This is a genomic window from Solwaraspora sp. WMMD406 (genome assembly GCF_029626025.1).
GTDB lineage: Bacteria > Actinomycetota > Actinomycetes > Mycobacteriales > Micromonosporaceae > Micromonospora_E.
Map to the genome: position 1 here is coordinate 862043 of NZ_JARUBF010000001.1, position 55729 is coordinate 917771.

Consider the following 55729-nt stretch of genomic DNA (forward strand, 5'->3'; position numbering starts at 1 on the left):
TTGCGCGGCGAGTTCCTGCGGATCGGCCGCACGGTCAACACGATGGTGGATCAGCTGTCGTCGTTCGCCGACGAGGTGACCCGGGTGGCGCGGGAGGTGGGCACCGAGGGGGAGCTGGGTGGCCAGGCCGATGTGCGGGGCGTCGCCGGTACGTGGAAGGACCTCACCGATTCGGTGAACACGATGGCGTCGAACCTGACTCACCAGGTGCGCTCGATCTCGCAGGTGGCGACGGCGATGTCCCGGGGCGACCTGTCGCAGAAGATCACCGTGTCGGCCAAGGGCGAGGTCGCCGAGTTAGCGGACACCATCAACATGCTCACCGACACGTTGCGGCTGTTCGCCGAGCAGGTGACGCGGGTGGCCCGGGAGGTGGGCACCGAGGGCAAGTTGGGCGGTCAGGCCGAGGTGCCCAACGTCGCCGGTACGTGGAAGGACCTCACCGACAGCGTCAACTCGATGGCGTCGAACCTGACGGCCCAGGTGCGCAACATCGCCTCGGTGTCGACCGCCGTGGCCAAGGGTGATCTGTCGCAGAAGATCACGGTGGCCGCCCAGGGCGAGATCCTGGAGTTGAAGTCGACGGTGAACACGATGGTGGACCAGTTGTCGTGGTTCGCCGACGAGGTGACGCGGGTGGCCCGCGAGGTGGGCATCGAGGGCAAACTGGGTGGTCAGGCCCAGGTGCGGGGGCTCTCCGGCACCTGGCGGGACCTCACCGAGAACGTCAACCAGCTCGCCGGCAACCTGACCAGCCAGGTCCGCAACATCTCCCAGGTCTCCACCGCGGTGGCCAAGGGTGATCTCTCGCAGAAGATCACGGTCGACGCGCGGGGCGAGATCCTGGAGTTGAAGTCGACGGTGAACACGATGGTGGATCAGCTGTCGCTGTTCGCCGACGAGGTGACGCGGGTGGCCCGCGAGGTCGGTACCGAGGGCAAGTTGGGTGGTCAGGCTCAGGTCAAGGGCGTCTCGGGTACGTGGCGGGACTTGACCGACAACGTGAACTCGATGGCGTCGAACCTGACCAGCCAGGTGCGGAACATCGCCTCGGTGACCACGGCGGTGGCGAAGGGTGATCTGTCGCAGAAGATCACGGTCGACGCGCGGGGCGAGATCCTGGAGTTGAAGTCGACGGTGAACACGATGGTGGACCAGTTGTCGTCGTTCGCCGACGAGGTGACGCGGGTGGCCCGCGAGGTGGGCACCGAGGGCAAACTCGGTGGTCAGGCCCAGGTCCGTGGGGTGGCCGGCACCTGGCGGGACTTGACCGACAACGTGAACTCGATGGCGTCGAACCTGACCGCCCAGGTGCGGAACATCGCCCAGGTCTCCACGGCGGTGGCAAAGGGTGATCTGTCGCAGAAGATCACGGTCGACGCGCAGGGCGAGATCCTGGAGCTGAAGGACACCGTCAACACGATGGTGGACCAGTTGTCGTCGTTCGCCGACGAGGTGACGCGAGTGGCCCGCGAGGTGGGCACCGAGGGCAAACTCGGTGGTCAGGCCCAGGTCAAGGGCGTCTCGGGTACGTGGCGGGACTTGACCGACAACGTGAACTCGATGGCGTCGAACCTGACCAGCCAGGTGCGGAACATCGCCTCGGTCACCACCGCCGTCGCCAAGGGTGACCTGTCGCAGAAGATCACCGTCGACGCGCAGGGCGAAATCCTGGAGTTGAAGTCGACGGTGAACACGATGGTGGACCAGTTGTCGTCGTTCGCCGACGAGGTGACCCGGGTGGCCCGCGAGGTGGGTACCGAGGGCAAGTTGGGTGGTCAGGCTCAGGTCAAGGGCGTCTCCGGTACGTGGCGCGACCTCACCGAGAACGTCAACCAGCTCGCCTCGACCCTCACCACCCAGCTGCGGGCGATCGCCCAGGTGTCGACCTCGGTGACCCGGGGCGACATGACCCAGCACATCACCGTGCAGGCCCAGGGTGAGGTCGCCGAGCTCAAGGACAACATCAACCAGATGATCGTCACCCTGCGGGACACCACCATGAAGAACGCCGAGCAGGGCTGGTTGGACTCCAACCTGGCCCGGATCGGCGGCCTGCTGCAGGGGCAGCGGGACCTCGGTGAAGTCTGCCGGATGATCATGAACGAGGTGACGCCGCTGGTCGACGCCCAACTCGGCGCGTTCTTCCTCGCCGAGGTCGAGGAGGCGTTGATGCGGCTGCAGCTCACCGCCGCGTACGGGTACGTGGCGCGGGACCACATCGTCACCTTCGGCCCCGGCGAAGGGCTGGTCGGACAGGCGGCGGTGTCCCGGCGCACCATCCGGGTCGGCAACGGCTCGACCGGGGTGCTCACCCTGCGTTCCGGGCTGGTCGGCAGCGCACCCCGCGATCACGTGGTGCTTCCGGTGCTGTTCGAAGGCGAGATGCTCGGCGTGATCGAGTTCGCCTCCGTCGACGCCTTCTCCGAGCTGCACCTGGCCTTCCTGGAACGGCTGGTGGCCAACATCGGCGTCGCGGTCAACACCATCCAGGCCAACCGGCGTACCGAGGAACTGCTGGCCCAGTCCCAGCGGCTGGCCAACGAGATGCAGGCCCAGTCGGCCGAGCTGCAGCGGACCAACGCCGAACTGGAGGACAAGGCCCGGCTGCTGTCCGAGCAGAAGGGCAACATCGAGACCAAGAACCGGGAGATCGAGCTGGCCCGCCTCGGCCTGGAGGAGAAGGCCCAGCAGCTGTCGCGCGCGTCGGCGTACAAGTCGGAGTTCCTGGCCAACATGAGCCACGAGCTGCGGACCCCGCTGAACTCGCTGCTCCTGCTGGCCCGGCTGCTGGCCGACAACCCGGACGACAACCTGACCGAGAAGCAGATCGAGTTCGCGAAGACGATCCACAGCGCCGGATCCGATCTGCTGTCGCTGATCGACGACATCCTGGACCTGTCGAAGATCGAAGCCGGCCGGATGGACGTGCAACCGGCCGAGGTGCCGTTCGACGAGATCCGGGCCTACGTCGAGCAGGCCTTCGCACCGCAGGCCGAGGAGAAGGGCCTGACCTTCGCGGTCGAGATCGCCGACGACCTGCCCGACCAGATCGTCACCGACGCGCAACGACTCCAGCAGATCCTGCGGAACCTGCTCTCCAACGCGGTCAAGTTCACCGACAACGGGTCGGTGGCGCTCCGGATCGGACCGGCCCCCGCCGACGTCACGTTCAAACAGCCCGCGTTGGCCACCGCCGGTCAGGTGGTCGCCTTCACCGTCGTCGACACCGGGATCGGGGTCTCCGACGACAAGCTGTCGCTCATCTTCGAGGCGTTCCAGCAGGCGGACGGGACGACCAGCCGGCGGTACGGTGGCACCGGGCTGGGCCTGTCGATCAGCCGTGACCTGGCCCGACTGATCGGTGGCGTGATCACCGTGACGTCCGTACCGGGGCAGGGTTCCACCTTCACGCTGTACGTACCGGACGTGCTCAACACCGACGCGGTGCTGCCGCCGGCGCCGTTGCCGCCCGCCGCTCCGATCCGTACCGCGTTGCCGCCGTTGACCAGGCCGATCGAGGTCGACCGGCCCGAACCGCCGGCGACCCGCCGGCTGGACGGCGCCACGGTGCTGATCATCGACGACGACGTCCGCAACGTCTTCGCCTTGACCAGCGCGCTCGAGCTGCACGGGATGACGGTCATCTACGCCGACAACGGCGTCGACGGGGTGCGTAAGCTCGCCGAACGGCCCGAGGTGAACATCGTCCTGATGGATGCGATGATGCCGGATCAGGACGGCTACGAAACCACCCGGGTGATCCGCCGCAACGACCGCTTCGCCGATCTGCCGGTGGTCTTCCTGACCGCCAAGGCGATGCCCGGCGACCGGGAATCGGCGCTGCAGGCCGGTGCCACCGACTACATCACCAAGCCGGTGGACCTCGACGAACTGATCACCCTGATGGTGACCTGGATCAACGCCGCCGACCAGGTGTCCGGCTCGGGACCGGCCCGGTGACCATGGCCGGCGGCGCACGCAACGGCGTACGTGAGGAGTCGACATCGTGACCGGTGGACAGGCCAAGGCGCTTCTGGTCGACGACCGGCGGGAGAACCTGCTCGCCCTGGAAGCGATCTTCCAGGGGCTGCCGGTGCAGACCGTCGCGGTGGAGAGCGGCGAGGCCGCGCTGAAGCAACTGCTGGTCGACGACTTCGCGGTGATCCTGCTCGACGCCCAGATGCCGGAGATGGACGGTTTCGAGACCGCCAACCACATCAAACGGCGGGAACGCACCCGGCACGTACCGATCCTCTTCCTGACGGCGGCGGACCGTGACGCGCAGCTCGCCCTCCGGGGCTACGCGGTCGGGGCGGTCGATTACCTGATCAAACCGTTCGACCCGTGGGTGCTGCGGGCCAAGGTCAGCGTCTTCGTCGACCTGTGGGTCAAGAACCGGCAGCTGGCCACCCAGGCCGAAGTGGTCCGCCAGCGGGACGAACAGTGGCGGGCGCTCTGCGCCGCGGTCGACCAGGCCATCGAACGGCTGAGGTCGGGCGACCAGCCCGACCTGGACCAGGTGGCCAGCCAGCTGGAAGCCGCCCGCTGGGGGCCCACCGCCATGTGAGAGGTGCGGCGGGGCGGCCCGCCGCACGGGCGGGACCGACCGCTACGGGTGGCCGTTGCGGATCGTCAGCGCGGAGCGGATTCCGGTGATGTTCAACACTCGGAGCAGGAACTCTCCGACGTTGGTCAGCAGCAGCAGGCTCTGCGCGTGGCTCGCCTTGCGGGTCAGCACCACGAGTGTGCCCAGACCCTGCGAGTCGCAGAAGGTGACACCGCCCATGTCAAGCACGATCCGGGCCGGCGCGTCGGTCAGCACCTCGTTGACCGCGTTGGAGAGCTGAGCCGCCGTGAGCATGTCGATCTCGCCGGCGAGGCGGAGTACCGCCTCGTCGGATGTGCGCTGCAGCGCGATGGACAGCTCCGCCCGCTCCACCGGGCCAGCCTATCGCGATCTCACCAGGTCGGCCCGGGGACGCCCGTCCCGGACGTCCGCGAGCTGGGCGCGAGCTGGGTAAGGGGCGGCTGTGCGGGGCACCGAACCCGCTGACACAATGGCAGTGCCGTGACTGCCATAGATTCCGCTGGCGCTAGCCCGTACCCGGCCGCCGCGCCCGCTTCCCAGGCCCTGTTCGACCACGCCAACACGATCATCCCGGGCGGGGTCAATTCGCCCGTGCGCGCCTTCCGGGCCGTCGGCGGTACGCCACGCTTCATGGTCCGGGGCACCGGGCCGTGGCTGTTCGACGCCGACGACCGCCGCTACGTCGACCTGGTCTGCTCGTGGGGGCCGCTGATCCTCGGCCACGCCCACCCGCAGGTCGTCGCCGCCGTACGGGAGGCCGCCACGCTGGGCACCAGCTTCGGCACGCCCACCCCCGGCGAGGTGGAGTTGGCCGCCGAGATCGTCGACCGCACCCCGGTCGAGCAGGTCCGGCTGGTCAACTCCGGCACCGAGGCGACGATGTCGGCGATCCGGCTGGCCCGGGGCCACACCGGGCGGTCCCGGATCGTCAAGTTCGCCGGCTGCTACCACGGACACGTGGACGCCTTGCTGGCCGCCGCCGGTAGCGGCGTGGCGACCCTCGGGCTGCCCGACTCGCCCGGGGTCACCGGAGCGGCCGCCAGCGACACCATCGTGCTGCCGTACAACGACGTGGCCGCCGTCGAGCGCACCTTCGCCGAGTACGGCGACCAGATCGCGGCGATCATCACCGAGGCGGCGGCCGGCAACATGGGGGTGGTCGCCCCCGTCCCCGGCTTCAACACCGCGCTGGCCCGGATCGCCCACGCCCACGGCGCGCTGCTGATCGTCGACGAGGTGATGACCGGCTTCCGGGTCGCCCGGGGCGGCTGGGCCGAGCTCGATCCGGCCGACGCCGACCTCTACACGTACGGCAAGGTCATGGGGGGTGGGCTGCCCGCCGCCGCCTTCGGCGGCCGGGCTCAGATCATGCGGCAGCTCGCCCCGGCCGGTCCGGTCTACCAGGCCGGCACCCTGTCGGGAAATCCGCTGGCCTGCGCCGCCGGCCTGGCCACCCTGCGGCTCGCCGACGACCAGCTCTACCGGCGACTGGCCGACACCGCGACCCGGGTCGCCACCATGGCCACCGAGGCGCTGCACGCCGCCGGCGTACCGCATCGCCTCTCCACCGCCGGCACCATGTTCTCCGTCTTCTTCACCGACGCCGAGGTCACCGACTACGCGAGCGCCCGGACCCAGGACGTGGGCGCCTACCGGGCCTTCTTCCACGCGATGCTCGCGCACGGCGTCTACCTGCCCCCCAGCGCGTTCGAAGCATGGTTCGTCTCGGCGGCGATCGACGACGCCGCCCTGGAACAGCTCGCGACCGCACTGCCGATCGCCGCCCGCGCGGCGGCGGCCGCGACGGACTCCGCGACGGACTCCGGGGCGCGGGTGGAGAGGGTGGGAGACAACGGATGAAGCAGACCGTCGTACACGTGCTGCGGCACGGCGAGGTGCACAACCCGACCAAGATCCTGTACGGCCGGCTGCCCGGCTTCCGCCTGTCGGAACTCGGTGTCCAGATGGCCAAGGCAGCCACCCAGTCCCTCGCCGACCGGGACGTCGTGCACGTCGTGGCCAGTCCGCTCGAACGCGCCCAGGAGACCGCCGAACCGATCGCCGCGCAGTTCCGCCTGCCGGTCTCGGTCGACGAGCGGCTGATCGAATCGGCCAACTGGTTCGAGGGCCGGCGGGTGTCACCCGGCGACGGCGGCTTCCGTGACCCGCGCAACTGGTGGGTGCTGCGCGACCCGGTGACCCCGTCGTGGGGCGAGGCGTACACCGCGATCGCCGCCCGGATGTTCGCGGCCGTGCACGCCGCCCGAGTCGCGGCCGAAGGCCACGAAGCCGTCTGCGTCTCGCACCAACTGCCCATCTGGACCCTGCGGCGCTACCTCGAACGCAAACGGCTCTGGCACGATCCGCGCCGCCGCCAGTGTGCCCTGGCCAGCCTGACCTCGATCCACTTCGAGGACACCAAGGTGGTCGGCATCGGCTACACCGAGCCGGCGGCGCACCTGATCGCCATGTCACCGTCGGCCCGGACGGCCAAGGGGGCCTGACCCGTGCGACCCCGTGGGCGATGGACCGCGCGACCCGGACCGCATCGGGCCGGTCTGCTCGCGGCTGGCCTGGCCGGTCTGCTCGGCGCGGCGGCCGCCCTCGCTGGCTGCACCAGCACCAACTGGGAAGCCGACTGCGAGACCACCGCCCAGGGCGTCATCGAGTGCCCGGTGGAACATCGGCCGCCCAGCCCTGACCTGGACGCCGAACTGCTCGACGGGACCCGGTTCGACCCGGCCGGCCACCGGGGTCAGGTCGTCGTGGTCAACTTCTGGGGATCGTGGTGCCCACCCTGCCGGGCCGAAGCGGCCGATCTCGAAGCCACCTACCAGGCGACCCGCGACCAGGGCGTGGCGTTCCTCGGGATCAACATCAAGGACGAACGGGACAAGGCGCGCGCCTTCGAACAGGGCCGGGTGACGTACCCGAGCCTGTTCGACCCGGGCAGTCGGCTCGCCCTGGACTTCGACATCCCGCCGAACAGCATCCCGGCCACGATCATCGTCGACCGGGACGGCCGGATCGCCGTGGTGATCCGGCAGGCCGTCCGCCAGGAAGGGCTGCAGCCGCTGGTCGAACGGGTGGCCACGGAGGCGCCGGCACCGCCGGCGGACTCGGCCGATGGGTGAGACGTACGCCGAGATCGCCCGTAGTGGTCCGGTGCTGCTGGCGCTCGGCCTGGCCGCGTTGGCCGGGCTGGTCAGCTTCCTGTCCCCGTGCGTGTTGCCGCTGGCACCCGGCTACCTGTCGTACGTGACCGGCCTGGCCGGCTCCGACCTGGACGCCGGCGACGGCGGCTCGGCCGGCCGGTACGGTCGGGTGCTGGCCGGGACGCTGCTGTTCATCGCCGGGTTCACCGCCGTGTTCACCCTGACCGCGGTCGTCGTGGCCGGGGTCGGCCAGTTCCTGTTCACCTACCAGCGTGCCGTCGAGATCGTGATCGGGGCGCTGATCGTACTGCTCGGCCTGGCCTTCCTCGGCCTGGTGCCGGGGATGCAACGGGAGCTGCGGGTACGGCGGCTTCCCGAGGCCGGCCTGGTGGGTGCCCCGGTGTTCGGCGCGGTCTTCGCGCTGTCCTGGACGCCCTGCGTCGGGCCGACCCTCGGCGCGGTGATCGGGATGGCCACCGTCAGCGGCCAGACCGACCGGGCGGCGGCCCTGGCGGTGGCGTACTGCCTGGGTCTCGGCCTGCCGTTCCTGGTCTTCGGCTTGGCGTTCCGCCGGCTCCTCGGGGTCTTCACCCTGATCCGCCGCAACAGCCGGTGGATCACCCGGATCGGCGGCGGCCTGCTCATCGGCATCGGAGTCGCCCTGATGACCGGTGGCTGGAACAGCTTCGTCATCTGGATCCAGGCCACCTTCGGCGTCGGCGAGGTGAGCATCTGATGGCGTCCGTCGACGAGCGCACCCCGGCACCGTCGCCGCCGACCGCCCCCGCCGCCGGTTCCGCTGGTCCAGCTGGTCCAGCTGGTCCAGCTGGTCCCGCCGGTCCCACCGCCGTTGGGCAACCGGGTCGGCCGGGCGGTACGGCCGGTTGGCTGCTCGCCCTGATGCGCAACTCGTGGCGCCAACTGACCAGCATGCGTACCGCACTGATCCTGCTCTTCCTGCTGGCGGTCGCGGCCATCCCGGGCTCACTGCTGCCGCAGCGCGACGTCAACATCGAAAACGTCAACACGTACTTCCAGGAGAATCCCCGGCTGGCCCCGGTGCTGGACCGGCTCGGTGCCTTCGACGTCTTCGCCTCGCCCTGGTTCTCCGCGATCTACCTGCTGCTGTTCACTTCGCTGGTCGGCTGCATCGTGCCGCGACTGCGCGATCATTTGCGGGCACTGCGGACCCCGCCGCCGCCGGTGCCGCGCCGGCTGGACCGGTTGCCGCAGTACGCCGTACTGCCGGCGGACCAGCTGGCGACCGGCGACGGCCCGGCGGCGGCGGGCGACGGCGGTCTGGCGGCGATCGCCGCGCTGCTGCGCAAGCGGCGCTGGCGGGTCGTGGTCGCGCCGGGCGCGGTCAGTGCCGAAAAGGGCCACCTCAAGGAGACCGGCAACCTGGTCTTCCACTTTTCCCTGGTCGCCGTCCTGGTCGGGGTCGCCCTCGGGTCGTGGTACGGCTGGCACGGCAACCGACTGCTGGTGGCCGGACCGGACGCGCCGTTCTGCAACACCGTCCAGCAGTACGACGAGTACGGGCTCGGCCCACGGGTCGCCGACACCGACCTGCCGCCGTTCTGCCTGGAACTCACCGACTTCACCGCGACGTTCCTCGACAACGGCCAACCGGCCAGCTACCGGGCCGAGGTCGCCGTCGACGAACCGGGTCGGCCGGCACGGACCGAAACGTTCTCGGTCAACTCGCCGCTGCGTCTCGACGGGGCCAACGTCTACCTGCTCGGCCACGGTTATGCCCCGGTGCTGCGCTACACCGACCGGTTCGGTCAGCGGCAGACCGTCACCGCGCCGTTCCTGGCCACCGACGGGATGCTGACCGGCGAAGGCGTCGCCAGCTTCCCGGACGCCAACGTCGACCCGGCGAGCGGCGTCCGCGACCCCGACCTGCAGGTCGCCTTCGAAGGACTCTTCCTGCCCAGCACCCCGGCGCAGCCACCGTACGTCCGCTCCACCCACCCGGAGCTGCGCGACCCGGCGGTGATGCTCTGGGCCTACCGGGGCAACCTGGGGCTGGACGCCGGCATCCCGGGTTCGGTCTACCGGATCGATCAGCGGCAGGTGACCGCCGGCCGGCTGCTGCCGGTCGGGGAGCCCGAGCTGCTGCGGGTCGGCCAGACGATGACCCTCGACGACGGCAGCAGCATCGAATTCGTCGACATCTCGCAGTACATCACCCTGTCGGTGCGCCACGACCCGGGCAGTTGGCTGCTGCTGGCCAGTTCGGCGCTGCTTCTGGTCGGATTGATGCCGGCGCTGTTCGGCCGGCGGCGCCGGGTGTGGTTCCGGCTCACCTCGACACACCCCGACCGCGACTTCACGACGGCCGGTAGTAGCGTGATCGAGGCCGGTGGGCTGCCGCGCACCGACCATCCCGGGTTCGCCGACGAGTTCCGGGAGCTCATCCGGGCGGTCGGTGACGTCACCGCAAGCGCCACCGGACGGCGGGAAGGACGGCACTAATGGCGGCTCTGTCGGATCAACTCCTGGTCGTGGCGATCTTCGCGTACCTGTTCGCGATGATCTGCCACGCGATCGAAGCCGGCTTTGTCGACCGCCGGGTCGACCAGCGGATCGGTCGGCGCGCCGACGACCGGTCGGCCGTACCCGCTGACGAACTAGTCACCGTCGCCACCGGAACCGGAACCGGAACCGGTGCCGGAACCGGTGCGGACCCCGCGTCCGCCGGGCCGGTCGGCCAGCCGCCAGCGGACCAGCCAGCGGACCCGCCCACGCCCGGCGGCTGGTCCGCCGTACCGCTGGTCGGCTGGTTCGCCATCGGCGCCACCGTGCTCGGCGCGCTGGTGCACCTGGCCTGCCTGGTCACCCGGGGCATCGCCGCCGAACGGTTGCCCTGGGGCAACATGTACGAGTACGTGCTGGCGATCACCTTCGTCGGGGTGGCCGCCTGGCTGGTGCTGGTCTTCCGCCGACCGACGCTGCGCACGCTCGGTCTGTTCGTCAACCTGGTCGTGATCGCCCTGCTCGGCCTGGCCGGCCTGGTGTTCTACACCGCGATCACGCCGCTGCTGCCGGCGTTGCGCTCCGCCTGGTACGCCATCCACGTCAGCACGATCATGGCCTCGTCCGGGGTACTGCTGCTCGGCTTCGTCCCTGCGGTGATGTTCCTGCTCCGGTCCGGCTACGAACAGGGCCGATCGGGCTTCCCGTACGGGCTGGCCAAGCGGGTTCCGTCGGCGGCGGCGCTGGAGCGGCTCACCTTCGGCCTGCACGCGGTCGCCTTCCCGGTCTTCACCTTCGCCGTGATCGCCGGCGCGATCTGGGCGGAAGCGGCCTGGGGCCGGGCCTGGGCCTGGGACCCGAAGGAGACCTGGGCGTTCATCTCCTGGGTGGTCTACGCCGGATACCTGCACGCCCGGGCCACCCCGAGCGTACGGCGGACCACGGTCACCTGGATCGCGATCTTCGGGTTCGCCACCATGCTGATGAACCTGATCGGGGTCAACTTCTTCTTCGAGAGCCTGCACTCGTACGCCGACGTGGACTGAGCACCCGCCGGCCGCGCGGTGCGACGGTGACCCGGCGCACCCGCCCCAGGTGGTGGCACCCGGGGCCCGGTACGACAGACTTGGCGACATGGCGGTTGCAGGATTCCCGTACCAGGATCTGAAAGACTTTGTCGCGGCGCTGGAGCAGGCCGGCGAGCTGCGACGGGTCGGCGTACCGGTGGACCCGACGCTGGAGATCAGCGAGGTGGTCACCCGGACGGTCCGCGCCGGTGGCCCGGCGCTGCTGTTCGAGCGGCCGACCCGGGGTGAGATGCCGGTGGCGATCAACCTGTTCGGTACGGAACGCCGGACCGCGATGGCGCTCGGCGTCGACCGGCTGAACGAGATCGGCGACCGGATCGGGGCGATGATCAAGCCCGACCTGCCGGTCGGCTGGTCCGGCATCCGCGACGGGCTGGGCAAGGTCATGCAGCTCACCTCGCTGCCGCCGCGCAAGGTCAAGACCGCGCCCTGCCAGGAGGTCGTCTACACCGGTGCGGACGTCGACCTCAACCGGCTCCCCGGACTGCAGGTGTGGCCCGGCGACGGCGGCATCTTCCACAACTACGGGCTGACCCACACCAAGCACCCGGAGACCGGCAAACGCAACCTGGGCCTCTACCGGCTGCAGCAGCACTCGCGGAACACGCTCGGCATGCATTGGCAGATCCACAAGGACTCCACCGCCCACCACGCGGTCGCCGAGCGGCGCGGGGAACGCCTGCCGGTGGCGGTGGCGATCGGCTGCGACCCGGTGGTCAGCTACTCGGCGTCGGCACCGCTGCCCGGCGACATCGACGAATACCTGTTCGCCGGGTTCCTGCGCGGCCAGCGGGTGGAGATGGTCGACTGCAAGACCGTACCGTTGCAGGTGCCGGCGCACGCCCAGGTCGTCCTGGAGGGCTACCTGGAGCCGGGCGAACGACTGCCCGAAGGCCCGTTCGGCGACCACACCGGCTTCTACACTCCGGTCGAACCGTTCCCGGTGCTGCACATCGAGTGCATGACGACGCAACGGAACCCGTTGTACCACTCGATCATCACCTCCAAGCCGCCGCAGGAGGACCACGGGCTCGGCAAGGCCACCGAACGGATCTTCCTGCCGCTGCTGCGGATGCTGATCCCGGACATCGTCGACTACGACCTGCCGGCCGCCGGGGTGTTCCACAACTGCGTGATCGTGTCGATCCGCAAGCGCTACCCGAAGCACGCCCAGAAAATCATGTCGGCGATCTGGGGTGCCCATCTGCTGTCGTTGTCGAAGCTGATCGTCGTGGTCGACGACGACTGCGACGTGCACGACTACCACGAAGTGGCGTTCCGCGCCTTCGGCAACGTCGACTACGCCCGTGACCTGCTGCTCACCGAGGGGCCGGTGGATCACCTCGACCACTCCTCGTACCAGCAGTTCTGGGGCGGCAAGGCCGGCGTCGACGCGACCCGCAAGCTGCCCACCGAGGGCTACACCCGGGGCTGGCCCGAGGAGATGACCATGTCACCGGAGATCGTGTCTTTGGTTGACAAGCGGTGGCGGGAGTACGGGATCTCGTGAGCGCCGCGTCTGCCGCCCAGCCCGCCGCCGGACCGGCCGGCGCGCCCGCCGCCCCGGTCGGCCGGGTCAAAGCCTTCCTCCGGCTGGTCGCGATCGAGCATTCGGTCTTCGCCCTGCCGTTCGCCTACCTGTCGGCGTTGACGGCGATGGTCGACCTCGGCGGCGGGATCCGCTGGCTGGACCTGCTGCTGATCACGATCGCCATGGTGGGTGCCCGGACGTTCGCCATGGCCGCGAACCGGGTCATCGACCGGCACATCGACGCGCGCAATCCGCGTACCGCCGGCCGGGAACTGGTCACCGGGGCGGTGAGCGTCCGGACCGCCTGGACCGGCGCGGGCGTCGCGCTCGTGGTGTTCCTCGGCGCGGCGGCGCTGCTCAACCCGCTCTGCCTGGTCCTCGCCCCGCTGGCGGTCGTCCCGCTGGTGGCCTACCCGTACGCCAAGCGGTTCACCGACTGGCCGCACGCCGTGCTGGCGGTGGCGCAGATGGTCGGGCCGGTCGGTGCCTGGCTGGCGGTCACCGGGACGTTCGACGGTGCCGGGCCGGCGATCCTGCTCGGCGCGGCGGTCGGGCTGTGGATCGGCGGCTTCGACCTGATCTACGCCTGTCAGGACGACGAAATCGACCGCGAGATCGGGGTACGGAGCGTGCCGGCCCGGTACGGCCGGGCGTTCGCCCTGCACACCTCCAGTCTCGTGCATATCGTGACTTTTGTGCTGTTCGTCTGGTTCGGGACGCTGGTCGGGTTCGGCTGGCCGTGGTGGATCGGGCTGGCGCTGACCGCGCTGGCGTTCGGCTACCAGCATCTGGTGGTGAGCCCGACCGATCTGTCCAAGGTGAACCGGGCGTTCTTCACCGCCAACGGGTTCGTCGGCATCGCGCTGTTCGTCTTCGCCCTCGCTGACCTGGTCCTGCGACTCGGCCTACGCGGCTGACGACAGCGACGGTACGTTTTCCGCCGGCCGGATAGGCGGCATCGTCCGCTGTGACGCCGAAACGGCTCGGAGCCCCGATTCCCGTTACGGCGGGTCAGGGCTCCGGTACACCTCAGGCAGCTCCCGAGGGAGCTGCGACTCTGACCGACCATGGTGCCAGCGTCCAGGAACGGCATGCCTCAATGAAGGGCAGCTCCCGAGGGAGCTGCGACTGTCCCGGCCGGGGTGGCGCGACCAGACACGCGCCAAGCCTCAATGAAGGGCAGCTCCCGAGGGAGCTGCGACATGGTGGTTCCGTCCATCGCGGACACCGAGAATTGGCCTCAATGAAGGGCAGCTCCCGAGGGAGCTGCGACCGGCCGCCAACTGAGGATCCGCGCGCAACGTCCGGCCTCAATGAAGGGCAGCTCCCGAGGGAGCTGCGACCTGGGCCAGCTTGACGGCGACGAATCCGGCGATCAGGCCTCAATGAAGGGCAGCTCCCGAGGGAGCTGCGACATCGACCCTGACGCCGGCAAGACCCGGGTCTCGGAGCCTCAATGAAGGGCAGCTCCCGAGGGAGCTGCGACAGGGTACAGATTCTACCCCTCCTGACCTGCTGCGGAACAAGTCCGCCGCGAAGGGTCCGCCAAACGAGGGCTTCACGAGAGGCCTGAAGCGGCCATCATCCACTATAGAATATGTCCTGATCAGGGAAAACAGCTCCGCGAAGGGTCCGCGCTCAGAGGCGTCATGACGGACCCTTCGCGGAGGGGGTCAGACGGAGGAGCCTCGGACCCGATAACCAGAGATGGGGTCCGAGGCTCCGTGGTCCGTCCGTGAACCGCTCGGCGGGTTCCGATGCAGGCTCAGCCGCGTACCTTGGTCATCTCGACGAAGCTCGACCACGACGACGGGGCGAACGCCAACGTACCGCCGTCGCGGTCCTTGGTGTCCCGGACGTAGACCCGGCCGGGTAGGTTGTCGGCTACCTCGACGCAGTTGCTGTGACCGTTGCTGCGGGTCGACTTGCGCCAGTTCACATCAGTGTTCATGCTCATCGACCACCCTCATCGTCAGGTCACGGACCCGGACCAGTCCGAAGCGGGGCGTCCGAGGCTCCGTTGTCCGCCTGCAGCCCTACTCAGGGCATCCTTGCCACGTCGGTGACGAACGCCGACCAGGCGGCCGGGCTGAAGGCGAGCGTGCCGCCGTCGCGGTCCTTGGTGTCCCGGACGAGGACGCGGCTGAGAAGGTTGTCCGCCACCTCGATGCAGTTGCTCCCGCCGTTGCTGCGGGTCGACTTGCGCCAGCTCGGCGTGGTTACGTCCATGAATCCACTGCTTTCATGATCAGGTCGAGGCTCTGGTCCTGTGGGAGAGCATACTCTCGGATCGCTTCCCACTGCCGGTCCAGCAGGTCGACCGCTGCCGGGTCCTCCACGACGTCGCCAGCGCCGGGCGCGTCGCGCAGTCCCACGGTTCGCCCGTGAGCCGTCGCGAGCGCCACCGGTCCGTCCAGTCCCGCATACGCCCCGACGTAGGCGGGGACGATGAAGACGCTGATGTTCGGCCGCTCGATCGCTTCGGCCAGCACGGTCAACTGTTCATGCATCACCGCAGGTCCACCGACCGGTCTGCGGAGTGCGGAGTCATCCAAGATGACGACGACCCGGGGCGGGTTGGCTTCTCGGGTGACGACTCCCCAACGGGCGAGCCGGGCCGCGACCGCGTCGTCTGCCGCTACGCCCGATCGCGTGGTGCCGATGACCGCACGTGCGTACGCCTCCGTCTGGAGCACTCCGGAGATGACGGCTAGCTCGAAGTAGCGCAGCATCGTCGCTTCACGCTCGTAGTCGAGCCAGGGCCGCAACCAGACAGGGGCGGACTCTCCAATCACGAACTTTCTATAGAACTTCATGAACCCGGTCCGGTATTGCCGGTCCACCGCCGTGAGGTAGTCCGGGAGCGCCGGGCGTTCGCCGCGCTCCACCGCGCCGACGTGCGACGCCGAGAAGTGGATGCGCTCCCCCCACGACTCCTGAGTCAGCCCCAGCAACTCGCGGATCCGTCGCAAGTCCTCTATCAGATATTCGCTCGCGCTCATATACCTTCACGTCCCCCAATCTCGCCGTGCGACCACCACTCACCACAGGTGCGTCACCGGGTCGATGATCGTCACCACCGGGCCGTACCTACTTGCTGTGTATCTTCCGCCCCGGCCCTCTGTCAGTCCAGGGTGGAAGAGACCCGGCGGGTGGGTGTGTTCACACTCCCCGAACGCCACGGCACCATCCGCCGGGTCCCCACTCCACCGGATCCAAGGGGGACAGCGTGCGGAATGACGACGGGATCGGAAACGCGAACGGGTCGCGCATTGTGCGTAACCTCGCGGCGGCTCGGCGGGGACGGCTTCCGATCCGTAACCCCGGTCATTACGACACCACCGCAGGTGTGTGGCGGCTGGCGCGGAATGTGCCGCCGCCGCGTCCGGCGTCGCTGGTGGCGAACCGGGCGGTGGCTCTGGTCAACCAGCACATGCCGGTGCGTGCCACGGTGGAGTGTCGAAGCTGCGGCACTCCCGCCTTCTGTGAACGGTTCCGGCGGGCGTTCGCCGTACTGCAGCGGGTCGACCCGGGGCGGGCGAAGCGGGTCCGCGCCGTTCTGGCGTACGCCGGGTTGTGGCCGGCCGGGGCGTCCGAGCCGCCGGTCGCCAGCAACCAGCCGGTGAAGCTGCGCCCCGGCGACGTGGTCGACGTCCGGGCGGCGGACCACCTGGACGGGCTGCGTCCGGTGCGGCTGACGGTGGCCGAGGTCGGCCCGGACGTGCCGTGGCAGTCGTGGATCATCGTGATGGGACCGGAGATCAGCGACGATCCGGAGCGGTCCGGCACGTTGGTGATGGTGCGCCCGTACAAGGATGCGCTCGTACGTCCCGGTGTGCTGACCCGTCACGAACCTCGTCACGAACAAGGTTGCCCGGCGCGGCCCCCGGTCGACCCCGACCCCGGCTCTGAGGGTGCGTGAGCCCGTTCGGCCGCGACTGCCGGCCGCCGGTGACGTGGTGCTGTTGAGCCGGGCGGCAAGCGTCCAGTTCGCCGCGCGGCCGATCCGTTTCCGGGTGATTCGCCGCGACGAGCGGCAGACGTACCACGGGTGGTGCTGGCTCGACGGTTACGAGTTGGACGCGGCCGGCGACGCGGTGCAGCGCCGAGAGGTGTTCGTCCAACTCGCCGGGCTTCGGCGGCTCACCCCGAGATAGCGGTCACCAAGATCAGTTGATGTATTTACGGACGACACGCCGATGGATTCCCGGTTCTACGACAAATGATCTTCGGGCCGTACGGATGCGCGGCCGACGCCGGCGGAGACGGTCGGTGCTGGAGGAGGTCGAGGGTCCTCGGTGGGTCGTTCTCGCCACCGGGACCAAGCGGGCACCTGGTCGCGCGACACGGCCCGCCTGCGCAGCCGCAGCTGACGGTCCGCGCCGAGGTGAGGCCTATCCACCTTACGACGCCGTTGTAACGTGGATCAGCCTCACCTCGATGATTGCTGACCGCCGTTTCACGCTTGATAGACGGCATCGCACTTGTTGTGGTGACCCGAATCCTGGGGCGTGATGGTCCAGGCTTGATCTTGATCGACGATCAGGAATTTCTGGGTGGATTGAGGTCGCAGACCAGGTCGAAGGCTTCCGTGCGGCGCGGTGCAGCGCCGCGAGCCGCGAGGTGTTCGTCCAACTCGCCGGGCTTCGGCGGCTCACCCCGAGATAGCCGTCACCAAGATCAGTTGATGTAAATACGGCGACACGCCGATGGAATCCCGGTTCTACGACAACTGATCTTGCTGGTGTGATCCGGATCCTTGGGGCTGATGGTCCAGGCCCGAGATGTTCCTCCAACGGAGTATGGTCCGTCCCATGCGAGCGGCAGGATCTACGGGGCATATGTGGCAAAACCGGTAGAGGTGGCAGCGGTGAGACGACCGTGGGTGGTCGGGATCTCCGGCGCGTCGGGTACGCCGTACCCGGCGGCGGTGCTGCGCGCCTTGTTCGACGCCGGGCACCCGGTCGACCTGGTCGTCTCCCGGGCGGCCCGGCTCACCATCTTCGACGAGACCGGCGCGCCGCTGCGGGACAGCCACTGGCGGGAGGACCTGGCCCGTTGGCTCGGGCGCGATCTCGACGACGCCGACGTACGGTTCTGGCCCGCCGGTGACCTCGCCGCCGGCCCGAGCAGCGGGTCCTATCCGGTACGCGGCATGGTGGTGGTGCCGGCGAGCACGGCCGCGTGTGCGGGCATCGCCATCGGGCTGTCCAAGGATCTGCTGCAGCGGGCGGCCGAGGTCAACATCAAGGAGCATCGGCCGGTGGTGTTGGTCCCACGTGAGACCCCGGTGACCCGCAGCCATCTGGAGCACCTGATCACACTGCACGACGCCGGGGTGGTGGTGCTGCCGGCCAGTCCCGGCTTCTACGGTGCCGGCGCGGCTGCGTCCGCCGCCCAGCTGGTCGATTTCGTCGCCGGAAAGGTGCTCGACGTGCTCGACGTACCGCACACGCTGTTCCGTCGATGGTCCGGCGAGATCGCCGCCGCTCGCCGCCAGGGCCCGGCCGACTGACCAGCCCGCAGCGCGGGTGGACGAGCGTCAGCCTGCCGCGCGGCACGGACGAGCGTCAGTACGAACTCGTCCCGCTCGAACCGTTCTCGGTGTGCCGGGGTCGGTGCTCTGCGGCGTCGGCCTGCATCTCCTCCAGTACGCCTTCCCCCTCAAGTAGTGCGCGCACCTCGGACTCGCGGAACCGTCGATGGCCCCCGGGAGTTCGGATGCTGCCGATCCGGCCGGCCGCTGCCCATCGAGTGACGGTCTTCGGGTCGACGCGGAACAGCGCGGCTACCTCGCCTGGTGTCAGCAGACGATCTCCAGTGTCCACGGTCCCCTCCTCGCGTACACGACGGCTCTGACCTGGCCAGTCAGCCCCCCGATGGACCGTGTGCCAGATGCCGTCGTGCCAGACGTACGGCCATTAGAGCACCGGCTGACCGCCGTGTCCGGGAAATGAGGAAAGCTACCTGAGTGGGAGAATGGCCGGTAGGATTTGCGGCTTATATGGACTTTAGTCGGTGGATCGGTGACCTGTCCGGGGGAGCCGAAGATGGAAAGCGGGGGTTTCTGGCCGGACCCGTTAGGGTCTACATTCCGTGGACGCCATCGACCTTCGGCTCGTCGACCTGTTACGCGGCAACGCCCGGCTCTCCTACGCCGAACTTGCCCGGCAGGTCGGGCTGTCCGCGCCCGCCGTACACGAGCGGATCGGCAAGCTCGAATCCGGCGGGATCCTGCGGGGATATCGGGCCGACGTCCGCCCCGAAGCGGTCGGTCTCGGAGTCACCGCGCTGATCGGGCTGGTCGAGGACTCCGGCGCGGAGACCGACAAGGTCCTCGACGCCCTGCGGGCCATGCCCGAGATCGAGTCCTGCTACTTCATGGCCGGAGTCGAATCGTTCCTCTGCCTCGCCCGCGTCGGCACCATCGCCGAACTCGAACAGCTCATCGTCCGGCTCAATCGCACGCCCGGGATCGCCAACACCCGCACCAGCGTCACCCTCTCCACCAAATGGGAGAACCGGCCGCAGCCGCTGACCAGTTGATCCGCCGGACCGCTGCCCGGTCGGCCGCTGCCCGGTCGGCCGGCGACCGGTCGGCCGGCGACCGGTCGGCTGTTACCGTCGGCGGATGGAACAACTGGACCGGTGCGACGACGCGGACCGGGCCTGGGTCACCGACGCCATCGCCAGGGTCGAAGCCGACGCCAACCGTTCCGCCGACACCCACCTGTTGCCCTTCCCGCTGCCGGTCGACTGGGGCATCGACCTCTATCTGAAGGACGAGTCGGTGCATCCCACCGGCTCGCTCAAGCACCGGCTGGCCCGCTCGCTGTTCCTGTACGGACTCTGCAACGGCTGGATCGGACCCCGTACCACGATCGTGGAGGCCTCGTCCGGATCCACCGCCATCTCCGAGGCGTACTTCGCCCGGATGCTCGGACTGCCGTTCATCGCGGTCATGCCGGCCGCCACGTCCGCCGAGAAGATCGCCCAGATCGAGTTCCACGGCGGCAAGTCCCACCTCGTACGGGATCCGGCCGCCGTGGTCGTGGAAGCGCGCTGGCTGGCCGAGGACCTCGGCGGGCACTTCATGGACCAGTTCACCTACGCCGAACGGGCGACCGACTGGCGGGGCAACAACAACATCGCCGAGTCGATCTTCGCTCAGCTCGCCCTGGAGCGGCATCCGATCCCGAGTTGGATCGTCGTCGGAGCCGGTACGGGCGGCACCAGCGCCACGATCGGGCGTTACGTCCGTTTCCAGCGGCACCGCACCAAACTCTGCGTCGTCGACCCGGAGAACTCCGCCTACTATCCGGCCTGGCGGTCCGGCGACTGGTCGACGAGCACCGCCAGCGGCTCGATGATCGAGGGAATCGGTCGTCCCACGGTCGAGGCGTCGTTCCAGCCGGCCGTGGTGGACCGGATGATCCGGGTCCCGGACGCCGCCTCGCTGGCGGCCATGCGGGTCGGCAGCGCCGTACTGGGCCGGCGGGTCGGCGGCTCGACCGGCACCAACCTGTGGGGGGCGTTCGGGCTGATCGCGCAGATGCGCTCCGCCGGCGAGCAGGGCTCGGTCGTGACCCTGCTCTGCGACAGCGGCGAACGGTACGTGGACAGCTACTACTCGGCGCGGTGGCTGGCCGAGCACGGCCTCGACCCGACCCCGCACCTGGCGGACGTCGAGCGGTTCCTGCAGACCGGCGACTGGCCCGGCTCCGGGTAAGTCTCGGTAGCGGCAGACGCCTGTCCTCCGGGTGGGGCGGTCGCGACCCGTCCCGGAAGCCGGGCAGCTGCCTCAGCCGCGTTCGGCGAGCCCGGGATAATGGGTGACGTAGCCGTCCGGGTCCACGGTCAGTTCGGTGGCGAAGCTGCCGCTGCGGTACCCGACCCGGTCCGGACCCGCCGTGGTGTAGATCTGCTCCGCCGCGAGCACCTCCAGGCCGGGCACCCGGACCCACGCCACCGTGATCCGGTGCTCCTCGCCGGGCGGGCGACCGGCCAGCTTGAGCCGGCGGATCGGCAACGTGTTGAACAGCGGGGCCGCGCCGAGGTCGACGTCCAGCGCGGCGTCGAGTCGGCCGGGCTCCTCCGTCCCCGGTAGCCCGACCGGACGCTGTCCGACCGCACGCAACGCGCGGTCCAGGTCACCCTGCTCGGCGGTGCTGACCCGCCATCGACCCAACGCCCGTTCCATCCGTACGGTCCGCAGCCAGCCGGCGCCCTCGGTGGTGACCGTCAACCGGACGGCCGTCCAGTCCTCGTCCGTGGTGAGCTCATACTGGCAGGTGTACGGCAGCGGCGTCGCCGCCACGGCCACCCCTCGCGCGTTCAGCCCCCGCCGGTCGTCGACCAGAGCGTGATCGGCGCCCCCGGTGTCGGTGCGAACCCAGATGACGGACTTCGGCATCGTCGGCATGACTCGACCGTACCGGCCAGGGACTCCCGGGCCGGTACGGCCGGCCGATCAGATCAGAAGCTGCGGCTCGGACGGCGGTCGGCGAAACGCCGCTCTCCGCCACGCCGGTCGTCACGCGGTGGACGGCTTCCCTCGTGGCGGAATCCGCCCCGCCGCTCGCCGCCACTGCGGTCGCCGCCAGCGGTGCCACGGTCGGCGTGGCCGCGCTTCCCGCTGGCGCGGTCCGCTCCGGCTGCCGGCCCAGCGGCACTGTCGCCGGTCCGCCCCGGACGGTACCGGTCGGACTCGCCCCGGAACCGATCCGGACGCTCTGACCGGAAACGGTCAGCGCGCTCTGACCGGAAACGGTCGCCTCGTGGGCGTGGCTGCCGCTGCGGTGCCGGCTCCTCGACGATCGGCACGCCACTGGGCTCGGTGGCCCCGGTCAGTTCGGCCAGCACCGCGTCACCCCGACGTACCCGGGTCTGCGCCGGCTCCACGCCGGCCTTCTCCAGCATGGCGAGGGTGCTGCGGCGCTGCTTCGGCAACACCAGGGTGGCCACCGCACCGGACTCGCCGGCACGGGCGGTCCGGCCGGCCCGGTGCAGGTAGTCCTTCGGGTCCTTGGGCGGGTCGACGTGCACCACAAGGGACACACCGTCGACGTGGATGCCCCGGGCGGCCACGTCCGTGGCCACCAGCACGTTCGTCCGGCCTTCCTTGAACTCGGCGAGAGTCCGGGTCCGTACCCGCTGGGTCTTGCCGCCGTGCAGCGCGCCGGCCCGGACGCCGACCGCCGCGAGCTGGTCGACCAGCCGGTCCACACCCAGCTGGGTGCGGGCGAACATCATGGTCCGGCCCGACCGGGCGGCGATCGACGCGGCGACGGCGAACTTGTCGTTCGGCGGGATCAGCAGCATGTGGTGGTCCATCGTGGTGACCGTGGCGGTCGGCGGCGCGGTGGAATGGGTGACCGGGTCGGTCATGAAGCGCCGCACCAGGGCGTCGACGTCGTTGTCCAGCGTGGCGGAGAAGAGCAGCCGCTGGGCATCGGCCGGGGTCTTGTCGAGTAGTTCGGTGACGTCAGGCAGGAAGCCCATGTCGGCCATCTGATCCGCCTCGTCGAGAACGGTCACCTCGACATCGTCCAGGTTGCACACCCCGCGTTGGATCAGGTCGCCGAGGCGGCCCGGGGTCGCCACGATGATCTCGACGCCGCGCCGCAACGAGTCGATCTGCCGGTCGTAGGGCACCCCGCCGACCGCTGTCTTGATGAACACGCCGACGGCCCGTCCGAGCGGGAACAGCGCGTCGTTGACCTGCATGGCGAGCTCGCGGGTGGGAACCAGGATCAGCGCCCGGGGGTGTAGCGGCCGGGCGCGGTCGCCCGCCGCCATCCGAGCGAGTACCGGCAGGCCGAAGGCGAGGGTCTTGCCGGAGCCGGTCTGGCCCCGGCCGAGCACGTCCCGGCCGGCCAACGCGTCCGGTACGGTCGCGCGCTGGATCTCGAACGGGGTGGTGATGCCCTCCCGGGCGAGTGCCCGGACCAGTGGACGCGGCACTCCGAGGGCGGCGAAGTCCAGGTCGGCGGGAGCCTGCGCCGGCTCGGTCGCGGCGTCCGGAGCCGCAGTGTCGAGAACCGGGGTGTCGAGAACCGGGGTGTCGAGGACGGACGGGAACGTGCTGGGATCAGCGAAGGTGGTCAAGAAAACCTCTCAGGGCGGGGCGGATCTTCGCGAATGGCCCGTTCCGGTGTGCGCACCGTTGAATCGCCCGCAAGATCGCCCATGAGCACGCGCGAGCGCGCGCCGGGTTGATGATCAGAGGACAAGTGTACGGGTTTGCGGCGCTGTTGCCACCTGACCGTCCGCCTCGTGGGCGGGCTCACCCCGTCAGCCGCTCAGCAATCCGTCGAAGATGCTGTTGAAGACGTTGCCGACGGCCAGGGCGATCAGGATCCCGACAACGACCACCACACCGAGGCCGATCGCCATCGTCAGCACCACCCGGGTGGTGCCCCGGTTCTCCCGTTCCGGCGTGTCCGCCCAGCCTTGGGCGAGAATGTGGCCGGTGAGGGAACCGGAGTTCTCCACCGCCGGATTGAACGGGATCCCGGACGGCATGCCCATCGGCAGCCCCATGGTCGGGTCCGCCCCCGGTGGGGGAGTGTCCCGGCGGGCACCGTAGACCGTCCCACCGCCACCTGGTGTCGCGTTGGGCTGCCGGGCCCACTCGCCGTACGCCGACGAGGGGGCGGCAGCCGCCGGTGGTGCGCTCGTCGGTGCCGGCGGCACCTGGTACGGCGGGGGCAGCTGGTAGGGCGCTGCCGCCTGGTACGGGGGACTCGCCGGTGCCGGACTGGTCGGCACCGACGGTCCGACCGGGTCGGGGACGACCGACGGGGCGGCGGTGCCCGAGTCGAACGTGAGCGGGCTCGACGCGCTGGGCCGGCGGGTCGGCGGGTCGACCGGCGGAAGTGTGTAACCGCCCGGCGAAAACGATGCCGGCGGCGAGACCGGGGCACCTGCGGACCCGTCGGCGGGTGCCGAGGTCCATGCGGGCGGCGGTGCGATCGGTCCGGGCGCCGGCACCGGCGGTGCCAGTGGCGCGGGTTCCGGTCCGGGTGCCGGGGCAGGTGCCGGGGCAGGTGCCGGGGCAGGTGCCGGCTCCGGGTCCGGGGTGGCCGGCCGGGGCGGCTCGTACGGGCCCGGCGGCCGCACCGGATCGGGTGGGAACGGCGGCTCGGCGCCATCCACGGGCTGCTCCGGGCGCTTCGCGCCGTAGATCCGGGCACTGCCGTGCGACAGGGGTACCGCGCCCACCTCGTCCAAGGAGACCCGCTGCGCCCCCGCCACGGTCGCTCGGGCGCGGGCCGGCGTGCCGGCACCGTCCGACTTCTCCCCGCTCTGCGCACCGAACGCTGGGTCCTGGTGGTCGGCCGGCGACACCGGCTCCGCGGCCAGGTGCCGGCCGGCCGTCAGATACTGGACGGACGGGTCGGTTGGCGGCCGCCAGACCAGGTCGGGCCGGTCCGCCGGTTTGGCTACGTCCGTCGGTGGCGTCCAGGTCGGGACGGGCCGGTCGGCGGGGTCGGGCTGGGTCGCTGGTGGTGTCGAGGCCGGGGCGGTCGTCGGCGCGGGCTCGGAAGGCTGCCACGCCGACGCGAAGCTCGACCAGGCGGAGGCGGGTGCCGACGACGTACCAGCGGTGCCGGAGCCGACTCCGGCGAAACGCGCGTCGGGACCAGCGTCGGGATCGGTGCCGATCGAGCCGAGGCCGGTGCCCGGACCGGAATCCGCGTCACCCGTGCCGTCGGCGGTGGTACCCGGACCCGGTACGACCGGCACGCCCTCGGCCGAATCGGTGCTGGTCGCCTGCGCCCACAGCGCCCCGGCCGGCGGTGCCGGCGGCAGCTCGTACACGGGCGGGAGCCCGTCGTCCGGCGAAGACGCCTCGGCTCGGCGTGATTGGGCCGGTACGGACCTCGGTGGTGCGCCGTCAACCTGGTCGACCGGCGACTGGTCGCGATCCTCGTGCATCATGCCTCCCGTGCCGGCCTTGACCGGACGCCCCGGCCGGTGAACGTCCCCGGCTTCACCGTGCCATATCGACGCCGCAGTACACAGCCGGAGTGCCGCCGTACCGACAGGTGGCGCCCCACGGCCGGACGACGTCGGCCGGGCGGCCGATCCGATCATGGCCGTGCGGACAGCCGGGCATCCGGTGGCGTCGCTCAATCCTCCAGCGCGCCGGCGCTCAATCCTCCAGCGCGCCGGCGCTCAATCCTCCAGCGCGCCGGCGCTCGGGCTGCCGGTCGCCGACCCGGATCCGTTCGGCGTGGCCGCGACCGTGTTCGAGGCCGTACCGCTCGGGGTGCTGGTCGGTGTCCCGGTGCCGGTCGCTTCCGGATCCGGCGTGCCGGGACCGGTGGTCGGCGTCGGGTCGGGGCCGGTGGGCGTCGGCAGCGGGGACGGCGGCGGCGGAGTCGTCGGTGCCGGAGTCGTCGGTGCCGGGGTCGTCGGCGTCGGCCCCGGGGTGGTGGGGGTCGGTCCTGGCGTGGTCGGCGTCGGTCCTGGCGTGGTGGGGGTCGGCCCCGGAGTCGTGGGCTTCGGCCCTGGCGTGGTCGGTGCCGGCGTCGGTGTCGTGGGTACCGGGGTGGGGACGGGGGTGGTCGGCGTGGGAGTCGGGGTGCCGGGGACGGTCGGGGCCGGCACCTCCCGGATGACCCGGGTCGCCGCGTAGAACCGGGACCACCAGACGGTCGAAACCTTGACCACGTCGCCCGTCGTGGGCGCGTGCACCATCTTGCCGTCGCCGACGTACATGCCGACGTGGTGGATGCTGGTCCAACTGGAACCGGAGGCGAAGAAGATCAGGTCACCGGGGAGCAGCGCGGAGCGGGTGACGGTGTTGCCACGGGTGGCGTAGTACTGGTCTTTGGCTACCCGGGGCAGACTGAAGTAGTCGGCGCCAGGCGACCGGTAGGCCGCCCACATCAGCCCGGAACAGTCGTACCGGCTCGGTCCTTCGGCACCCCACAGGTAGGGCTTGCCGAGTTGCCTGAGCGCGAACTGCAGGGCGGCGACGGCGCGGGGGTGGGCGGTGGTGCTGGCGATCCCGTCCGACCCGATGCTCTGGCCGATCTCCTGCTCGACCGCCTCGCGTTGGCGTTCGATGGTGACCATCTGCTCGGTGTTTCGCGCCTTGAGCGCGAGCAGAGCGGTTTCGCGTTGCTTGTAGGTGCCTTCGACGGTGCCGAACTGGGTGCGCAGCGAGTCGAGCCGCGTCAACGCCTCCTGGTAGGCGAGGTAGGCGGCCTGCTCGGCGGCGGCGGCGAGCGAGACGTCGCGATTCGCGGCGTCGGCACCGATCTCGGGCTGAAGACCGCGCTGCAACCGCGACAGCGCACCAAGGCCGTGCAGGTCGCCGCCGTACTCGCCGGGTGGCATGGCGGCGGCGTCCTTGAGCGCGAGCGCGGCGGCGCTCTCCGCGTCGCGCTGCGCGGTGAGCAGTGCCGTCCGGGCCTCGCGCAGCGCCTGTTCGGCCTCGGTCAGCTCGGCGGCGGCCAGGGCCTCGTCTTCCTGCAGCGCCAGGAGCTGCTCGCCGAGTAGCGCCACCTCGGTCTCACCGGTGTAGATCTGCGCCACGAGCGGACCGTCGGTGACGCTCGGGACGAAGGTCGACGGGGTGCTCGGCCCGGCCGTCGGCCCGGTGCCGGGCAGTCGCAGGCCGCCGGCGGGGACCGGTCGGCTGCCGGTGTCGGGTACGGCGACCGGTTGGGCGTAGACCGGGCTGGCGAGGGCGATCGTGGTGACCGCGCCGAGCAGCGCGGCCCAGAGGGTGGGGGACAGCCGTGGTGGCAGGACGCCACTGGCTCGGGTCGGGTGCCGTCGTGGTGGCTTGCCGCTGTTGCCTCGTGCCATGCCCGTCCGCTCCCCGTACCGCCGCATTTGTCCCGATGCCCGTGCCCCGGAACCGAGTCGCGCCGCCTGGTGTTGGTTGTCCCTCATTGGTCTTACCGCACGGGACCCGTGATGTCGATGTTCCGGGAGGTTACGAGACCCTGAGAAATGGTGGGCAGGCGCATGACCTACGTCGCTGCCGGGCCGGCCGATCGGCCGATCCCCGACGCGGCGACGTAGGCTCGGGCCGGAGCGTGCGGGAAGGGATGTGGCGAACGTGGACGCTGGTCGCAAGCGTGAGCTCGAAGAGAAGGTGTACGCGGGGGAGCGGCTCGACTACGCCGACGGGGTGGACCTCTACGCCAGCGACGACCTGGCCTGGCTGGGCCGGCTCGCGCACCACCGGCGTACCGAACTCAACGGCGACCGGGTGATGTTCAACGTCAACCGGCACCTCAACCTGACCAACGTCTGCAGCGCCTCCTGCGCGTACTGCTCGTTCCAGCGCAAGCCGGGCGAGAAGGACGCCTACACGATGCGGATCGAAGAAGCCGTCCGCAAGGCCAAGGAGATGGAGGACGAGCAGCTCACCGAGCTGCACATCGTCAACGGCCTGCACCCCACCCTGCCCTGGCGCTACTACCCCAAGGTGCTGCGCGAGCTCAAGGCCGCCCTGCCGAACGTCAAGCTCAAGGCGTTCACCGCCACCGAGGTGCAGTGGTTCGAGAAGATCAGCGGCCTGCCGGCCGACGAGATCCTCGACGAGCTGATGGACGCCGGCCTGGAGTCGCTGACCGGCGGCGGCGCGGAGATCTTCGACTGGGAGGTCCGCCAGCACATCGTCGACCACGCCTGCCACTGGGAGGACTGGTCGCGAATTCACCGGCTCGCCCACAGCAAGGGGCTGCGGACCCCGTCGACGATGCTCTACGGCCACATCGAGGAACCCCGCCACCGGGTCGACCACGTGCTGCGGCTGCGCGAACTGCAGGACGAGACCGGCGGCTTCACCGTCTTCATCCCGCTGCGTTACCAGCACGACTTCGTCGACTCGGCGGACGGCAAGATCCGTAACCGGATCCAGGAGCGGACCACGATGGCCGCCCCGGCCGAGTCGCTGAAGACGTTCGCGGTGTCCCGGCTGCTGTTCGACAACGTGCCGCACGTCAAGTGTTTCTGGGTGATGCACGGGCTGTCGGTGGCGCAGCTGTCGCTCAACTTCGGCGTCGACGACCTGGACGGCTCGGTCGTCGAGTACAAGATCACCCACGACGCCGACGCGTACGGCACGCCGAACACCATGCACCGCGACGACCTGCTGCACCTGATCTGGGACGCTGGCTTCCAGCCGGTCGAACGGGACACCCGCTACCAGGTGGTACGGGAGTACGACCGGCCGCCGACGCTGGCGGAGCGCCGCGCCGAGCCACAGCAGATCTGGGCCTGAGCCGGATCTGCGGGGCGGTCACCGCGCCGCGTACCAGCGGCGGCCGACCGTCGCGGTCGTTCCGTGCACCACGGTGCTGAGCGCGACCACCAGCGTGCCGGCCGCCCACAACCGTGGATCGACCGCCCCCTCCCGATGGCTGTACGTCAGGTAGAACAACGCGGAGACGCCGATCGGACCGAACCACCCGAGGAACACCGCGTCCCGCCACGACATGCCGAGAGCGGGCCGCAGCGCCACCACCACCACCGGCAGCCGGCGCAGCAGCAGCACGGCCACCGCGAAGGCGGCGGCCGGCCACCCGAGTTCCAGCCACTGCCGCCAGGGCAGCTCCAAGCCCAGTAGGAAGAACACTGGCAACACCAGATACCGGGTGAGCGCGTCGTCGAGCCGTTGCTCGGACGCCCGGGACTCCTGGCCGATCATGCGGTTGTATGCCAGACCGGTGACGAACACGGCGAGAACAGCGTCGGTACCGGCCATCCGCGCGATGCCCAACGCGGCGACCCCGAGTACGGCGGCGAAGATCAACAACGAACCTTTGTCGACCTGCTCACGTGCCTCGGCGGCCCGTACCGCCCGTCCCGCGACGTAGCCCACGGTGAGGCCGACCAGCACCGCGCCAACCACCCCCCAGGCCGCCTCGAACAGCTGCTCGCCCGCCGGACGGGGCACCGCGGCGATCAACGCCAACACGACGAAGAGGAACGCGAGCCCGTCGTTCGCACCCGACTCTCCGCTGATCACCTGTCGTAGCCGGGCCGGCAGGCTCTGCTCGGCCGGCTGTCCAGATACCACGCTCGACGCCAGCACCGGATCGGTGGGAGTCAGACAGGCCCCGAGCAGCACCGCCAGGGCGGCCGGGAGTCCGAGCACCGACCACGCCAGCCCGGCGCCGATCAGCGCCATGCCTGCCATACCGGCCACCAGCAAGACACCTATCGGACGAAGGACCGTCCGGTACGCCGTGGCGGAGAAGCGCAGCGCGACCGCCATCAACGAGATCGCCAACAGGATCCGGGTGGTCTCCAACGTCAGCCCGGCCATCCGCTGGTCGGTCAGGTCGATCAACCCGAGGACCGGACCGGCCAGGACGCCCAGCAGCAGCGCCAGCAGCGGCTCGCTCACCGGTGCCCGCCGGATCGCGCTCGACCAGAAGGCGAGCAGTACGGCGAGGACACCGACCAGCGTGTAGCCCAGATGCAGCGAGCGCATGCCGCCCACTTACCCGGCGAACCGGTGGTTGAGACCGCCGTACACCATGCGACCCACCTCGGGGTCTGCTGGCTGCGCGGACAGCTCCCCGGCGCGAAGGCGTACCCTCATCAGGTCATGGCTGAATCGAAGAGTGACGCGCGTCCGCGCCGCGACGCCGAGGGCCGGATCGCGACGTTGGCGGACCTAATCGGCGTGGTGCTCGCCGGTCTGGTGATCGGCCTGCTCGTGCTGCTCCTCTTCGACGGCGTGTTCCAGCTGATCGCGTCCGGACGGCTGGGCCAGTCCAACGGGTGGCTGGCGGTGATCCTGCCGGCGTGGCTGTTCGCCGACGACTTCCGCGCGTGGCGCGGCGGAAGCGCCCGGTTCGTCGCCGCGCTGGTGGCGCTCGGCGTCGGGGTCGCCTCCGGCCTGCTCGCCGCCGGCGTCGCCACCGGGATCGTCTTCGGGCTGCCACCGTTGGTCAGTGGCGGGATCGGCGCGGCGGTCCTCTCGGTGGCGTACGCGACGGTCTGGTTTCACGGCGTCCGGTGGCTCGACGGCCGCACTGGCTGAGTGGTGAGGAGAGACATGAGTCCTGCGGTCAAGTACACGCTCGGTCGGATCGGACTGTTCGCCGTCGTCGTCCTGGCACTCTGGCCGATCGACATGAACATTTTTCTGAAACTGATGATCGCGGTGATTTTCTCGGCCGCGTTGTCGTTCTTTCTGATGCGTGGCTGGCGGGACGAGATGGCGCAGCAGATCGCCGAGTCGGCCGAGCGCCGCCGGGCCGAGAAGGATCGCCTGCGGTCCGCGCTGGCCGGCGACGACGAGCCCGACACCGCCAACCGATCCGACGGTACGCCGGACGACGGCACCCGCCGCTGAGCCGGACGACGGCACCGCCGCTGAGCCGGACGACGGCACCCGCCTCCGAGCCTGACGACGGCACCCGCCTCCGAGCCCGTCGTCATCGGCTGCGGAGCCCGTCGGTCCGCTGTGGCTCGACGCAGCGGCCACTGTGGTCGAGGAATTGCGAACAATGCTCAACTCGCGCATTGTCGCAGGCATGCGGTAAACCTGGTAGGCGAACGTCCACTTGGCCTCCGGGGACGGAAATGATGGACACATCTGCCGAACCGTATCCAGAGATGTTGGTCTGGGCGATCCGTAAACCCATCGTGCCGATCGCCGGCGGCAACTTGCTCGTCGTCACCGACGGGCTACGTCGAGCCGTGCGCAGCCGGGTCGGCGCGGTCTGCAAACGCCGTGGCGTGCCGGTGCCGACCCAGGTCACCGGGCACGGCGCCGACGGCCGGCCGCACCTGGCGTTCCTGCCGATGCTCGACGTCGGTCACCGGCGCGCCGACGGCCACCTGCTCGGCGTCGCCGTGGCGATCCCCGCCGACCTGCCGACCGAGGATCAAAAGCTCATCTCGTACGGCCTGCTCAACGACGACGGTCCGATCGACACGCTGCGGCTCGGGGCCAACGGCCTGCTGTCGCTGGCGCATCAGACCGATCCGCGACCGTCGTCCGGACTCGATCCACAGCGGTGGCGCGCACCGGCCCCGGGCGCCCGACGCTGGATCACGGTGACCCCGGTGATGCTCGACCGCCGCCCGCACGCCCGGCACACCGTCGCCGCCGTCGACCGTCTGGCCGAGTCATTCGTGGCGGCCGGCTACCCCCGGCCGCGTTCGGCGAGTCTCCTGGACCGCTCGACCGTGCCGGGCGCGGTCCGAGGCCCGCACTCGGGTACGATCCCCGACAGCCGGCAGCACCGGCCCTTCACCCACTGCCGAGTCGAGTTCCCCACCCCGGTACGCGGACCGGTGATCGCCGGTCGGCTACGTCACCTCGGCTGCGGGATGCTCGTCCCGGATCCCACCGACCTCCCGGCACGGCCTCCACAGTAGGCGGTCCCCCAGCTCACGGAGCTCATATGCGCATCAGGCGTGCCGTCACCGTCGGCACAGTCGCTCTGCTCGTCGCTACCGTCGCCCTGCATCCCGCCCAGGCCTTGGCGCAGCCGAGCGCACCGGCCGCGCCGTACACCGCGTTGACGATCAACGGAGCCGCCGGGAACTATCCGGCGTCAACCGGCACCCGGGTGTACGACCGCGGCAACGCCACCCTGAGCCTCAGCCAGTACGGCACCGGTTTCATCCTCAACGCGTCAAGTCCCGACGGCGCGCGGTGGAGTACCCGAATCCAGCCGCCGACCGGCGGGGAATTGATCGCCGGCACCCGCTACTCGGCCCGTCGCCTCTCGGACGCCACGCACGCCGCCTTGGACGTCTACGGTGAAGGGCGGGGCTGCAACATGGTCTCCGGCTGGTTCGACGTCAAGGAGTTCGCCCGCGACGCCGAGACGGGTGTCCCGACCGTAGCCGCCGTCACCTACTGGGCCGGCTGCGAGAACAATCCGGTGCCGATGCAAGGCGAGGTGCGGTTCAACTCGACCGTGGGATACGGGGCGACCGCGCTCGACGCCCGGTCGCTCGACTTCGGTCAGCGCTACGTCGGACGCGACCGGCAGATCCGTACGCTCACCGTGACCTCGGCCGGTTCGCTTCCCGTCACCCTGGCCGACTTGACGATCGAAGGGCCACAACCGCCGCACTTCGAGATCGCGGCCACCACCTGCGACGGGGTCAGCCTCGCCTACGGTGACAGCTGCGAGATCGACGTCGAGATGAGCCCGCGAGCCCGGGGCCAGCTGAGCGGACGACTGACGTTCGCCGAAGCCGACGCCCCGGACGCCCGCCGGGAGATCGTCCTGTTCGGCACCGCCGTGATCAGCGCGGATGGCACGTACAACCCGGTCGGCCCGCAGCGGCTGCTCGACACCCGCAGCGGGCTCGGCGCGCCGAGGGCCGCCGCCGTCGTCGACGAGCAGGTCCTCGGTCTGACGGTGGGCGGGCGAGCCGGCGTACCGGCCAGCGGCGTGTCCGCCGTCGTCCTCAACGTCACCGTCACCGGCCCGACCGCACCCGGACACCTGACGCTCTACCCCTCAGGTAGTGCCGCGCCGACCTCGTCCAACCTCAACTTCGTCGCCGGTCGGACCATCGCCAACTCGGTGACCGTACCCGTCGGCCCGGACGGCACGGTGTCGATCCTGCACCGGGGCGGCAGCACCCACATCATCGCCGACATCACCGGCTACTACATCGGCACCGACGCCGTACCATCCGGCGGTACGCTCGGCGACGAGTTCTACATGACCCACAACGAACGCATCCTGGACACCCGCGACGCCTACTTCGGCGGCCCGCTGCGTGGTGGCTGGTACGCCTACATCCCCGTCGACTACGGAGACGATACGAACGACAGGATCTCGGCGCTCGCGGTCAACGTCACCGCCGTCAAGCCCGTCGGCAGCGGCCACCTGACCAGCTGGGACGGCGTCCAGGACCCGCCGACGGCGTCGACGCTCAACTTCACGCCCGGCCGGACCGTGCCGAACATGGCCATCGTGCCCGTCGCGCCCTGCCCGGACGATCTCGGCTGCGCCGGACTGCCGACGATCTGGATCCACAACGGATCCGCCGATCCCACCCACATCCTGGTGGACATCTTCGGCCTCTACATGGACACGGATCTCGCCGACGGGACCCGGTTCCGGCCCGTCGACCCGACCCGGATCGTCGACACCCGTACCGGGCTCGGCGCGCCGACCGCCCTCGGGCCGACCAGCACCGCCACCATCGCCACCCCGACGTCGGTCATCACCGACGACACCGAAGCCGTGTCGATGAACATCACCGCGGTCCGGCCGACCGCCAACACCCACGTCAGCGTCTGGCCCGCCTACTTCGGCACCGAGCCGCCGAGCGTCAGCACCCTCAACCCCTACCAGGGCGAGACGGTCCCCAACGCCGCCATCACCGGGATCTTCAACGACGGCGACTTCAACATCTACAACCACGCCGGCACCACCCACGTGGTCGTCGACATCGCCGGCACCTTCGAGTACGTCTACGACGACACCGAGTTCTCCGACGCCTCGGCACGCGGAGCAGGTGCCAGATCCCGGGTCGGCACCGGCGGCGACACCGGAATCCCGACGCCACCGCTACGGTCGACGAGCAGCAGGGCGTACCCCACCCCGCCCCGCTGACCAAGTCCCGCCGAACGCGACGGCGACGCCTGGCGGCTGGTCGGCGTCGACCCGGCCACCGGTGTCGACACGTCCGGGCCGGATCTGCCCGCTGTCGAGGAGGCGCTGGCCGTACGGCTGTTGGGTTGGCAACCGGACGGGGCCGCGTTTACGGTCGCCTACCGGCCCAAAGCCGATGGCACAGGCTCCTACCCGTCGCTGGCGCAGCGGATCCACCAGGGTCACGTCGGCGGCGTACAGCTGGTGTCGCTGGTGGCGGTGGGTCGGGGCCGCCGATACCGTGCTGCGGGTGTCTGACGCCGAGTTCCTGTCCACCACCCGCGATTCCTACGACGCCATCGTCGACGAGTACGTCGAGGGGGTGAAGTCGGCGCTGGACGAGGCGCCGCTGGACCGGGCGATGCTGGGCATGTTCGCCGAGTTGGTGCGGTCGACGGGCACCGTGTCGGTCGCGGACGTCGGTTGCGGTCCGGGTCGGGTGACGGTGCTGCTGGCCGAGTACGGGTTGGACGCGTTCGGTGTCGACCTGTCACCGGGGATGATCGGCTATGCCCGGCAGGCGTACCCGGGGCTGCGGTTCGAGGTCGGCTCGATGCTCGACCTGGACCTGCCCGACGGCGGGCTCGGCGGGCTGCTCGCCTACTTTTCGATCATCCACCTGCCGTGGAAGCGGCGGCCGGAGGCGTTCGCCGAGTTCCACCGGGTGCTGGTGCCGGGCGGCTACCTGATGTTGGTGTTCCAGATCGGCGACGAGATCCGGCACCGCGACGAGTACGAGGGCAAGCGGATCGATCTGCGGTTCCACCGCCAGCGCCCGGCCGAGGTGAAGCGCCTGCTGGCGGACGCGGGTTTCCTGGTGCTGGTGACCGTCGAGCAGACGCCGCCGACGCCGGGTCTCCCGCCGCTGGGCATGCTGGTCGCCCGCAAGCCCTGAACCAACCGTCTCGAACCACCTGTCCCGGCCGACCGGGGTCGCGTCCCGGTCGACCGGGGTCGCGTCCCGGTCGGCAGGAACAGGGTCCGTACCGTGAGCTGCTTCAGCCGTGGTGGGTCAGGTCGCGCAGAGCGCGGTGTCGACGAGCGCGGCCCGCTCGGCGGCGACGGAATCGCTGCGTCGATGGAAGTCCTCGCCGGAGCCCTCCGGCCAGGCCTGGTCGTTGACACGCCAGGTTGTCCCTCGCCGACGAATACGGCGGTGCCGGGTGGTGCGTCGATCCGCTTGCTCTGGCCGTCGGCGCGGGCGTTCTTGGGTGGCTACGCGGTCGGGAAGCGGGGTCGATCAGAACGACACGACGATGCCGACCATCGGGGGGCGGCGTAGCCGCAGCAGGCGCGCGAACCAGTTTCCCGCCCGTGACATGACGTACCGGCGGGCCAGCAGTTCGCGGGCCATCGCCGTCCCGTCGCCGTCCAGCAACCGGGCCGTTCCCGTCATATTCGGCGCGTCCGGTGCCACCGCCCCGCGTAAGGAGCACGGCTGCACCCGAACACGCGGGTTGTTCCGGATCCGCTTGACCTTGCCCGAGCCCGCTTCGGTCACGATCCAGAGTTCGGCGCCGTGCGGTACGTGCCAGACCGGCGTGGCCACCGGGGTGCCGTCCTTGCGGTAGGTGGTCAGACTGACGTACCGGCTACGGGCGATCTCATCGGCCACGGTCACCGTGCCAGCGTAGCGAGTCGTGCCCTGGGCCTCGGCCCGCAACGTCGAGAGCAACTGGCCGGCCCGACCTGCCTGGCCCTCATCTAGTTGACGCTTGATCAAGTAGATGCTTGAATAAGTCGTGGACTCGACCGTTGAAGAGCAGCAGCTCGATACCTTGTTCACGGCGCTCAGCGATCGCACCCGGCGGGACATCATCGTGCGGCTGAGCGCGGGCGACGCGACGGTCAAGGAGCTCGCCGAGCGGTACGCCATGAGCATGCAGGCCGTGTCGCAGCACCTTCAGGTGCTTGAGCGCTCCGGTCTGATCAGCCGGGGGCGTCACCGGCAGACCCGCCCGTGCCGCCTCGAACCGGAAACGCTCACGCTCGCCGCTTCGTGGATCGAGGCGAGCCGGCGGACGTGGACCGAGCGGATGGACCGCCTGGAGACGCACCTGGCCCGCCTGCAAGAGGGTGAAGAGCGGTGAGCGATGACGAGCTCGTCTACGAGCGGGTGTTTCACGCGCCGCGTGAACTGGTCTGGCGATGCCTCACCCAGCCCGCCGAACTCGCGCACTTCTGGGGTCCCCGGGGCATGGTCACACCAATCGACGGCATCGTGGTCGAGCTTCGGCCCGGCGGCCGCTTCGAGACCCTGATGGTCGGCCCGCGCGGCAGCTATCGGATGGTCGCCACCTTCACCGAAGTCGTTGCGCCCGAGCGGCTCGCCTGGGTCGAGCCGTCGACCGGGATGCACACCATCGGCACGCTCGACGATCGAGGCGGTGGCCGGACCACGGTCGTCATCACCCAACGGCAGGTGCCCGAAGCCGTACGACGGCCCGAAACGCGAGCCGGCTTCCTCACCTCTCTCGACAAGCTCAACGAACATCTCCACCTCCTCATGCAAGGAGACCGATCGTGACCGACCCGCAGACCTGGGTGGCACTGACATACGAACGCTGGGCCGAACTCCTCACCGCTGCCCCCGCAGCGACGTGGGACGCGCCCACCCTCTGCGAAAAGTGGCTCGTCCGTCACGTCGTCGCGCACGTGACGATGCCGGTCCGACTGAGCCCCCAGCAGCTCGCCGCGGAGATGGCGGCGGCGCGTGGCGACTTCGCCGTGCTCTCCGACACCGTGGCCGCACGGGACGCCTCGCTGCCGCCCGATGAGCTTCTCGGCCAGCTCCGGGCACCGAAACTGCACGAGTGGCTGCCGCCGGGCGGCGGCGCGGCGGGCGCTCTCAATCACGCTGTCATCCACTCGCTCGATGTGACGATCGCGCTCGATCGGCCTCCTGTCGCACCCCAGGAGGCGGTGAACACCGTCCTGGACCAACTCGCGGCGACCAACGGCACGCTGTTCGGCATCGACGTGACCGGCATCCGGATCGAGGCCACCGACACCGCCTGGAGCCGGGGAGACGGCCGGGTGATCCGCGCCGACAGCGGCTCGCTCGTCGCTCTACTGAGCGGCCGTACGCTGCCCGACGGCCGTAAGCTTCCCCGCATCTGATCGTGAGACCCATGCTGGGGTTACGGTGGACAATTGATATTCCGACGACAGGCTGCAAATGATCAACATCCAGGAGTTCGCGCGACGGCTGAGTACTCTCGGAGCTGACGCGTTCACCAGCGACGACGTCGTGGATCTGGCGACCGCGGCCGATGTTCGCATCAGCGCGGACCTCGAGATCGACGCCACCCTGGCGCAGCGCTTGCTCGACCAGATCTCGCCCACCCTGCCGGTCACCGGGGCCCAGATGGCGGCATCGCAGTGGCCGCCACCGAAGTCTTACCGCCCTGCGGCGCCTTCGGTGTCGTTCTCCAGCCCCGGTGCCGTCGACGGACCGGCTGATCGGCCGACCCGACCGCGCGGTTCTGGGCCTGCGGGTAGCGGTCGGCGACACGGCTCTCGACGAACTGGCAGGTGAACCTACAGTCCGCACGACGATCCCGGTCGGGCGAAGTGGGCCTCGCTGAGGGCGAGGAGTTTTCGTTGGACGGCGGGGTCATGGGAGATCGGTGGTGTGACCGCTATCGAGCCTTGGTTGAAATAGCGGCCGGTCACGCCGGCGAGTTCGGGGTCGGTGGCGATGCGCAGGGCGGTTCGAGCACCGTCGGCCGGTGTGAGCATGGTGCGGCGGATGAGGGCGCCGAACGGGCGCAGTGGTCGCGGTACCAGGTCGTCGATGATGTCGGTGGCGACGATGCCGGGGTGTACGGCGTTGAGGGTGACGCCGTCGGGAGTGAACGAGCGCGTGAGAGCGTAGCCGGCGGTGACGGTCATGAGCTTCGCCCGCGCGTACGCCTCGAAGGGCACGAATCCGGTTCGCGGGTTGAGGTCGGCCAGGTCGTACACGTCGGTCAGGTCCAGGGTCGGTGGGCGGGGTTCTCCAGCGAGCTTGATCCGGCGGGTGTCGTTGAGGGTGTCGCTGGCGACGTTGACGATGCGTGCCCGGCCGCGCCGCAGCGGCGCGTCCAGGCTGGTCATGAGGCCGTACGCGGCAAGGTAGTCGAGGGCGATGTGCATTTCGATGCCGTCGGGCGAGAGCCGGTGGTCAGGGAAGTGTGCGCCAGCGTTGTTGACGAGAATGTGGATCTGCTCGTATCGGTCCTCGATGGTCTGTGCCGCCGCACAGAGGTCCTCGCGCCGGGACAGGTCACCGGGGATGATGTCGAGCCGGTGCTCCAGGTCCTTGCCGACCCGGGCGCGCAGGATGTCGGCGCGGGCGGGGTCGCGGGCGATGGTGACGACGTGGGCACCCGCGTTGATCAGGGTGGCGGCGATCACCTGTCCCATGCCGCCGGTTGCTCCGGTGACGACTGCGGTGTGCTGCGTGAGGTCGGGCATCGCGCTGGTCATCGGGTGATTCTGGGGTAGGCGCGTACGTAGCAGGCGGTCTCCGCTTCATCGATCAGGAAGGCGGCGAGGTCGGCGCGGCTGATGGAACTCCACACCCGGATCGGCAGGTCCGTGCCGATCCGGGTGTTCGCGGTTGCCGGACGGTTCGACAGTTTCGGCGGCCGCACGATCGTCCAGTCGAGATCGGAAGCGGTGATCAGCCGTTCCATCGTCTCCTTGTCACGCATTCGGTCGGCCACGCCGGCCCAGACCGCGAGGGAGTAGAGCGACCGGTCGTGCGTCTCCAGCACCCCGTGAGCGCTGACGGCGATCAAGCGCGTCGCTCCGGTTGCCCGCATCGCCGTCAGCGTCGTGCGGATGCCGTCGGTGCAGACCGTCGTCGGACCGTTGGCGGCGCCGCCGAGAGTGCTGATCACGACGTCCGCGCCGATCAGCGCGCCGGTCAAGGCCGCTGTGTCGTCGACGTCCGGCCAGATCGCCTCGGTCAGGCGCTCGTGCTTCGCGAACACGTTCCGGCGTACGCAGGCCGTCACGGTGTGCCCGCGCTCCACCGCTGCCGCCACCACGTGACGTCCTGTTGCCCCGGAGGCTCCAACGACGGCTACCTTCAGCATCTGTGATACATCATGTCTCATAGTTGGAGTATGGGCCGCGGCGATCTATGAGTCAATCTGTCTCGTACGATGAGGTGGTGAACACCGAGACCGATCCGCGCTTCCGGCGTAGTCGGCAGGCCATCCTCTCCGCAGCGCGCGAGCTGCTGCTGGAGAAAGGTCCGGCTGCGGTGACTCACGCGCAGGTGGCGGAACGGGCCGGGGTGGGCCGGGCGACCGTCTACCGGCATTGGCCACGAGCCGATCAACTGCTCGCCGAGGCGATGGCCACCGTACCGATGCCGTTGCTTGACAACCCGACCATCCCGACCCGGGAGTGGCTGACGCGTGAGTTGAGCACGCTCGCCCAGCAGCTTGACCTCGCCGAGGTGCGTGCCGTGGCCGCCACGCTGGCCAGCACCGCGCTCTGGGACGAGCGGATGGACGCCCGGCGTGCCCAATTCGCGACGATCCTGGCCGGCCGCCTCGCCACCGCACTCGACGCGGCCCAGGCCCGCGGCGAAGTCAGTCTCGCTATGTCCAGTCGCGACGCCGCGGCCCTCGTCATCGGCCCGATCTACTACCGCAGCACGATCGAACACCTGCCTGCCGGACCAGCGCTCATCGAAGCCGCGATCGCCACGATCGGAACCTGGGCCACGTCGTAGCCCAACACGTCGCAGCTCGTCACCGTAGCCGGCGTCCTGACAACCCGCCGGGCTTTGTCGCTACTCGGCGTCGCGCGGTCGGGTTACGCCGCTGTGGCAGCTGCCTTGACGGCCCCGATTGCCGAGTTGAAGTCGGGGTTGGCCCCTATTTGAGCGAGCAGCACATTCGCTGCGTTGTAGCAGTCGAACCTTTCGATTTTTCGGTCACGCAGGTGCCAGAGATCCGCCGTCGGCACGTCGATCCGCTTTCCGGTTGGTGGAATTTCGCCGACCGGGGTCGGGAACCCGCCGAGATGCGTTCCCTGAATGCGGAGTTCGACGGCAACGACGTCACCGAGTGCGTGCACTTCGAGTAGCTCGCGGTGGACGTCGGGAAAAACGCTGGCGAAGCCCGTGAGTGCCTGCGGAATCTGGTCCCCGCGGAAGGTCAGCGAATTCGGCACGTCGTTGAATGTGCCGTCCTCGGTGAACAAGGCGCGAAAACCGTCCCCGTCGAGGACGTTTCCTTCCGACAGCCGGTACGCCTCGCGAACAACTTCTTCGTTGGTTTGCACTTCTGCTCCTCCGTGGTGCTTGGTGTCTGCGGGAGGTGAGTTGCTGCCGTCCGGCAGCGGTCCGGCGGCGACGCCGTCGCATAGGTCGACGACGCCTCCGCGGTGGCCCCACTGGCGTTCCCCCACGAAGCTAACAGGTTTTTGACCAGATGGTCAATAACGTAAGCTTGCTCACATGCCTCGCCCCCGCAAGTTCCTCGAGAGCGATGTCGTCAGCAGTGCCAGTGAGGTGTTCGCCGTGCACGGCCTTGCCGCTGCGACCCTGGATGACCTGGTACGGGCGACGGGCCTGGGGAAGCAGAGCTTGTACAACGCCTTCGGTGGTAAGCGAGAACTGTTTCTCCGGGCACTTTCCGAGGACCGGGAAGAGGCGGCACGCGCGGTCTCGGAAGCGTTGGGGCACGACGACGCTTCGCCGCTGGAGCGCATTCGTGGTCATATGCTCGTGATGGCGATCGAGTTCAGCAGCAGTGATCGGCGGGTCTCGCTCACCACGCGTGCACTGGTCGAATCGACCGGTGAGGACGATCAGCTTTCGACGGCTGCGAAGGCCGGCATCGAACAGCTCGCCGGGGCATATGCTGAATGCCTGGAACATGCGCGGGAGAACGGGGATCTCCCGGCAGGTGCGAACGTGCAGTCGCTGGCAGTCTATTTCGTCGCCATCACTCGAGGGATGGAGCTGCTCGGCCGTGCCGGTGTTGGCCGTGGTGTTCTCACCGCAGTCGCGCTCGACGCGCTTCGCGTGCTTCACGGTCAGTGGATGGACGAGACCGATGGTCGACCGCACACCCTGCCGCCGGTCGATCCATGATGCCGGACCGGCGCGGCTGGGGCGTCAGATTCGAGTCGAGGGTCTGACCCGCACCGGCTCCGCGCTGATCGACGACTGCTTGTTGGTGGACGCCCCTGGTCCGGTCGCGGCGTACCGGGCGACGGTGGTGCGGACGGCCTCGTCGACTACCTGGGCGACGCGTTCGGCGCTCACCTCCCAGCCCGGCACCAGGAGTGTTGGCCAGAAGACGTAGTTGGAGATCATTCCCAGGAATTGGGTGGCTGCGAGCTCCACGTCCTCGATCCGCACCGTCCCCGCCTCGTGCTCAGCCAGGAGGTAGCTGCGTACGGACTCGAAGTAGGGCATCTTCCCGTGCGAGAACTGTGCATGGGCCAGCTCCGGGAACCGTGGCAGCTCGGCGATGACGATCCGGAACAAGTCGGTCATCTGGGGCCGGCTCAACAGCTCGGCGTAGCGGCGGCCGATGGCGCCGAGCCCGTCGGCGACGTTGCCTGCCGGCGGAGGATCCTCCTCGGCAGCGGTTGACCAGGACTCGGTGACGATGGCGTCGAACAGGGCGGCCTTGCTCGGAAACTGTTTGAACAAGGTGGCCCGCGAGACACCCGAGCGCTCTGCGATCCGCGCCAGCGATGTCCGGTCGTAGCCCAGCTCGAGGAACAGCGCGGTCGCGGCCGTCACGATCAGCGCACGCTTTTCCTGGGCGACGCGCTGGTGGTACGTCGGCACGACCCTGCTCATGGACCGAGCATACGAGGTGAGTGGCTTGACTCGCCACTGCCTCCGGCCTACTGTCGAGGCAGTGGTGAGTCAGCCGGCTCACCACTGGCCGGCCGTTCATCGCCGATGATCCCGGTCGGTCACCCGCGTACCGAAGGAACATCTGATGAACCGTTTCGACAACCAGACCGTGCTCGTGACCGGCGGCACAGGTGGCCAGGGATCGAGCCATGTACGCGCCTTCCACGCGGAGGGAGCGAACGTGGTGATCGGCGACATCGACACCGACCGCGGCACCGCACTCGCCGACGAGCTCGGGTCCCGCGCTCACTTCACCCGCCTCGACGTCACGGACGAGAGTTCGTGGTCCGCCGCTGTGCTAGCCGCCGAGAGCGCCTTCGGGGCTCTGGACGTCCTCGTCAACAACGCGGGCGTCCAGAACCCGCCAGTACCGATCGAGAACACGGACCAGGCCACGTGGTCGCGGATCCTCGACATCAACCTGACCGGGACCTTCCTCGGCATCAAGGTCGCCGCCCCCGCTCTGCGCCGAGCGACGGGGGGAGCCATCGTCAACATCGCCTCGACGATGGGCCTGGGCGGCACGGCGCACTACGCGCCGTACGTCGCCAGCAAGTGGGCCGTGCGGGGCCTCACCCGGACGGCGGCGCTCGAGCTCGGCCGGGACCACATCCGGGTGAACACCATCCACCCCGGCGTGATCGCGACCCCCTTCATCCATGAACCAGCAGCCGGTGCCACAGTGGCGATCTCCGACTTCTACTCGCCCGAGCCGTTCGCCATCCCCCGCCTCGGAGAGCCGACCGACGTCACCCGGCTTCTCTTGTTCCTCACGTCGTCGGACGCGTCATTCATCACGGGGTCGGAGTACGTCATCGACGGTGGACTCCTCCTCGGGCCAGCCCTTCAGGCCGAGACCGCATGAGCCGTCCAGACACGACCGGATGGAACGACGTGGCACGTGACACGACTGTGTCGCATCTGCCCGATCACATCCGGCGAGCCATCGAGATCACACCTGCCGCAGGCACCAGCGAACGGATCATCGACATCACGACGGTGGGGCGCCGCACCGGCCGGCCACGCCGCATCGAGATCTTCTTCTACCGAGCTGCGGGTGCCTCCTATCTGTGTAGCGGCGCCGGCGGTGCCGCGACCGACTGGCATGCGAACCTTCTCGCCAATCCCGACTTCACCTTCCACCTCAAGTACGGGATCCGCGCAGATCTGCCCGCCCGGGCCACGCCTGTCACCGACCCGGCTGAACGTCAGGCCGTGCTGGCGGAGATCGTCGCGGATCTCAATCAGCCCCACGACCCCGGCACCATCCGGCCGACTCGGATCGAAGACTGGGCCGACAGCCGGCTGATGCGCATCAGCTTCCGCCATCGGCCGTGAGCACGGCTCCCTCGACAGGGACATAGTTCCAGCCGGGGTCGGTCTGCGCGCTACGGTCCGCGTATCACGGCGCGCGCGTTTCACGATCGGCAGAGTTGTGGGTACGATGGTGGAGTTGTAGGTACACCGAGGGAGGTGTGAGTTGAGCACCGTATCCGTCCGGGAGTTCTCGTACAACCCCAGTGCGATGTTCGCCAGGGTCGAGCGTGGCGAGACGATCGAGGTGACCCGGCACGGCACGGTGATCGCGGTGCTGCTTCCGGGTTCGGCCAGGCTCAGCCACTACGCGCCGCTGGTGGCCAAGGGCTTGATCAAGCTGGCCGCCACCACGACGAACGACCTCGACCGGCTGCCGCGTTACGACGTACCGGAGAACGTGTCGCCGCTGGACGTGCTCCTCGACGCCCGCGAGGACGACGACCGTTGATCTACCTTGACTCCTCCGCGCTCGTCACCCTCGTCAGCGGCCGTCAGTACTCGGTCGAACTGGGCGAATACCTCACGACTCACCCTGGCGTGCCGATGAGTACGTCGACCCTGGGGTTCGTCGAGACCGTCCGTACCCTCGACGCGATCGGCAGCTACCCGGCCATCATGCAGGAGCTGCTCCGCAGCTTCACCGAGATCCTGCTGACCGCCGAGGTCCGGGACGCCGCTGCCCTCGTCCCGCCGGGCGCGCGATCCCTGGACGCGATCCACATCGCAAGCGCCCAGGTGTTGGAGGATTCCCTCACGGCCCTGGTCAGCTACGACAAGCGGATGCTTGATATCGCGCACAAGATGGGACTACCGACGGCGTGTCCTGGTCTCGGCTAGTTCTCGGATTCTGTCCACGGTCGGCGCGGACAGGATCTGAGGACGGGCCGGTGTCGGTCAGCAGACGGTGGTGGTGACCTGGGTGACGAAGGTCGACCAGGCGGCCGGGGCGAAGGTGAGGGTGCCGCCGGTGCGGTCTTTGCTGTCGCGGACCAGTACGCGGCCCGGCAGGTTGTCGGCGACTTCGACGCAGTTGCCGCCGTTGCTGTTGCTGCGGCTGGCGGTGCGCCACGCTGGCTCGGTCATAGCTCCTCTGCCACCCTCGCGATCAGGTCCCGGGACGCGTCCCGGGGTAGTGCCACCGAGCGTATCGCCTCCCACGCGTTGACGAAGATGCCGACCTTGGCCGGATCCTCGTAGGTGCGGCCGTCCACCGGGTTCTCCGTGTAGGCCACCGTCGCCCCGTCCGGCAGCGTGGCCAGCGCGAAGTTGCCCAGCTGGCCGATGTAGAGCCCGGCGTCGACCGGCACCACGTGCAGCAGCACCCGGTCGCGCCGCGACATCTCCACCAGGTGCAGCAGCTGCTCCTTCATCACCACCGGGTCGCCCCGGCGTAGCGCGGCCTCGTCGACGATGAACGAGGTGACCGGCGGTGTCCTGCGGTCGAAGACGGTCACCTGGCGAGCGAGCCGGTGCGCCAGCCGCTGCTCGGCCACCTCCGGCGGGAGCATGCCGACGGCGAGCACCGCGCGGGCGTACGCCTCGGTCTGCAGCAACCCGGGGACGTAGGTCGACTCGTACCCACGCAGCATGTCGGCCTCGGCCTCGTACTCCGGCCAGGGCTGGAACCAGTCCGGCGGGACGGCCCGGCGGGCGGCGTCGGCGGTCTCCCGCATCAGTGTGCCGCTGCCGAAGACCTCGTCGAGCTGGTCGGCGGTGTCCGGCAGCGGGATCTGCCGGGCCGTCTCGAACTTGGCGATCAGCGAGGGGGAGACGCTCAGCCGCTGCGCCAACTGCTCCTGCGTCATGCCGCCGTTGAGGGTACGTAGGAACTTGAGAGTACGCGGAACACCATTGTCGCTCACGTATTACCGGTCCTTCCCCCGACAAGATCAAACCTTCGAAGTGACTGGATAGGTGCGTGGGACCTTGGAATACCGCAAGCGCGCGAGGTGGGTCAGGTGGTTGTGGGAATCCAGGGGCTGCCGGCGGCGGCTCGGGTGAGTGCGTCGAGCATGTTGATGCCGTGTCGGGTGGCGGTGGCGGTGTAGCTGCGGATCGCGGCGAAGTGTTCGGCTCCGGTCATGGTGCGCATACTGCCGGAGACCTTGATCCGGAGTTTCGGCATGCGGATGGTCCGCTCGGCCGGGTTGTTGTCGAACGGGACGGCCGGGTCGGTGAGGAACCGCAGGTAGTCGGCGCGTCGGTCCCGTAGCCGCACGAACAGGGCGTGGTACTTGCGGTGCAGCTTGTCGGTGCGGTCGGCGGTGGCCTCGGCGCCGAGTACGACGGCCGAGCGCAGCAGGTGGGTCTGTTCGGCGAGGTCGGCCGGGTCGGGTTCACCGCCGTCGGCGCGGGCCGTGACCGTCAGGTGGTTCAGTTGCCGCAGGGCCGCGGCGGCCTGGCCGGCGAGGTCGGCGACCTGTCCGGTGGCGGTGTCGACCACGTAGACCAGTTCCCGCAGCACGTGGGCGTTGCACAGGGCGTGGACCGCGTCGGTGTAGGTGTCGTACGGGGCCCACGCGTCGTGCACGGCGGTGCCGGTGAAGGCGGGCAGCACGCCGGCGTCGTCCATTCCGGCGGTGCCGCGCCGGCGGTGCACGGTGAGGAGCACGTCGGTGGGTGTGGAGGCGGAGTGCAGCCAGGCGAGGCGGCCGTCGACGCGCATGCCGGTCTCGTCGAAGTGCGCGACCGGGGCGTGTCGGACGCGGTCACGGATGACGGGGAGCACCGTGTCGATGACGCCGAGGGCGGTGCGGGTGACCCAGGCGGTGATGGTGGCCGCCGCGACGGGCAGGCCGAACAGGTCACGGATCGCGTCGGCGGTGCGGCCGATGGACAGGAACTGTCCGTGGAGCAGGTAGACGCCGATCGCGGCGATCCGTGGTCCGTAGACGGCGGGCGCGGTGGCCCCGACGGGTGTCGCGGCGGTGGTGTGGTGCCCGCACCGGCAGGCGACGGTGACGATCTGGTGCTCGGTCACCACGACCCGAGGCTGGGGGATGTCGAACACCTGCCGGCGGGTGACCGTCACCTCGGCCGGGTCGGTCAGGCCGCCTCCGCAGCCGCCACAGGTGTCCGGCACATGCCGGACGATCACGTCCGGATCCGCCACCTGGGACAGGGTGGTGCCCTCGCCGCCGGTGGGACGGCCCGGCCGGCGACCCGAACGGCCCCGCAGCGACTTCGGCGCCGGTTTGGCCAGCCCGTCGCTCGACGGCGGTTTCGACGAGTTGGCAGACGACTGCTTCAACCGGGCCTCAAGCTCAGCGATCCGCGTCAGCGCCTGCTCCAGCCGTGCTGCCAGCCCGGCGTTCAACGCCAGCAGCTCGTCATACGACGGCGGCGGATCGGCGGGCATGGCTGGTCAACCTACCAGCCTCCACAGCAGACAGCACCACCGGGATCAGGAACCTATCCAGTCACCCTTCGAAGTGTGCTCTGTCGGTCGAAAGTCTTCCACTGGGCAGGTGTGAAAGTCCAGGGTGGATCTGCTGACAGCAGAAAAATGGAAGGTGGTGCGACCTTGTCCAGTGAGCCGTTGATCAAAGTCGGCGACGTGGTGCGGCTGCGCGCCGAGGACTGGGCATTCGGCAACGGACCGGTGGCTGTCCGGGTCGCCCATCTACGGCACGGTCACGACGTTCCGCAGGTGTCCATGATCGCGGTTATGGGCACGTTCGTCGCCGGTCCCCGGGCCGGTCAGATGACGCTGCTGTCGGTGTACAAACACGCCCTGCGGCGACCCGGAGTCGTCGAACGCGACGGCCGACCAGTGGTATCCATCAATCAATGATGTGCGAAAGGACTATCCGCCATGCGTCGACTTCTGGCTTTTCTGCTGTTTCCCCGGCGTACCCGTCGACAGGCCCGGGTGCTCGCGGACCTCGCCGCCCAGGCGCGGCCGCCGGTCTCCAGGTCGCGGCCGCCGGCCGGGCGCGGTCGCAACACCGCCGCCCACCACTACCACGGCGGCGCGCGGTGGCCGTCGATCAGCCCCGGCCAGGTCCGCGACCGGCAGTTCCCGGACCGGGCCCGACGCGGCCGTGGCTACGACCCGACCGAGGTACGGGCCTTCCTGCACCTGGTCGCCGACGAGTTGGCGGCGGTGCGGGCCGAGTTGGCGATGACCCGGGACGAGAACGTACGGATCAAGCAGGCGCTGCGGGACTGGCAGTCGCGGCAGTTCCAGGCCCGGATGCCGGCGTGAGCCAGGGCCGGGTGACCGGAGGGGAATCGTGATGGTCGCTGCGGTGCTCGCCGCCGTGGTCGCGTTGCTGGTCGGCGCGGTGGCCGGGTTCAGCCTGTGTCACCACCGGCACCGCTGGTGCCCCCGCTGCGGACGTAACCTGACCTGCCCGGTCTGCACGACTGGCCGGCTGCCGCTCGTTGACGGGAGACCATAGAATCCGGCCGCACAGAATCCGCTTCTGCTGCCGACAGGGCGTTACTGCGCTATGCGGCTTGCCCGTCCAGGATCCCGTTCGGCCGGCGTGCTACGACTCGGCCGGCGTGCTACGGCCCGTGTCGCCCGGGTGGGATCGTGCCGGAAACCGCGTGCAGGAGTGCGCCGAGCACCTCGCGGGTGTGCGGTTCGTCGAGCATCTCGCCGATCCACGCCGCGGCGCCGGCCCGATCCGGGTCACGTACGTTCGGCTCCAGCCATTGCGTGGCGGCGATCTCGGCGATGTGGCCCAGTTGCGCGATGAGCATCGAGAAATCGCCGGGGCGGGCGACCGTCGCCGGACCGCCGCCCGCCGCGTACGCCGACATCAGCGCGCGTGCCCGGCCTGGATCTGACCGGCCGAACTCGAACAGCACACAGGCGAGTTCCTGACCCGGGTCGGCCGGACCGCTGTTCTCCCAGTCGATCACGCACACCCCACCCCGGGCCGTCCGCAGGATGTTGTCGGCCCACAGGTCGCGGTGACACGTCCGCAACGTCACCGGCTGCTCCAGCCACGACTCCAACGCGACCAGTTCGTCGCGCAGTGCCGCCAGCCGGCCGGCGAACGGCGCCCCGGCCTCGCGCAGCCGCTCGACCAGCCTGTCCCAGGCGGGGGCGCCCACCGGTGCGGTGTACCACGGGTCCACGTGACCGCCGGCAGGGACCAACACCCGGTGGATCGCGGCCACCGCGGCGCCCACCAGGACCGGGTCCACACCCGGATCGGGTGCTTCGAGATCGACCCACTCGTACACCCGCACCTGCCGGCCACCCACCCGGGCCAGGACAGACCCGTCCGTGGCACGTCGCACCGCCGGCGCCGGTACGCCAGCGGCGCACGCCGCTTCCTGGAACTGGGTCGACGCCCGCACTCGGTCCTCGCCAGACTCGTGGAACGGCACCTTCACCGCCCACCGGCCATCCACCGTCTCAAGCCGCCACACCTCGCCCTGCCGGCCCCGAGCGACCGGCCCGTCCGACAGCGTCCGGGCCCGGCCGAGCCCGAACCGGTCGGCCAACTCCGCAGCGTTCACGACGCCCACTACAGCACAACCGGCGCTACCCCGCGACGACGCATGCCTGTGAAGCTTCATCCCGAGTGCGAGACGCCGAGCTGCCTGGCCAGATATGCTGATCTGGCTACCAACCGGCCGAGCGACACCACCAAAGGTCAACACGCTCGCATGCCGCAGTCCGAGCGCGACGGTAGCGCGACGGTAGCGCGACGGTAGCGCGACGGTAGTGGGCACGCAGTCAGCGGTCGAGGCCGTCGACCTCCGCCGGATCATCGAAGATCACGGTCAAAGTGCTGCGATAGACGCCGGATCTGACGGCACCGTCGGTGACCGGTCACGACGCGCAGCCAACCTCGCCGAAGGCTGCCCGGGATGTCCAGCCCCGCTGCGCCGACCGAGATCCGCCGAGCGGTCGCCGACCGGGGCGTCGAGGTGACAAGCTTGGTCAACGATGCCGCGATCGGCTCTTTCGCCCTGTTTGCCGATGTGGACCAAATCAGTCGACCGCCGGGCCGCCGTTGACGTGACGGCGCCGATCGCGCTGACAGTGGCCTTCATATGGACGGAGCTGCGTGGCACCGGCCGACGGTGTTCGCTGTCGCCCCCGGAGCCACCGGCACCGACTTACAGCCGGGATGGGGCCGGACGCGGTGGTGCTCACCGCAGGGAAGGTGCGGGCCGCAGAGGACGTCGTCGCGACCGCGCCGCGCCACCTCGAGCGCCGGGATCCGGGCCCGCCGATCCGGGCCGCCCGGTTGATGTGGGTGAGGCCGTTGCGTACGTGCCCTGACCTGCCCGGTGGAGCCTCCCCAGGAGCCACCTGCTAGTCGAACGTCCAGAAGAAGTAGTAGACGGAGGGTGGGTAGCCGTACGCGCGGTACTGGCAGAGGTACGAGCTCCACAGGTCGTTCTGGACCCCGTAGGTGCCGTACGAGTTGCAGAAACTCAGGCTACTGTAGACGTTGCGGAGGGTGCCGCCCGGCGGGTCCGGGTAGTCCGCCGACGCCGGGGCGACGGTGGTCGCGAACAGTCCGGCCATGGCGATCGTGAACGCCACCAGCAATGTGGTCAGTCTTCGCATGCATGCTCCCATCGGGTCATTCGCCGACCTCCACGTGCCCTGATGCCGTGGAATCGACATGTAACGATCACATTCTTTCATCGTGATCGATGTGATGGAAGGGCTGCCGTCGGATCCTCAGTCGAGGCAGAACTCGTTGCCCTCGACGTCGCGCATCACGAGGCACGACTCGTTGAAACCATCTGCGGTCAGCAATTCCACCCGTACGCGCCGATCGAACTCTTCCCAGGAGGTGAACCCCTTCGGCGGCGGGGGAACGACGTACCCCAGCACCTCGCACCAGAACCGGGCGACGGCTCCGGCCGCTCGCAGTCGAAGGTGACCTGGAACTGCTTGACCGATGCCATCGGCCCACCATAGATGCAGGTGTAGCCTCCCGCCGCCCGGTCTCGTCCGCCACGCCGTGCCCGGCGGGCCAGTCCGTGGTGACCTGTCGCGGGGTTGATTTTGTCGCAGACAATGTCGCATTCTATTGCGACAAGAGTTGCGACATGAGTTGCGACAGAAGGGCGTGGTGACATGAGCCAGGCAGAGCACCCCGAGACCAGGCAGTGGCTCGACCGGCACGGTCTGACCGACATCGAGCCGACCCCGCTGCTCGTGGCCCGGCTGGCCGCGCGTCGGCAGGCCACCTTCTACGGCAGCGTCCTACTGGCCGGGTTCTTGATCGGCGCGGCACTCACCCACGTGTCCCGACTCGGCGACGGCACGTCGGCCCGGCTACGCCTGCTGGTGCTGACCGCCCTGGTGGTCGCGATGCTCGCGGGCCAGTGGCTGCTCGGCTGGTGGGTCCGGCGCGTCGACCGGCGGGCCGGAGCGCGACTTCCCCGACGGGTGGCGCATCCGGTCGGGTTCGGCTGGCCGGCGGTGCTGGGCCGGCCGTACGCCGTTTTCGCGGTCGCCACCTTCGCCGGCGCGCTGCTGCTCGCGGTGAGCGTCCTGCCGATCTCCGATCCTGACCTGCGCGCCGGGGCGGCTGTCGTCCTGATCGGCCTCGCCGGTGCCGGCGTCGGCACGATCCTGCAACTGCGCCAGGTGCTGACCAGTCCGGCCGTGGCGCAGGACGAGGCGTCGCTGACGGCCGACGTCATCATGCGGGTCGAGGACGCCCGCGCCCTGGTCACCCCCAACCTGGTCTGGACGCTGCCGGCCATCTTCCTGTACGGCGAGTCGCTGGGCTGGTGGAACGCGGTGTCGATCGGACTCGTCCCGGTCGGTGTCGTCGCGCTGGCCCTGATCCACCGCCGGACCGCCGACGTCGGGGCGACGGCCCGGCAGGCCATGATCGTCCGTTGATCGTCATCGACGCGGCCTCGCCGACGCCGCCGTACGAGCAGTTGCGGTCCCAGCTCGCGAAGCAGATCCAGGACCGGACGCTGGCCGTCGGCACCAGGCTGCCGACGGTCCGCCGGCTCGCCGCCGACCTCGGCCTCGCCGTGAACACCGTCGGGCGGGCGTACCGGGAGTTGGAGGAGGCCGGGCTGATCGAAACCCGGGGGCGGGCCGGCTCGTTCGTCTCCGCCGCCGGCGACCAGGCCTTGGAGCAGGCCCGCCGCGCCGCCCGCGACTACGCGACGATCATCGCTCGGGTCGGCATCGACCCGGCCGAAGCGGTTCGGATCGTCCAAGCGGCCCTCGGCCATCCGTCGACGCCGTGAACACGTTGACGCCGTGAACACGTTGACGCCGTGAACACGTTGACGCCGTGAACACGCGCTACGGGTGAGCGGCGTCGGCTTTCTGTCGCGGGTAACGACGGTGCCGCCAGCGGTCGATACCCACGTGCAGCACCAGCAACGGCAGGGCGCCCACCACGTACCAGGCCAGATCGGTGGCGTCGAAATGGGCGCCCAGGACCAGCCGCGCGAGCAGACTGCGCACGGACAGCTCCGCTGGTATTCCGGTCAGCTGGAACAGTTCGACGAGCCAGCAGAAAGCGACGGCGACCACCCCCGCCAGCGTTGGCGCGGCCCGGGGTGCCAGGACGAACACGCCGGCGTAGACCATCGACGCGTACAAAGCGGTGCCGGAGTACTGCCGCAGCGCACCGGAACTGTCCAGCACACCGTCCCCACTGGCCAGCACCCGGATGCCGAGCGCGATAGCGAGAAATCCGCCAGCGGCAGCCAGACCCGCCAGCCGTGCGCACCACCGGTCCGTCATCGGGCCACTTTAGACCGTGTGTCAGTAGGGGTTGTTGCTGGTCAACAGGTTGAGTCGGTCGGCGCGGCGGTAGCAGATCAGAGCGCATGCCAGGTGGAGGAATCCGAGGTAGTGGGAAGCCTTGCGGTCGTAGCGGCGGACCAGCCGTCGGAACCGGGTCATCCACTCGAGGCAGCGTTCGATGACGTAGCGGTGCCGGCCCAGCCGCTTCGACGACTCGACGCCCTTGCGCGCGATCCGTGCGACGATGCCGCGTGCGCGCAGCAGGTCGCGGCATTCGGGGTAGTCGTAGCCCTTGTCGCCGTGGAGTTTGGCCGGTCGTCGACGCGGCCGGCCGACCGGTTGACGCACTGGTGTGACGCCGTCGACCATGTCCTCGAGCATCCGGTGGTCGTTGAGGTTCGCGGCGGAGACGCCCACGTGCAGCGGCAACCCGCCCCGGTCGCTCATGGCGTGGATCTTGGAGCCGGGCTTGCCCCGGTCCACCGGGCTGGGCCCGGTCAGGTCCCCCTTTTCACCGCGCGTACGTGCATGCTGTCGACACTCACCCTCGACCAGTCGATCCGCCCGGCCGCGCCGAGGACATCGAGCGTCGCCCGGTGCAGGGCGGTCATCACCCCGGCCTCGACCCATTCGGCGAACCGGCGGTGCGCGGTGCGCCAGTGGACCGGGAACGAGGCGGGCAGCTTGCGCCACGAGCAGCCGGACTCCAGTACGTACAGGATCGCCGCGAGCATCGCCCGGTCATCGGTCCGCCGCCGGCCGCCGCCCTGGTGCCTTTCCGGGTGCGGCGGCAGCAACGGCCGCGCGAGGTGCCACAACGCGTCGGGGCAGTACTTCTCCACGTCATCCACACCACGTCAACGAATGACCTTGAACTTCAACAACCCCAAACGACACACGGTCTTAGGCGTTCTCCGCCGCTCCATCGTGGGCGACCATCGTGCACCTCAAGATCAATGTGAGCGTCATCGTTGTCATCCGGGGACTTTGACAACAATGACGCTCACATTGATCTTGAGCAGTCGATGACGCGGTGGCGCCTCGACCGACGACGTTCATCGGATGTCCGCAGCTCGGTGGGGCGGCGCAGGGTCAACGACTGGAAGCGGCAGTCGCCGTGGCCCGTCCAGGGCGTGGAAGTCGACGAGGTCGAACACGTTGGTGGCGTACCGCCGGATCTGCTCGTCGGTACGCAGCGAGAAGAACCGGGGCGGGTCGTGGTCGTCCCAGTCCGCGACGCCCTCGGTGCCGTCAACCTGGCGTCGATGCCTTTCGCGCGGCAGGCGACGACCATCGCCGCAGTGAGGTCGCTGGCCACCGTCACGAGTTGCGGATCTCCCTGCGAAATGTCTGGTACGAGAAGTATCCCGATCGTGTGATGATCAGCTTGGCATGGAACTTAGCGTAATGGATATTGATATGACCATGTGACAGGTGGTGCAGTTGTGCTCACTAGCGGGATCCTCCCCACCCCCAGGAGGTCTACATGCGATTCCGCCCCTCGACTTCGACAGCCACCTCGATGCGAAGGACGATCGTCCTGGCCATCGCTGGTGTCGTCGGGATCTTCGCCATCGTCACCGGCCCGGTGTCGGCCGATCCCAAACCGACAGGTGTCGACCGCGACTCGATCGCCGGCCCGTACCGGGTGCTCGGGCCGAAGACCTTCGCCGACCGCGACGCGGTGGCCAAGACCGGTGCCGCGATCGACTACATCGAGCACGGCGTCCTCAACATCACCGCGACCCGTGCCGAGATCAGGGCGATCGAGGCGCTCGGCTTCGAGGTCGAAGCGGTCCGCGCCCCGGCCCGTGACACCGGCGACGTGGGCACGATGGACTTCCCGCCCTCGGACTCGGCCTACCACAACTACGCCGAGATGACCGCCGCCGTGAACAAGGTCGTCGCGGACCATCCGACCATCGCCCGCAAGATCAGCATTGGTACGTCGTACGAGGGCCGGGACCTGATGGCGGTCAAGATCTCCGACAACGTCGCCACCGACGAGAACGAACCGGAGATCCTGTTCAACTCACAGCAGCACGCCCGTGAGCACCTCACCGTCGAGATGGCGATCTACCTGCTCAACCTGTTCACCGACAGCTACGGCAGCGACTCCCGGATCACCAACATCGTCAACAACCGGGAACTGTGGATCATCCCGAGCGTCAACCCGGACGGCAGCGAGTACGACATCGCCACCGGCTCCTACCGGTCCTGGCGCAAGAACCGGCAGCCGAACAGCGGCGCCCTGGCGGTCGGCACCGACCTCAACCGCAACTGGGGCTACCTGTGGGGCTGCTGCGGCGGCTCGTCCGGCTCCCCGTCGTCGGACACCTACCGCGGTCCGTCGGCGTTCTCCGCGCCGGAGACCCAGGCGCTGCGCAACTTCGTCAACAGCCGGGTCGTCGGCGGCACCCAGCAGATCAAGGCCAACATCGACTTCCACTCCTACTCGGAGCTGGTGCTCTGGCCGTTCGGCTGGACCACCGCCAACACCCCCAGCGGAATGACCGCCGACCAGTACAACACCTTCGCCACCATCGGCGGCCAGATGGCCGCCACCAACGGCTACACCCCCGAACAGGCGTCCGACCTCTACATCACCGACGGCAGCAGCATCGACTGGATGTGGGCCGAACACGACATCTGGGCGTACACCTTCGAGCTGTACCCCGGCTCGTCCGGTGGCGGTGGCTTCTACCCGCCCGACGAGGTGATCCCGACGCAGACCGCCCGTAACCGGGAGGCCGTGCTGATCCTCAGCGAGTACGCCGACTGCCCGTACCGGGCGATCGGCAAGGAGAGCCAGTACTGCGGCGGCGGCCCGGTCGACCCGCCGGGCACCACCGTCTGGTCGGACACCTTCGAGACCGCGACCGGCTGGACCACCAACCCCAGCGGTACGGACACCGCCAGCACCGGGCAGTGGGAGCGGGGCGCGGCCCAGGCCACCAGCTCCGGCGGGGCGCTGCAACTCACCCCGTACCAGGGCAGCAACAGCCTGGTCACCGGCCGGCTGGCCGGTTCGTCGGCCGGTGCGTACGACATCGACGGCGGAGTGACCACCGCCCAGTCGCCGGCGATCAGCCTGCCGTCGAGCGGCACGTTGACCCTGTCGCTGGCCTGGTACCTGGCGCATCTCAACAACTCGTCGTCGGCGGACTACTTCCGGGTCAGTGTGGTGCACAGCGGTGGCACGACCACCCTGTTCAACCAGGCCGGCGCGGCCAGCAACCGCTACGGCTCGTGGTCGACCGGCAGCTACAACCTGACCCCGTACGCGGGTCAGTCGGTGCGCATCGTCGTCCAGGCGGCGGACGCCTCCACCGCCAGCCTGGTCGAGGCCGCCATCGACAACGTGACGATCACCCGGTCCTGATCCACCACGTTCGCGTCGACACCGATGATCGGGCGGGTCGCGGTGCGGTGTACGTCACCGTACGGCGGCCCGCCCGCTGTCGCGGTTAAGGCAGCTCACCGGTGGTGGGTTACGGTGCTACCCGACCACCCCGCAGCGAAGCCGGTGCGAATCCGGCGCTGTCCCGCAACTGTGATGCCCCGACCTGTCGGGGTGAGCCAGGTCGCCTGCGGAGCGGTCGCGAACCGCGCTCTCGAGGAAGGGCGCCTCGCCACGTGGCCGGGTCAGCAGCACGGACTCCGACCTGTCGGCGAAGCACCAGCCCTCGACCGACAGGAGGACCAGATGAGCAGACCCCGTTGGCGGACCGCCGCCATGACCCGTACCGATGCCCGAACCGCCGCCCGGACCGGACTACGCGCCGCCGCGATCGCCGCCGCGCTGGCCCTCACCGTCGCTGGCTGCGGCGGCGGCGCGACCGATGACGAACCGCAGGCCGAGTCGAGTCCGAGCGTCGCCGCCGGTTTTCCGGTGACGGTCGGCGAACTCACCCTGGACGAACGGCCGGAACGGATCGTGGCGCTGTCGCCGACCGCGACCGAGATGCTGTTCGCCATCGGCGCGGGCGACCAGGTCGTCGCCGTCGACGACAACTCCAACCATCCGGCGGGCGTACCCACCACCGACCTGTCCGGGTTCACCCCCAACGCCGAGGCGATCGCCACCTACGAACCGGACCTGGTGGTGCTCTCCGGTGACACCAACGGCGTGGTGGCCGGCCTGACCCGGTTGACCATCCCGGTCTACCTGGCGTCGGCGGCGGTGACCCTGGACGACACGTACCGCCAGATCAGTGAACTCGGTGCGCTGACCGGGCAGGTCGACGCGGCGAACGACCTGGTCGAGGGCATGCGTACGGAGATCGACAAGCTGGTCGCGGACGCGCCGAAACCCGCCGAACCGCTCTCCTACTACTACGAACTCGATCCGACGTTCTACACGGTGAC

The 55729-nt window shown here is 69.5% G+C and carries 59 protein-coding genes, 2 pseudogenes, 1 CRISPR repeat array and 1 riboswitch (2 of these 63 cut by a window edge); of the genes and pseudogenes, 37 read left to right on the plus strand and 24 right to left on the minus strand.

Translation table 11 applies throughout. The features are described 5' to 3' along the window. Both O7632_RS03810 and O7632_RS03815 read left to right on the plus strand, forming a co-directional pair. Positions 1-3963, plus strand: partial view of a HAMP domain-containing protein gene (locus O7632_RS03810; RefSeq protein WP_278111475.1) — the 3' portion only. 417 nt of this gene lie to the left of the window's left edge; 3963 of the gene's 4380 nt are visible here — the last part of the coding sequence; the start codon falls outside the window, past its left edge; it ends in the stop codon at positions 3961-3963. Positions 3964-4009: 46 nt separating this feature from the next. Continuing rightward, complete coding sequence (locus O7632_RS03815) at positions 4010-4570, plus strand: response regulator (protein WP_278111477.1); 561 nt, start codon at positions 4010-4012, stop codon at positions 4568-4570. Between the two features lie 42 nt (positions 4571-4612). Here the strand turns inward: O7632_RS03815 and O7632_RS03820 are convergent, their stop codons facing one another. After that, positions 4613-4942, minus strand: coding sequence for an STAS domain-containing protein (locus tag O7632_RS03820; RefSeq protein ID WP_278111478.1), 330 nt, complete (start codon positions 4940-4942; stop codon positions 4613-4615). A gap of 129 nt (positions 4943-5071) precedes the next feature. Here O7632_RS03820 and hemL point away from each other — a divergent pair, with 129 nt between their 5' ends. The 8 genes from hemL (at position 5072) to mqnP (ending at position 13763) form a co-directional block, all read left to right on the plus strand. Continuing rightward, a complete protein-coding gene (gene hemL / locus O7632_RS03825) occupies positions 5072-6451 on the plus strand; it encodes a glutamate-1-semialdehyde 2,1-aminomutase (protein WP_278111480.1) in 1380 nt (459 codons plus the stop codon). Beyond that, positions 6448-7095: a histidine phosphatase family protein gene (locus O7632_RS03830; RefSeq protein ID WP_278111482.1), complete on the plus strand. Its 648-nt coding sequence runs from the start codon at positions 6448-6450 to the stop codon at positions 7093-7095. The genes hemL and O7632_RS03830 overlap by 4 nt, the downstream gene beginning before the upstream one ends. 78 nt (positions 7096-7173) lie before the next feature. Continuing rightward, positions 7174-7725, plus strand: coding sequence for a TlpA disulfide reductase family protein (locus O7632_RS03835; RefSeq protein ID WP_278119802.1), 552 nt, complete (start codon positions 7174-7176; stop codon positions 7723-7725). Then, the gene (locus tag O7632_RS03840; RefSeq protein WP_278111484.1) at positions 7718-8482 is read left to right on the plus strand and encodes a cytochrome c biogenesis protein CcdA; all 765 of its coding nucleotides are present in this window, start codon (positions 7718-7720) and stop codon (positions 8480-8482) included. The genes O7632_RS03835 and O7632_RS03840 overlap by 8 nt, the downstream gene beginning before the upstream one ends. A gap of 164 nt (positions 8483-8646) precedes the next feature. Then, positions 8647-10227, plus strand: coding sequence for a cytochrome c biogenesis protein ResB (locus O7632_RS03845; RefSeq protein WP_347403620.1), 1581 nt, complete (start codon positions 8647-8649; stop codon positions 10225-10227). Further along, entirely contained in the window at positions 10227-11273 is a 1047-nt protein-coding gene (ccsB, locus tag O7632_RS03850) for a c-type cytochrome biogenesis protein CcsB (RefSeq protein ID WP_278111486.1), read from the plus strand. Before O7632_RS03845 ends, ccsB begins: the two co-directional genes overlap by 1 nt. Before the next feature lie 88 nt (positions 11274-11361). After that, a complete protein-coding gene (locus tag O7632_RS03855; protein WP_278111487.1) occupies positions 11362-12825 on the plus strand; it encodes a menaquinone biosynthesis decarboxylase in 1464 nt (487 codons plus the stop codon). Further along, positions 12822-13763 (plus strand): menaquinone biosynthesis prenyltransferase MqnP, encoded by a 942-nt coding sequence (gene mqnP / locus O7632_RS03860; RefSeq protein ID WP_278111489.1) that lies wholly within the window; start codon positions 12822-12824, stop codon positions 13761-13763. The genes O7632_RS03855 and mqnP overlap by 4 nt, the downstream gene beginning before the upstream one ends. Before the next feature lie 103 nt (positions 13764-13866). After that, positions 13867-14332: a CRISPR direct-repeat array (repeat unit 36 nt; unit sequence GCCTCAATGAAGGGCAGCTCCCGAGGGAGCTGCGAC). Between the two features lie 279 nt (positions 14333-14611). On the opposite strand, the gene O7632_RS03865 is transcribed toward mqnP, so the two are convergent. The 3 genes from O7632_RS03865 to O7632_RS03875 form a co-directional block, all read right to left on the minus strand. Beyond that, positions 14612-14803 carry a DUF397 domain-containing protein gene (locus O7632_RS03865; protein ID WP_278111490.1) on the minus strand — a complete coding sequence of 64 codons (192 nt, stop codon included), beginning with the start codon at positions 14801-14803 and terminating at the stop codon, positions 14612-14614. Positions 14804-14886: 83 nt separating this feature from the next. After that, positions 14887-15075 (minus strand): DUF397 domain-containing protein, encoded by a 189-nt coding sequence (locus O7632_RS03870; protein WP_278111492.1) that lies wholly within the window; start codon positions 15073-15075, stop codon positions 14887-14889. Then, positions 15066-15848 (minus strand): helix-turn-helix transcriptional regulator, encoded by a 783-nt coding sequence (locus O7632_RS03875; protein ID WP_278111494.1) that lies wholly within the window; start codon positions 15846-15848, stop codon positions 15066-15068. Before O7632_RS03875 ends, O7632_RS03870 begins: the two co-directional genes overlap by 10 nt. Before the next feature lie 227 nt (positions 15849-16075). Here O7632_RS03875 and O7632_RS03880 point away from each other — a divergent pair, with 227 nt between their 5' ends. The 3 genes from O7632_RS03880 to O7632_RS03890 all read left to right on the plus strand — a co-directional run bounded on the left by O7632_RS03880 (position 16076) and on the right by O7632_RS03890 (position 18361). Next, the gene (locus O7632_RS03880) at positions 16076-16768 is read left to right on the plus strand and encodes a hypothetical protein (RefSeq protein ID WP_278111495.1); all 693 of its coding nucleotides are present in this window, start codon (positions 16076-16078) and stop codon (positions 16766-16768) included. A gap of 16 nt (positions 16769-16784) precedes the next feature. Next, complete coding sequence (locus O7632_RS03885; protein WP_278119803.1) at positions 16785-17003, plus strand: hypothetical protein; 219 nt, start codon at positions 16785-16787, stop codon at positions 17001-17003. 713 nt (positions 17004-17716) lie between these two features. Continuing rightward, entirely contained in the window at positions 17717-18361 is a 645-nt protein-coding gene (locus O7632_RS03890) for a UbiX family flavin prenyltransferase (RefSeq protein WP_278111497.1), read from the plus strand. 55 nt (positions 18362-18416) lie between these two features. Here the strand turns inward: O7632_RS03890 and O7632_RS03895 are convergent, their stop codons facing one another. Continuing rightward, the gene (locus O7632_RS03895; protein ID WP_278111500.1) at positions 18417-18674 is read right to left on the minus strand and encodes a BldC family transcriptional regulator; all 258 of its coding nucleotides are present in this window, start codon (positions 18672-18674) and stop codon (positions 18417-18419) included. A 268-nt stretch (positions 18675-18942) separates the two neighbouring features. Here O7632_RS03895 and O7632_RS03900 point away from each other — a divergent pair, with 268 nt between their 5' ends. Together O7632_RS03900 and O7632_RS03905 are read left to right on the plus strand one after the other, a co-directional pair. Next, complete coding sequence (locus O7632_RS03900; protein ID WP_278111502.1) at positions 18943-19392, plus strand: Lrp/AsnC family transcriptional regulator; 450 nt, start codon at positions 18943-18945, stop codon at positions 19390-19392. 85 nt (positions 19393-19477) lie between these two features. Beyond that, positions 19478-20575, plus strand: coding sequence for a PLP-dependent cysteine synthase family protein (locus tag O7632_RS03905; protein WP_278111503.1), 1098 nt, complete (start codon positions 19478-19480; stop codon positions 20573-20575). Positions 20576-20647: 72 nt separating this feature from the next. Here the strand turns inward: O7632_RS03905 and O7632_RS03910 are convergent, their stop codons facing one another. From O7632_RS03910 to O7632_RS03925, 4 genes are all read right to left on the minus strand, one after another. Further along, on the minus strand, positions 20648-21268 hold the full coding sequence (locus O7632_RS03910; RefSeq protein WP_278111504.1) for a putative glycolipid-binding domain-containing protein: 621 nt from the start codon (positions 21266-21268) through the stop codon (positions 20648-20650). A 53-nt stretch (positions 21269-21321) separates the two neighbouring features. After that, positions 21322-22830, minus strand: a complete 1509-nt coding sequence (locus tag O7632_RS03915; protein ID WP_347403621.1) for a DEAD/DEAH box helicase — start codon at positions 22828-22830, stop codon at positions 21322-21324. 309 nt (positions 22831-23139) lie between these two features. Next, positions 23140-24786 carry a hypothetical protein gene (locus tag O7632_RS03920; protein WP_278111507.1) on the minus strand — a complete coding sequence of 549 codons (1647 nt, stop codon included), beginning with the start codon at positions 24784-24786 and terminating at the stop codon, positions 23140-23142. A 240-nt stretch (positions 24787-25026) separates the two neighbouring features. Then, on the minus strand, positions 25027-26670 hold the full coding sequence (locus tag O7632_RS03925; protein ID WP_278111509.1) for a C40 family peptidase: 1644 nt from the start codon (positions 26668-26670) through the stop codon (positions 25027-25029). Between the two features lie 256 nt (positions 26671-26926). Between O7632_RS03925 and mqnE the strand changes: the two genes are divergently transcribed. Further along, positions 26927-28096 (plus strand): aminofutalosine synthase MqnE, encoded by a 1170-nt coding sequence (mqnE, locus tag O7632_RS03930; protein ID WP_278119804.1) that lies wholly within the window; start codon positions 26927-26929, stop codon positions 28094-28096. Between the two features lie 18 nt (positions 28097-28114). Here mqnE and O7632_RS03935 read toward each other — a convergent pair whose 3' ends face one another. Then, a complete protein-coding gene (locus O7632_RS03935) occupies positions 28115-29311 on the minus strand; it encodes a cation:proton antiporter (protein WP_278111511.1) in 1197 nt (398 codons plus the stop codon). A gap of 117 nt (positions 29312-29428) precedes the next feature. Between O7632_RS03935 and O7632_RS03940 the strand changes: the two genes are divergently transcribed. The 5 genes from O7632_RS03940 to O7632_RS03960 all read left to right on the plus strand — a co-directional run bounded on the left by O7632_RS03940 (position 29429) and on the right by O7632_RS03960 (position 34353). Further along, a complete protein-coding gene (locus tag O7632_RS03940) occupies positions 29429-29866 on the plus strand; it encodes a hypothetical protein (RefSeq protein ID WP_278111512.1) in 438 nt (145 codons plus the stop codon). A 15-nt stretch (positions 29867-29881) separates the two neighbouring features. Continuing rightward, positions 29882-30181: a DUF4229 domain-containing protein gene (locus tag O7632_RS03945; protein ID WP_278111513.1), complete on the plus strand. Its 300-nt coding sequence runs from the start codon at positions 29882-29884 to the stop codon at positions 30179-30181. A gap of 233 nt (positions 30182-30414) precedes the next feature. Further along, positions 30415-31212, plus strand: a complete 798-nt coding sequence (gene csb2 / locus O7632_RS03950; protein WP_278111515.1) for a type I-U CRISPR-associated protein Csb2 — start codon at positions 30415-30417, stop codon at positions 31210-31212. Positions 31213-31238: 26 nt separating this feature from the next. Further along, positions 31239-33419 carry a choice-of-anchor D domain-containing protein gene (locus tag O7632_RS03955; protein ID WP_278111517.1) on the plus strand — a complete coding sequence of 727 codons (2181 nt, stop codon included), beginning with the start codon at positions 31239-31241 and terminating at the stop codon, positions 33417-33419. A gap of 289 nt (positions 33420-33708) precedes the next feature. Further along, on the plus strand, positions 33709-34353 hold the full coding sequence (locus tag O7632_RS03960) for a class I SAM-dependent methyltransferase (RefSeq protein WP_278111518.1): 645 nt from the start codon (positions 33709-33711) through the stop codon (positions 34351-34353). A 345-nt stretch (positions 34354-34698) separates the two neighbouring features. On the opposite strand, the gene O7632_RS03965 is transcribed toward O7632_RS03960, so the two are convergent. Next, entirely contained in the window at positions 34699-35079 is a 381-nt protein-coding gene (locus O7632_RS03965) for a PPOX class F420-dependent oxidoreductase (protein WP_278111519.1), read from the minus strand. 121 nt (positions 35080-35200) lie between these two features. On the opposite strand from O7632_RS03965, the gene O7632_RS03970 reads away from it, so the two are divergent. From O7632_RS03970 to O7632_RS03980, 3 genes are read left to right on the plus strand one after another with little or no spacing between them, the layout of a single operon-like run. Next, a complete protein-coding gene (locus O7632_RS03970; protein WP_278111521.1) occupies positions 35201-35548 on the plus strand; it encodes a metalloregulator ArsR/SmtB family transcription factor in 348 nt (115 codons plus the stop codon). Continuing rightward, positions 35545-35985, plus strand: coding sequence for an SRPBCC domain-containing protein (locus O7632_RS03975; protein WP_278111523.1), 441 nt, complete (start codon positions 35545-35547; stop codon positions 35983-35985). Before O7632_RS03970 ends, O7632_RS03975 begins: the two co-directional genes overlap by 4 nt. Then, positions 35982-36578 (plus strand): maleylpyruvate isomerase family mycothiol-dependent enzyme, encoded by a 597-nt coding sequence (locus O7632_RS03980; RefSeq protein WP_278111525.1) that lies wholly within the window; start codon positions 35982-35984, stop codon positions 36576-36578. The genes O7632_RS03975 and O7632_RS03980 overlap by 4 nt, the downstream gene beginning before the upstream one ends. 420 nt (positions 36579-36998) lie before the next feature. On the opposite strand, the gene O7632_RS03985 is transcribed toward O7632_RS03980, so the two are convergent. Together O7632_RS03985 and O7632_RS03990 are read right to left on the minus strand one after the other, a co-directional pair. Beyond that, positions 36999-37928: an SDR family NAD(P)-dependent oxidoreductase gene (locus tag O7632_RS03985; protein ID WP_278111527.1), complete on the minus strand. Its 930-nt coding sequence runs from the start codon at positions 37926-37928 to the stop codon at positions 36999-37001. Beyond that, the gene (locus tag O7632_RS03990; RefSeq protein ID WP_347403556.1) at positions 37925-38563 is read right to left on the minus strand and encodes an NAD(P)H-binding protein; all 639 of its coding nucleotides are present in this window, start codon (positions 38561-38563) and stop codon (positions 37925-37927) included. The genes O7632_RS03985 and O7632_RS03990 overlap by 4 nt, the downstream gene beginning before the upstream one ends. A 56-nt stretch (positions 38564-38619) precedes the next feature. Between O7632_RS03990 and O7632_RS03995 the strand changes: the two genes are divergently transcribed. Then, positions 38620-39189, plus strand: coding sequence for a TetR/AcrR family transcriptional regulator (locus tag O7632_RS03995; RefSeq protein ID WP_278111531.1), 570 nt, complete (start codon positions 38620-38622; stop codon positions 39187-39189). 83 nt (positions 39190-39272) lie between these two features. Here O7632_RS03995 and O7632_RS04000 read toward each other — a convergent pair whose 3' ends face one another. After that, positions 39273-39743, minus strand: coding sequence for a nuclear transport factor 2 family protein (locus O7632_RS04000; protein WP_278111533.1), 471 nt, complete (start codon positions 39741-39743; stop codon positions 39273-39275). Between the two features lie 175 nt (positions 39744-39918). On the opposite strand from O7632_RS04000, the gene O7632_RS04005 reads away from it, so the two are divergent. Next, positions 39919-40557, plus strand: coding sequence for a TetR/AcrR family transcriptional regulator (locus O7632_RS04005; protein WP_278111535.1), 639 nt, complete (start codon positions 39919-39921; stop codon positions 40555-40557). Between the two features lie 24 nt (positions 40558-40581). On the opposite strand, the gene O7632_RS04010 is transcribed toward O7632_RS04005, so the two are convergent. Further along, entirely contained in the window at positions 40582-41277 is a 696-nt protein-coding gene (locus O7632_RS04010) for a TetR/AcrR family transcriptional regulator (RefSeq protein WP_278111536.1), read from the minus strand. Between the two features lie 145 nt (positions 41278-41422). On the opposite strand from O7632_RS04010, the gene O7632_RS04015 reads away from it, so the two are divergent. The 4 genes from O7632_RS04015 (at position 41423) to O7632_RS04030 (ending at position 43491) form a co-directional block, all read left to right on the plus strand. Continuing rightward, complete coding sequence (locus tag O7632_RS04015) at positions 41423-42202, plus strand: glucose 1-dehydrogenase (protein ID WP_278111538.1); 780 nt, start codon at positions 41423-41425, stop codon at positions 42200-42202. Continuing rightward, the gene (locus O7632_RS04020; RefSeq protein ID WP_278111540.1) at positions 42199-42675 is read left to right on the plus strand and encodes a nitroreductase/quinone reductase family protein; all 477 of its coding nucleotides are present in this window, start codon (positions 42199-42201) and stop codon (positions 42673-42675) included. The genes O7632_RS04015 and O7632_RS04020 overlap by 4 nt, the downstream gene beginning before the upstream one ends. A 142-nt stretch (positions 42676-42817) precedes the next feature. Further along, complete coding sequence (locus O7632_RS04025) at positions 42818-43102, plus strand: type II toxin-antitoxin system Phd/YefM family antitoxin (protein WP_278111542.1); 285 nt, start codon at positions 42818-42820, stop codon at positions 43100-43102. Then, on the plus strand, positions 43099-43491 hold the full coding sequence (locus tag O7632_RS04030; protein ID WP_278111543.1) for a type II toxin-antitoxin system VapC family toxin: 393 nt from the start codon (positions 43099-43101) through the stop codon (positions 43489-43491). Before O7632_RS04025 ends, O7632_RS04030 begins: the two co-directional genes overlap by 4 nt. Before the next feature lie 57 nt (positions 43492-43548). On the opposite strand, the gene O7632_RS04035 is transcribed toward O7632_RS04030, so the two are convergent. The 3 genes from O7632_RS04035 to O7632_RS04045 all read right to left on the minus strand — a co-directional run bounded on the left by O7632_RS04035 (position 43549) and on the right by O7632_RS04045 (position 46012). Further along, complete coding sequence (locus O7632_RS04035; RefSeq protein ID WP_278111545.1) at positions 43549-43737, minus strand: DUF397 domain-containing protein; 189 nt, start codon at positions 43735-43737, stop codon at positions 43549-43551. After that, entirely contained in the window at positions 43734-44516 is a 783-nt protein-coding gene (locus O7632_RS04040) for a helix-turn-helix transcriptional regulator (RefSeq protein WP_278111547.1), read from the minus strand. Before O7632_RS04040 ends, O7632_RS04035 begins: the two co-directional genes overlap by 4 nt. A gap of 92 nt (positions 44517-44608) precedes the next feature. Further along, positions 44609-46012: an IS66 family transposase gene (locus tag O7632_RS04045; protein WP_278110308.1), complete on the minus strand. Its 1404-nt coding sequence runs from the start codon at positions 46010-46012 to the stop codon at positions 44609-44611. Positions 46013-46177: 165 nt separating this feature from the next. Between O7632_RS04045 and O7632_RS04050 the strand changes: the two genes are divergently transcribed. The 3 genes from O7632_RS04050 to O7632_RS04060 are packed head-to-tail and all read left to right on the plus strand — an operon-like array spanning position 46178 to position 47057. Continuing rightward, on the plus strand, positions 46178-46447 hold the full coding sequence (locus O7632_RS04050) for a hypothetical protein (protein ID WP_278111549.1): 270 nt from the start codon (positions 46178-46180) through the stop codon (positions 46445-46447). Positions 46448-46468: 21 nt separating this feature from the next. After that, positions 46469-46861 (plus strand): DivIVA domain-containing protein, encoded by a 393-nt coding sequence (locus tag O7632_RS04055; RefSeq protein ID WP_278111551.1) that lies wholly within the window; start codon positions 46469-46471, stop codon positions 46859-46861. Positions 46862-46892: 31 nt separating this feature from the next. After that, positions 46893-47057, plus strand: a complete 165-nt coding sequence (locus O7632_RS04060) for a hypothetical protein (protein WP_278111553.1) — start codon at positions 46893-46895, stop codon at positions 47055-47057. A gap of 109 nt (positions 47058-47166) precedes the next feature. Here O7632_RS04060 and O7632_RS04065 read toward each other — a convergent pair whose 3' ends face one another. From O7632_RS04065 to O7632_RS04075, 3 genes and pseudogenes are all read right to left on the minus strand, one after another. Continuing rightward, positions 47167-48132 (minus strand): phosphotransferase, encoded by a 966-nt coding sequence (locus O7632_RS04065; protein ID WP_278111554.1) that lies wholly within the window; start codon positions 48130-48132, stop codon positions 47167-47169. 805 nt (positions 48133-48937) lie between these two features. Further along, positions 48938-49195, minus strand: a complete 258-nt coding sequence (locus tag O7632_RS04070; protein WP_278111555.1) for a hypothetical protein — start codon at positions 49193-49195, stop codon at positions 48938-48940. A 117-nt stretch (positions 49196-49312) separates the two neighbouring features. Further along, a pseudogene (locus tag O7632_RS04075) lies at positions 49313-49542 on the minus strand (VOC family protein). A 172-nt stretch (positions 49543-49714) separates the two neighbouring features. On the opposite strand from O7632_RS04075, the gene O7632_RS04080 reads away from it, so the two are divergent. Beyond that, positions 49715-50491 (plus strand): hypothetical protein, encoded by a 777-nt coding sequence (locus O7632_RS04080; RefSeq protein ID WP_278111557.1) that lies wholly within the window; start codon positions 49715-49717, stop codon positions 50489-50491. Then, on the plus strand, positions 50488-50853 hold the full coding sequence (locus O7632_RS04085; protein WP_278111559.1) for a GntR family transcriptional regulator: 366 nt from the start codon (positions 50488-50490) through the stop codon (positions 50851-50853). Before O7632_RS04080 ends, O7632_RS04085 begins: the two co-directional genes overlap by 4 nt. A 58-nt stretch (positions 50854-50911) precedes the next feature. Here O7632_RS04085 and O7632_RS04090 read toward each other — a convergent pair whose 3' ends face one another. The 3 genes and pseudogenes from O7632_RS04090 to O7632_RS04100 form a co-directional block, all read right to left on the minus strand. After that, on the minus strand, positions 50912-51358 hold the full coding sequence (locus O7632_RS04090) for a DUF2809 domain-containing protein (RefSeq protein ID WP_278111561.1): 447 nt from the start codon (positions 51356-51358) through the stop codon (positions 50912-50914). 21 nt (positions 51359-51379) lie between these two features. After that, positions 51380-52203 (minus strand): IS5 family transposase gene (locus O7632_RS04095; protein WP_278119771.1). Its coding sequence is split into 2 segments (ribosomal slippage): positions 51380-51864 and positions 51864-52203, totalling 825 coding nucleotides; the frame shifts between segments, so codons are not numbered across the junction. A 236-nt stretch (positions 52204-52439) separates the two neighbouring features. Further along, positions 52440-52614 (minus strand): annotated as a pseudogene (locus O7632_RS04100) (SAM-dependent methyltransferase); the annotation flags it as partial. 269 nt (positions 52615-52883) lie between these two features. Here O7632_RS04100 and O7632_RS04105 point away from each other — a divergent pair. Next, a complete protein-coding gene (locus O7632_RS04105) occupies positions 52884-54743 on the plus strand; it encodes a M14 family zinc carboxypeptidase (protein ID WP_278111563.1) in 1860 nt (619 codons plus the stop codon). 109 nt (positions 54744-54852) lie between these two features. Beyond that, positions 54853-54992, plus strand: a riboswitch (adenosylcobalamin (AdoCbl) riboswitch). Between the two features lie 105 nt (positions 54993-55097). Further along, positions 55098-55729, plus strand: the 5' portion of a protein-coding gene (locus tag O7632_RS04110; protein WP_278119806.1) for an ABC transporter substrate-binding protein. Its footprint extends 331 nt past the window's final position; the window shows 632 of its 963 coding nt (coding positions 1-632); it begins with the start codon at positions 55098-55100; its stop codon lies off the right edge, out of view.

What these genes read in the sequence shown, in the direction of transcription:
- O7632_RS03830 (WP_278111482.1), top strand. Translation starts at nt 6,448, where the DNA reads ATGAAGCAGACCGTCGTACACGTGCTGCGGCACGGCGAGGTGCACAAC.
- O7632_RS03840 (WP_278111484.1), top strand. Translation starts at nt 7,718, where the DNA reads ATGGGTGAGACGTACGCCGAGATCGCCCGTAGTGGTCCGGTGCTGCTG.
- O7632_RS03845 (WP_347403620.1), top strand. Translation starts at nt 8,647, where the DNA reads ATGCGCAACTCGTGGCGCCAACTGACCAGCATGCGTACCGCACTGATC.
- ccsB (WP_278111486.1), top strand. Translation starts at nt 10,227, where the DNA reads ATGGCGGCTCTGTCGGATCAACTCCTGGTCGTGGCGATCTTCGCGTAC.
- O7632_RS03855 (WP_278111487.1), top strand. Translation starts at nt 11,362, where the DNA reads ATGGCGGTTGCAGGATTCCCGTACCAGGATCTGAAAGACTTTGTCGCG.
- O7632_RS03865 (WP_278111490.1), bottom strand. Translation starts at nt 14,803, where the DNA reads ATGAGCATGAACACTGATGTGAACTGGCGCAAGTCGACCCGCAGCAAC.
- O7632_RS03870 (WP_278111492.1), bottom strand. Translation starts at nt 15,075, where the DNA reads ATGGACGTAACCACGCCGAGCTGGCGCAAGTCGACCCGCAGCAACGGC.
- O7632_RS03875 (WP_278111494.1), bottom strand. Translation starts at nt 15,848, where the DNA reads ATGAGCGCGAGCGAATATCTGATAGAGGACTTGCGACGGATCCGCGAG.
- O7632_RS03905 (WP_278111503.1), top strand. Translation starts at nt 19,478, where the DNA reads ATGGAACAACTGGACCGGTGCGACGACGCGGACCGGGCCTGGGTCACC.
- O7632_RS03910 (WP_278111504.1), bottom strand. Translation starts at nt 21,268, where the DNA reads ATGCCGACGATGCCGAAGTCCGTCATCTGGGTTCGCACCGACACCGGG.
- O7632_RS03920 (WP_278111507.1), bottom strand. Translation starts at nt 24,786, where the DNA reads ATGCACGAGGATCGCGACCAGTCGCCGGTCGACCAGGTTGACGGCGCA.
- O7632_RS03925 (WP_278111509.1), bottom strand. Translation starts at nt 26,670, where the DNA reads ATGGCACGAGGCAACAGCGGCAAGCCACCACGACGGCACCCGACCCGA.
- O7632_RS03935 (WP_278111511.1), bottom strand. Translation starts at nt 29,311, where the DNA reads ATGCGCTCGCTGCATCTGGGCTACACGCTGGTCGGTGTCCTCGCCGTA.
- O7632_RS03940 (WP_278111512.1), top strand. Translation starts at nt 29,429, where the DNA reads ATGGCTGAATCGAAGAGTGACGCGCGTCCGCGCCGCGACGCCGAGGGC.
- O7632_RS03945 (WP_278111513.1), top strand. Translation starts at nt 29,882, where the DNA reads ATGAGTCCTGCGGTCAAGTACACGCTCGGTCGGATCGGACTGTTCGCC.
- csb2 (WP_278111515.1), top strand. Translation starts at nt 30,415, where the DNA reads ATGGACACATCTGCCGAACCGTATCCAGAGATGTTGGTCTGGGCGATC.
- O7632_RS03955 (WP_278111517.1), top strand. Translation starts at nt 31,239, where the DNA reads ATGCGCATCAGGCGTGCCGTCACCGTCGGCACAGTCGCTCTGCTCGTC.
- O7632_RS03985 (WP_278111527.1), bottom strand. Translation starts at nt 37,928, where the DNA reads ATGACCAGCGCGATGCCCGACCTCACGCAGCACACCGCAGTCGTCACC.
- O7632_RS03990 (WP_347403556.1), bottom strand. Translation starts at nt 38,563, where the DNA reads ATGAGACATGATGTATCACAGATGCTGAAGGTAGCCGTCGTTGGAGCC.
- O7632_RS04005 (WP_278111535.1), top strand. Translation starts at nt 39,919, where the DNA reads ATGCCTCGCCCCCGCAAGTTCCTCGAGAGCGATGTCGTCAGCAGTGCC.
- O7632_RS04010 (WP_278111536.1), bottom strand. Translation starts at nt 41,277, where the DNA reads ATGAGCAGGGTCGTGCCGACGTACCACCAGCGCGTCGCCCAGGAAAAG.
- O7632_RS04015 (WP_278111538.1), top strand. Translation starts at nt 41,423, where the DNA reads ATGAACCGTTTCGACAACCAGACCGTGCTCGTGACCGGCGGCACAGGT.
- O7632_RS04020 (WP_278111540.1), top strand. Translation starts at nt 42,199, where the DNA reads ATGAGCCGTCCAGACACGACCGGATGGAACGACGTGGCACGTGACACG.
- O7632_RS04035 (WP_278111545.1), bottom strand. Translation starts at nt 43,737, where the DNA reads ATGACCGAGCCAGCGTGGCGCACCGCCAGCCGCAGCAACAGCAACGGC.
- O7632_RS04045 (WP_278110308.1), bottom strand. Translation starts at nt 46,012, where the DNA reads ATGCCCGCCGATCCGCCGCCGTCGTATGACGAGCTGCTGGCGTTGAAC.
- O7632_RS04055 (WP_278111551.1), top strand. Translation starts at nt 46,469, where the DNA reads ATGCGTCGACTTCTGGCTTTTCTGCTGTTTCCCCGGCGTACCCGTCGA.
- O7632_RS04060 (WP_278111553.1), top strand. Translation starts at nt 46,893, where the DNA reads ATGGTCGCTGCGGTGCTCGCCGCCGTGGTCGCGTTGCTGGTCGGCGCG.
- O7632_RS04070 (WP_278111555.1), bottom strand. Translation starts at nt 49,195, where the DNA reads ATGCGAAGACTGACCACATTGCTGGTGGCGTTCACGATCGCCATGGCC.
- O7632_RS04080 (WP_278111557.1), top strand. Translation starts at nt 49,715, where the DNA reads ATGAGCCAGGCAGAGCACCCCGAGACCAGGCAGTGGCTCGACCGGCAC.
- O7632_RS04090 (WP_278111561.1), bottom strand. Translation starts at nt 51,358, where the DNA reads ATGACGGACCGGTGGTGCGCACGGCTGGCGGGTCTGGCTGCCGCTGGC.
- O7632_RS04105 (WP_278111563.1), top strand. Translation starts at nt 52,884, where the DNA reads ATGCGAAGGACGATCGTCCTGGCCATCGCTGGTGTCGTCGGGATCTTC.